The 55219-nt window shown below is 60.6% G+C and carries 56 protein-coding genes and 4 tRNA genes; 36 read left to right on the top strand and 24 right to left on the bottom strand.

All coding sequences use genetic code 11. From position 1 onward, the window contains the following. Positions 1 to 177 precede the first annotated feature (177 nt). Entirely contained in the window at positions 178 to 1515 is a 1338-nt protein-coding gene (gdhA, locus tag C1X29_RS00305; protein WP_085747705.1) for an NADP-specific glutamate dehydrogenase, read from the top strand. Positions 1516 to 1525: 10 nt separating this feature from the next. Here the strand turns inward: gdhA and C1X29_RS00300 are convergent, their stop codons facing one another. The 4 genes from C1X29_RS00300 to C1X29_RS00285 form a co-directional block, all read right to left on the bottom strand. Further along, positions 1526 to 2020, bottom strand: coding sequence for a GreA/GreB family elongation factor (locus tag C1X29_RS00300; protein WP_102716620.1), 495 nt, complete (start codon positions 2018 to 2020; stop codon positions 1526 to 1528). Positions 2021 to 2090: 70 nt separating this feature from the next. After that, positions 2091 to 2447 carry a hypothetical protein gene (locus C1X29_RS00295; RefSeq protein WP_007950973.1) on the bottom strand — a complete coding sequence of 119 codons (357 nt, stop codon included), beginning with the start codon at positions 2445 to 2447 and terminating at the stop codon, positions 2091 to 2093. 84 nt (positions 2448 to 2531) lie between these two features. Then, positions 2532 to 4385: a DUF4105 domain-containing protein gene (locus C1X29_RS00290; RefSeq protein ID WP_102716619.1), complete on the bottom strand. Its 1854-nt coding sequence runs from the start codon at positions 4383 to 4385 to the stop codon at positions 2532 to 2534. A 92-nt stretch (positions 4386 to 4477) separates the two neighbouring features. After that, the gene (locus C1X29_RS00285; RefSeq protein ID WP_007950971.1) at positions 4478 to 4966 is read right to left on the bottom strand and encodes a DUF3015 domain-containing protein; all 489 of its coding nucleotides are present in this window, start codon (positions 4964 to 4966) and stop codon (positions 4478 to 4480) included. Between the two features lie 301 nt (positions 4967 to 5267). Between C1X29_RS00285 and C1X29_RS00280 the strand changes: the two genes are divergently transcribed. Together C1X29_RS00280 and C1X29_RS00275 are read left to right on the top strand one after the other, a co-directional pair. Next, positions 5268 to 7706 carry a Lon protease family protein gene (locus tag C1X29_RS00280; protein ID WP_102716618.1) on the top strand — a complete coding sequence of 813 codons (2439 nt, stop codon included), beginning with the start codon at positions 5268 to 5270 and terminating at the stop codon, positions 7704 to 7706. Positions 7707 to 7949: 243 nt separating this feature from the next. Next, positions 7950 to 8279: a hypothetical protein gene (locus C1X29_RS00275; protein WP_007950969.1), complete on the top strand. Its 330-nt coding sequence runs from the start codon at positions 7950 to 7952 to the stop codon at positions 8277 to 8279. 21 nt (positions 8280 to 8300) lie between these two features. Here the strand turns inward: C1X29_RS00275 and C1X29_RS00270 are convergent, their stop codons facing one another. Continuing rightward, positions 8301 to 10130, bottom strand: a complete 1830-nt coding sequence (locus tag C1X29_RS00270; protein WP_102716617.1) for a hypothetical protein — start codon at positions 10128 to 10130, stop codon at positions 8301 to 8303. A gap of 162 nt (positions 10131 to 10292) precedes the next feature. On the opposite strand from C1X29_RS00270, the gene C1X29_RS00265 reads away from it, so the two are divergent. The 3 genes from C1X29_RS00265 (at position 10293) to C1X29_RS00255 (ending at position 11968) form a co-directional block, all read left to right on the top strand. Next, the gene (locus C1X29_RS00265) at positions 10293 to 10781 is read left to right on the top strand and encodes a TIGR00645 family protein (RefSeq protein WP_007950967.1); all 489 of its coding nucleotides are present in this window, start codon (positions 10293 to 10295) and stop codon (positions 10779 to 10781) included. A 135-nt stretch (positions 10782 to 10916) separates the two neighbouring features. After that, positions 10917 to 11222, top strand: a complete 306-nt coding sequence (locus tag C1X29_RS00260; RefSeq protein WP_074691490.1) for a DUF6482 family protein — start codon at positions 10917 to 10919, stop codon at positions 11220 to 11222. Positions 11223 to 11350: 128 nt separating this feature from the next. Then, positions 11351 to 11968, top strand: coding sequence for an FKBP-type peptidyl-prolyl cis-trans isomerase (locus C1X29_RS00255; RefSeq protein ID WP_007950965.1), 618 nt, complete (start codon positions 11351 to 11353; stop codon positions 11966 to 11968). A gap of 49 nt (positions 11969 to 12017) precedes the next feature. Here C1X29_RS00255 and C1X29_RS00250 read toward each other — a convergent pair whose 3' ends face one another. The 3 genes from C1X29_RS00250 to C1X29_RS00240 all read right to left on the bottom strand — a co-directional run bounded on the left by C1X29_RS00250 (position 12018) and on the right by C1X29_RS00240 (position 13917). Continuing rightward, positions 12018 to 12275, bottom strand: a complete 258-nt coding sequence (locus C1X29_RS00250) for a hypothetical protein (RefSeq protein ID WP_007950964.1) — start codon at positions 12273 to 12275, stop codon at positions 12018 to 12020. A gap of 207 nt (positions 12276 to 12482) precedes the next feature. Then, positions 12483 to 12824, bottom strand: coding sequence for a zinc ribbon domain-containing protein YjdM (locus tag C1X29_RS00245; protein ID WP_007950963.1), 342 nt, complete (start codon positions 12822 to 12824; stop codon positions 12483 to 12485). Between the two features lie 124 nt (positions 12825 to 12948). After that, the gene (locus C1X29_RS00240; protein ID WP_007950962.1) at positions 12949 to 13917 is read right to left on the bottom strand and encodes a polyprenyl synthetase family protein; all 969 of its coding nucleotides are present in this window, start codon (positions 13915 to 13917) and stop codon (positions 12949 to 12951) included. A 241-nt stretch (positions 13918 to 14158) separates the two neighbouring features. On the opposite strand from C1X29_RS00240, the gene rplU reads away from it, so the two are divergent. The 5 genes from rplU to C1X29_RS00215 all read left to right on the top strand — a co-directional run bounded on the left by rplU (position 14159) and on the right by C1X29_RS00215 (position 17908). Next, entirely contained in the window at positions 14159 to 14470 is a 312-nt protein-coding gene (rplU, locus tag C1X29_RS00235; protein ID WP_003228361.1) for a 50S ribosomal protein L21, read from the top strand. Between the two features lie 35 nt (positions 14471 to 14505). Then, entirely contained in the window at positions 14506 to 14763 is a 258-nt protein-coding gene (gene rpmA, locus C1X29_RS00230) for a 50S ribosomal protein L27 (RefSeq protein WP_003228360.1), read from the top strand. A 193-nt stretch (positions 14764 to 14956) separates the two neighbouring features. Continuing rightward, complete coding sequence (gene cgtA / locus C1X29_RS00225) at positions 14957 to 16180, top strand: Obg family GTPase CgtA (RefSeq protein WP_102686320.1); 1224 nt, start codon at positions 14957 to 14959, stop codon at positions 16178 to 16180. 134 nt (positions 16181 to 16314) lie between these two features. Continuing rightward, positions 16315 to 17433, top strand: coding sequence for a glutamate 5-kinase (gene proB / locus C1X29_RS00220; RefSeq protein WP_045121906.1), 1119 nt, complete (start codon positions 16315 to 16317; stop codon positions 17431 to 17433). A 10-nt stretch (positions 17434 to 17443) separates the two neighbouring features. Beyond that, positions 17444 to 17908: a CreA family protein gene (locus C1X29_RS00215; protein WP_085747711.1), complete on the top strand. Its 465-nt coding sequence runs from the start codon at positions 17444 to 17446 to the stop codon at positions 17906 to 17908. Positions 17909 to 18033: 125 nt separating this feature from the next. Here the strand turns inward: C1X29_RS00215 and rpsT are convergent, their stop codons facing one another. Next, positions 18034 to 18306: a 30S ribosomal protein S20 gene (gene rpsT / locus C1X29_RS00210; protein ID WP_003228351.1), complete on the bottom strand. Its 273-nt coding sequence runs from the start codon at positions 18304 to 18306 to the stop codon at positions 18034 to 18036. 252 nt (positions 18307 to 18558) lie between these two features. Between rpsT and murJ the strand changes: the two genes are divergently transcribed. From murJ to ispH, 6 genes are all read left to right on the top strand, one after another. After that, positions 18559 to 20097 carry a murein biosynthesis integral membrane protein MurJ gene (murJ, locus tag C1X29_RS00200; protein WP_102716616.1) on the top strand — a complete coding sequence of 513 codons (1539 nt, stop codon included), beginning with the start codon at positions 18559 to 18561 and terminating at the stop codon, positions 20095 to 20097. Between the two features lie 129 nt (positions 20098 to 20226). Continuing rightward, positions 20227 to 21165 (top strand): bifunctional riboflavin kinase/FAD synthetase, encoded by a 939-nt coding sequence (gene ribF / locus C1X29_RS00195; protein ID WP_173896973.1) that lies wholly within the window; start codon positions 20227 to 20229, stop codon positions 21163 to 21165. A gap of 13 nt (positions 21166 to 21178) precedes the next feature. Then, on the top strand, positions 21179 to 24010 hold the full coding sequence (gene ileS, locus C1X29_RS00190; RefSeq protein ID WP_102686317.1) for an isoleucine--tRNA ligase: 2832 nt from the start codon (positions 21179 to 21181) through the stop codon (positions 24008 to 24010). After that, positions 24003 to 24515 (top strand): signal peptidase II, encoded by a 513-nt coding sequence (lspA, locus tag C1X29_RS00185; RefSeq protein WP_074691487.1) that lies wholly within the window; start codon positions 24003 to 24005, stop codon positions 24513 to 24515. Before ileS ends, lspA begins: the two co-directional genes overlap by 8 nt. Before the next feature lie 7 nt (positions 24516 to 24522). Continuing rightward, positions 24523 to 24960, top strand: coding sequence for an FKBP-type peptidyl-prolyl cis-trans isomerase (fkpB, locus tag C1X29_RS00180; protein ID WP_173892710.1), 438 nt, complete (start codon positions 24523 to 24525; stop codon positions 24958 to 24960). 75 nt (positions 24961 to 25035) lie between these two features. After that, complete coding sequence (gene ispH, locus C1X29_RS00175) at positions 25036 to 25980, top strand: 4-hydroxy-3-methylbut-2-enyl diphosphate reductase (protein WP_038361699.1); 945 nt, start codon at positions 25036 to 25038, stop codon at positions 25978 to 25980. Here ispH and C1X29_RS00170 read toward each other — a convergent pair. Beyond that, on the bottom strand, positions 25952 to 26506 hold the full coding sequence (locus C1X29_RS00170; protein ID WP_102686316.1) for a GspH/FimT family protein: 555 nt from the start codon (positions 26504 to 26506) through the stop codon (positions 25952 to 25954). The two genes, ispH and C1X29_RS00170, sit on opposite strands and share 29 nt — an antisense overlap. Positions 26507 to 26633: 127 nt before the next feature. Here C1X29_RS00170 and C1X29_RS00165 point away from each other — a divergent pair, with 127 nt between their 5' ends. Genes C1X29_RS00165 through thiO form a run of 7 tightly spaced genes read left to right on the top strand, consistent with a single transcriptional unit; the run spans position 26634 to position 33407 of the window. After that, positions 26634 to 27107, top strand: coding sequence for a GspH/FimT family pseudopilin (locus tag C1X29_RS00165; RefSeq protein ID WP_102686315.1), 474 nt, complete (start codon positions 26634 to 26636; stop codon positions 27105 to 27107). After that, positions 27104 to 27553, top strand: coding sequence for a type IV pilus modification protein PilV (gene pilV / locus C1X29_RS00160; protein ID WP_007959555.1), 450 nt, complete (start codon positions 27104 to 27106; stop codon positions 27551 to 27553). Before C1X29_RS00165 ends, pilV begins: the two co-directional genes overlap by 4 nt. Further along, positions 27550 to 28263 (top strand): PilW family protein, encoded by a 714-nt coding sequence (locus C1X29_RS00155; protein WP_102686314.1) that lies wholly within the window; start codon positions 27550 to 27552, stop codon positions 28261 to 28263. Before pilV ends, C1X29_RS00155 begins: the two co-directional genes overlap by 4 nt. Positions 28264 to 28273: 10 nt before the next feature. Beyond that, positions 28274 to 28753, top strand: a complete 480-nt coding sequence (locus C1X29_RS00150; RefSeq protein ID WP_085747720.1) for a PilX N-terminal domain-containing pilus assembly protein — start codon at positions 28274 to 28276, stop codon at positions 28751 to 28753. After that, a complete protein-coding gene (locus C1X29_RS00145) occupies positions 28740 to 31832 on the top strand; it encodes a pilus assembly protein (protein WP_085747721.1) in 3093 nt (1030 codons plus the stop codon). The genes C1X29_RS00150 and C1X29_RS00145 overlap by 14 nt, the downstream gene beginning before the upstream one ends. Positions 31833 to 31847: 15 nt before the next feature. Further along, entirely contained in the window at positions 31848 to 32249 is a 402-nt protein-coding gene (locus C1X29_RS00140; RefSeq protein ID WP_085747722.1) for a type IV pilin protein, read from the top strand. Positions 32250 to 32306: 57 nt separating this feature from the next. Continuing rightward, positions 32307 to 33407: a glycine oxidase ThiO gene (thiO, locus tag C1X29_RS00135; protein ID WP_085747723.1), complete on the top strand. Its 1101-nt coding sequence runs from the start codon at positions 32307 to 32309 to the stop codon at positions 33405 to 33407. 59 nt (positions 33408 to 33466) lie between these two features. Here the strand turns inward: thiO and C1X29_RS00130 are convergent, their stop codons facing one another. The 4 genes from C1X29_RS00130 to C1X29_RS00115 form a co-directional block, all read right to left on the bottom strand. Then, complete coding sequence (locus C1X29_RS00130) at positions 33467 to 34813, bottom strand: sigma-54 dependent transcriptional regulator (protein ID WP_102716615.1); 1347 nt, start codon at positions 34811 to 34813, stop codon at positions 33467 to 33469. Beyond that, a complete protein-coding gene (locus tag C1X29_RS00125) occupies positions 34810 to 36399 on the bottom strand; it encodes a PAS domain-containing sensor histidine kinase (RefSeq protein ID WP_085747725.1) in 1590 nt (529 codons plus the stop codon). Before C1X29_RS00125 ends, C1X29_RS00130 begins: the two co-directional genes overlap by 4 nt. Beyond that, positions 36389 to 36622, bottom strand: coding sequence for a PP0621 family protein (locus C1X29_RS00120; RefSeq protein WP_085747726.1), 234 nt, complete (start codon positions 36620 to 36622; stop codon positions 36389 to 36391). The genes C1X29_RS00125 and C1X29_RS00120 overlap by 11 nt, the downstream gene beginning before the upstream one ends. Positions 36623 to 36747: 125 nt before the next feature. Beyond that, the gene (locus C1X29_RS00115; RefSeq protein WP_085747727.1) at positions 36748 to 37764 is read right to left on the bottom strand and encodes an outer membrane protein assembly factor BamD; all 1017 of its coding nucleotides are present in this window, start codon (positions 37762 to 37764) and stop codon (positions 36748 to 36750) included. A 152-nt stretch (positions 37765 to 37916) separates the two neighbouring features. Between C1X29_RS00115 and rluD the strand changes: the two genes are divergently transcribed. The 8 genes from rluD to C1X29_RS00075 all read left to right on the top strand — a co-directional run bounded on the left by rluD (position 37917) and on the right by C1X29_RS00075 (position 44794). After that, entirely contained in the window at positions 37917 to 38879 is a 963-nt protein-coding gene (rluD, locus tag C1X29_RS00110; RefSeq protein WP_085747728.1) for a 23S rRNA pseudouridine(1911/1915/1917) synthase RluD, read from the top strand. Next, complete coding sequence (gene pgeF, locus C1X29_RS00105) at positions 38876 to 39598, top strand: peptidoglycan editing factor PgeF (RefSeq protein ID WP_085747729.1); 723 nt, start codon at positions 38876 to 38878, stop codon at positions 39596 to 39598. The genes rluD and pgeF overlap by 4 nt, the downstream gene beginning before the upstream one ends. 130 nt (positions 39599 to 39728) lie before the next feature. Next, complete coding sequence (clpB, locus tag C1X29_RS00100) at positions 39729 to 42293, top strand: ATP-dependent chaperone ClpB (protein ID WP_102716614.1); 2565 nt, start codon at positions 39729 to 39731, stop codon at positions 42291 to 42293. A 298-nt stretch (positions 42294 to 42591) separates the two neighbouring features. Next, positions 42592 to 42667: transfer RNA gene (locus C1X29_RS00095), tRNA-Asn, on the top strand. A gap of 9 nt (positions 42668 to 42676) precedes the next feature. Continuing rightward, positions 42677 to 42753, top strand: a tRNA-Pro gene (locus tag C1X29_RS00090). Positions 42754 to 42758: 5 nt separating this feature from the next. Continuing rightward, a tRNA-Lys gene (locus C1X29_RS00085) sits at positions 42759 to 42834 on the top strand. 97 nt (positions 42835 to 42931) lie between these two features. Beyond that, positions 42932 to 43008 (top strand) — tRNA-Pro (locus tag C1X29_RS00080). A 160-nt stretch (positions 43009 to 43168) separates the two neighbouring features. Continuing rightward, complete coding sequence (locus tag C1X29_RS00075) at positions 43169 to 44794, top strand: methyl-accepting chemotaxis protein (protein ID WP_102716613.1); 1626 nt, start codon at positions 43169 to 43171, stop codon at positions 44792 to 44794. 71 nt (positions 44795 to 44865) lie between these two features. On the opposite strand, the gene C1X29_RS00070 is transcribed toward C1X29_RS00075, so the two are convergent. The 5 genes from C1X29_RS00070 to C1X29_RS00050 form a co-directional block, all read right to left on the bottom strand. Further along, the gene (locus C1X29_RS00070) at positions 44866 to 45273 is read right to left on the bottom strand and encodes a hypothetical protein (RefSeq protein ID WP_007959573.1); all 408 of its coding nucleotides are present in this window, start codon (positions 45271 to 45273) and stop codon (positions 44866 to 44868) included. 211 nt (positions 45274 to 45484) lie between these two features. After that, a complete protein-coding gene (locus tag C1X29_RS00065) occupies positions 45485 to 46783 on the bottom strand; it encodes an NAD(P)/FAD-dependent oxidoreductase (protein WP_064599500.1) in 1299 nt (432 codons plus the stop codon). Positions 46784 to 46846: 63 nt separating this feature from the next. After that, a complete protein-coding gene (locus tag C1X29_RS00060; RefSeq protein ID WP_003228304.1) occupies positions 46847 to 47020 on the bottom strand; it encodes a DUF3094 family protein in 174 nt (57 codons plus the stop codon). A 51-nt stretch (positions 47021 to 47071) separates the two neighbouring features. Further along, complete coding sequence (locus tag C1X29_RS00055; protein WP_102686306.1) at positions 47072 to 47599, bottom strand: MOSC domain-containing protein; 528 nt, start codon at positions 47597 to 47599, stop codon at positions 47072 to 47074. Next, complete coding sequence (locus tag C1X29_RS00050) at positions 47596 to 48222, bottom strand: DUF1780 domain-containing protein (protein ID WP_007959580.1); 627 nt, start codon at positions 48220 to 48222, stop codon at positions 47596 to 47598. Before C1X29_RS00050 ends, C1X29_RS00055 begins: the two co-directional genes overlap by 4 nt. Before the next feature lie 130 nt (positions 48223 to 48352). Between C1X29_RS00050 and C1X29_RS00045 the strand changes: the two genes are divergently transcribed. From C1X29_RS00045 to C1X29_RS00035, 3 genes are all read left to right on the top strand, one after another. Continuing rightward, entirely contained in the window at positions 48353 to 48820 is a 468-nt protein-coding gene (locus tag C1X29_RS00045) for an FAD/FMN-containing dehydrogenase (protein ID WP_085689765.1), read from the top strand. After that, positions 48817 to 49506, top strand: coding sequence for an energy-coupling factor ABC transporter permease (locus C1X29_RS00040; RefSeq protein WP_085747732.1), 690 nt, complete (start codon positions 48817 to 48819; stop codon positions 49504 to 49506). Before C1X29_RS00045 ends, C1X29_RS00040 begins: the two co-directional genes overlap by 4 nt. 65 nt (positions 49507 to 49571) lie before the next feature. Then, positions 49572 to 49787 carry a hypothetical protein gene (locus C1X29_RS00035; protein WP_007959584.1) on the top strand — a complete coding sequence of 72 codons (216 nt, stop codon included), beginning with the start codon at positions 49572 to 49574 and terminating at the stop codon, positions 49785 to 49787. A 6-nt stretch (positions 49788 to 49793) separates the two neighbouring features. On the opposite strand, the gene yacG is transcribed toward C1X29_RS00035, so the two are convergent. Genes yacG through pilB form a run of 5 tightly spaced genes read right to left on the bottom strand, consistent with a single transcriptional unit; the run spans position 49794 to position 54405 of the window. Further along, on the bottom strand, positions 49794 to 49994 hold the full coding sequence (yacG, locus tag C1X29_RS00030) for a DNA gyrase inhibitor YacG (protein WP_011335983.1): 201 nt from the start codon (positions 49992 to 49994) through the stop codon (positions 49794 to 49796). Beyond that, positions 49991 to 50614, bottom strand: coding sequence for a dephospho-CoA kinase (gene coaE / locus C1X29_RS00025; RefSeq protein WP_007959586.1), 624 nt, complete (start codon positions 50612 to 50614; stop codon positions 49991 to 49993). The genes yacG and coaE overlap by 4 nt, the downstream gene beginning before the upstream one ends. After that, the gene (locus C1X29_RS00020) at positions 50611 to 51483 is read right to left on the bottom strand and encodes an A24 family peptidase (RefSeq protein ID WP_102686305.1); all 873 of its coding nucleotides are present in this window, start codon (positions 51481 to 51483) and stop codon (positions 50611 to 50613) included. Before C1X29_RS00020 ends, coaE begins: the two co-directional genes overlap by 4 nt. A gap of 1 nt (position 51484) precedes the next feature. Then, complete coding sequence (locus C1X29_RS00015; protein WP_085747735.1) at positions 51485 to 52702, bottom strand: type II secretion system F family protein; 1218 nt, start codon at positions 52700 to 52702, stop codon at positions 51485 to 51487. Between the two features lie 2 nt (positions 52703 to 52704). Beyond that, positions 52705 to 54405 carry a type IV-A pilus assembly ATPase PilB gene (gene pilB / locus C1X29_RS00010; protein WP_085747736.1) on the bottom strand — a complete coding sequence of 567 codons (1701 nt, stop codon included), beginning with the start codon at positions 54403 to 54405 and terminating at the stop codon, positions 52705 to 52707. A 226-nt stretch (positions 54406 to 54631) separates the two neighbouring features. Between pilB and C1X29_RS00005 the strand changes: the two genes are divergently transcribed. Continuing rightward, positions 54632 to 55054 carry a pilin gene (locus C1X29_RS00005; RefSeq protein WP_085747737.1) on the top strand — a complete coding sequence of 141 codons (423 nt, stop codon included), beginning with the start codon at positions 54632 to 54634 and terminating at the stop codon, positions 55052 to 55054. Positions 55055 to 55219: the final 165 nt, after the last annotated feature.

Below are 55219 nucleotides of genomic sequence, written 5' to 3'. Positions count from 1 at the left end.
TGAAAAAGCGGAGCCTTCGGGCTCCGCTTTTTTTTGCCTGCAATGCAGGCTGTTTTATACCTTGTGTACTATTTGTTTTCATAAATGCGACATTTTTGTCTGTTGCTGTGTACATGTCGTTTGTTACAGTCCGGCTCAATCGCTTCCAACGACAACAAATCTGCCGAGACTTTTCCCATGATCGAATCCGTCGAATCCTTCCTCGCCCGTCTGAAAAAACGCGATCCGGATCAACCCGAATTCCACCAGGCCGTCGAAGAAGTCCTGCGCAGCCTGTGGCCGTTTCTCGAAGCCAATCCGCACTATCTGACCTCGGGGATTCTGGAGCGCATCTGCGAGCCGGAGCGGGCGGTGGTGTTCCGCGTGTCGTGGGTCGACGATCAGGGCAAGGTTCAGGTCAATCGCGGTTTCCGCATCCAGATGAACAGCGCCATCGGCCCGTACAAGGGCGGTTTGCGCTTCCACCCTTCGGTGAATATGGGCGTACTGAAATTCCTCGCCTTCGAACAGACCTTCAAGAACTCCCTGACCTCATTGCCCATGGGCGGCGGCAAGGGCGGTTCGGACTTCGATCCGAAGGGCAAGAGCGACGCCGAAGTCATGCGTTTCTGCCAGGCGTTCATGAGCGAACTGTACCGCCACATCGGTGCCGATGTGGACGTGCCGGCCGGTGATATCGGTGTCGGCGCACGGGAGATCGGTTTCCTGTTCGGCCAGTACAAACGCCTGAGCAACCAGTTCACCAGCGTGCTGACCGGAAAAGGCATGACCTATGGCGGCAGTCTGATCCGCCCGGAAGCCACCGGTTTCGGTTGCGTGTACTTCGCCGAGGAAATGCTCAAGCGCCGCGAGCAGACCGTCGAAGGCAAACGCGTGGCGATCTCCGGTTCCGGCAACGTCGCGCAATACGCGGCTCGCAAAGTGATGGACCTGGGCGGCAAGGTGATTTCCCTGTCCGACTCCGAAGGCACGCTCTATTGCGAGGCGGGCCTGAGCGAAGAACAGTGGCTGGCGCTGCTGGAACTGAAGAACGTCAAGCGCGGACGGATCAGCGAATTGGCGGCGGCATTCGGCCTGGAGTTCCGCGCCGGTCAATTGCCATGGTCGTTGCCGTGCGACATCGCGCTGCCATGCGCGACCCAGAACGAACTCGACGCGGAATCCGCCCGCACCTTGCTGCGCAACGGCTGCATCTGCGTGGCCGAAGGCGCGAACATGCCGACCACCCTCGAGGCTGTGGATCTCTTTATCGAAGCCGGCATTCTGTTCGCGCCGGGCAAGGCATCGAATGCCGGCGGCGTGGCGGTGAGCGGTCTGGAAATGTCGCAGAACGCCATGCGCCTGCTGTGGACCGGCGGCGAGGTGGACAGCAAGCTGCACGGAATCATGCAGTCGATCCACCACGCCTGCGTGCATTACGGTGAGGAAAACGGCCGGATCAACTACGTCAAAGGCGCGAACATCGCGGGCTTCGTCAAAGTCGCCGACGCGATGCTGGCGCAAGGCGTGGTTTAAGCAACGGTGCTCAAGAGCGCTCGATGCGGATCACTTCAATCAGTTGATCACCGGCCGGGCGCTGCCAAAGCACTTCATCGTTGAGCCGCGCGCCAAGCAGCGCACGGCCCAGCGGTGAAGCCCAGTTGATCAGCCCGTTGGCGGCATCGGCCTGATCTTCGCCGACCAGTTGCACCCGACGCTCGGTGTCGTGTTCGTCGGCGTAGGTCACCCAACTGCCGATCTGCACCTTGTCGTTCGACGTCGGGGCCGGCGCGACCTGAGCGCTGGCGACCCGTTGATTGAAATAACGCAAATCCCGTTCGAGATCGGCCAGCCGCTGCTTGTCGGCCTGTTCGCCCTTGGCGGACTGTTCGGCGTGCAGGGTTTGCAGTTCGGCGAGTTTCGCCTGCAACTGGGCAAGTCCTTGCGGCGTGACGTAATTGGGCTGCGTGCTGACCTGCCGTTCGACCGGCTGATCGGCTTGCGCAGCGGCATTGTCTTCGTTGACGAAGGCGCGACTCATGATGGGCTCCTGTTATAGCCGTTGGGCCATGGTCGCAGGCAAAAGGTTTCGCTGGATGTCTGGAAGCGACCTACTGTGAACGATAGGCCCGCGCTGCGCCCTGATCCTTTTCCTGCTGCCAGGCGCGCTCGCGTTCGTCCCAGTGTTCGTTGCGATACTGTTCGCGATCCTTGTTTTCCAGCATCGCCTGACATTGGCGGAAGCCGTCGCTCCAGCCCTCGGCGTATTGCTTGTCCTTGAGATAACGCGGCACGTTCTTGCGAAACTCGCCGCTGATCGAGCCGGCCGCCTGACGACCGCTGATGCAACCGTCATCGAAACCGTCGGCGAACGCCGGTGGATAACCCTTGGCAATCAGATCTTCGTGGGTGCTCTGACAGCCGCCCAGCAACAGCAACACGCCCGCAAAAACCGCACACCGCCACATCACACTCTCCCCGGCCGTCAAACGGCTGATAGGGAAAGTCTAGAAGCGGATTCGTCGATGGGGCGTGAAAGAAAGATCAAAACCTCAGTAGTGATACCACTTCACTTCCAGCATCACCTCGGTTTCCGGCGTGGCCAGATGGCTGAACTCGCGCTGGGCGCTCAGGCGCAGGCCGAGGTTGCGCGACAGTTCCCACTGTTGGTTCAGACTCAGGCTACGGCGCACTTCACCATTGAAGAAGTAATCGCCTTTGGCCTCCAGGCTGAGATTGCCCAACGGGTTTTTCCACAGTACGCCGGTATTGAAACCGCCGGCGGGGGAAACGAACTCGGCGAAATCATTGTTGTGTTCAACGCGCACCGTACCGAGGGCGAACCCCAGCACATCGTCACCCAGCGCCCAGGTGCCGCCGCCGCCACCGTTGACGTGGCTGACCAACGTCTCGTCATCGTGCTTGCCCGGAACCCGTTCAAGACCACCGGTGACTTGCCATGACAACGGCTGCAACAGCGCGTTGCGCGGCGTCAGCGAGCGGATGGTCGCCAGATCCAGTTGCTGGAATTGCCAGTGATTACCTTCGTACTGGCGCAGCTTCATCTGCAGGATTTCGATCTGCGCACCGAGGGGGAAACTCTCGGCGTTGTCGTTGAGGTCGTGATAGGCCATGCGCAAGCCGTACTCGCCGAATGCGCGGTCACCCCGAGTGCCGAGACCGGCCTGCCAGGTGCGCGATTCATGGCCGTCCTCGGGCAGACCCGGTTGTGGAATTTGCAGCTCCGGCGCCGGGTTCTTGTTGATCGCCCGCAGCAGTTCGAAACTGCGCTGCGCCCGCTGTGGATCACGCTCCTGGCCATTGGCGCGGTAGCGCTCCAGCCGATACGCCGCGTCAACAATCAGCGCCTGGCGATCCCGAGGCAGGGCCTTGAAGGCCGGGTCCTGAAGTTGCTGTTGATCGGCGCTGACCTTCAGCACCCAGTCCTGTTCTTCGCCGCTCAGGGGCTCGGCGCGGCTGAGCAGTTCGCGCTCGCGGGACGGGCGGTATTCGATGTGCTCGACCAGCCCGGCTTCCTTCACCGCTTTGACGGTGTCGGTGGGGATCGCCGTCAGCGGGAATTGCTCGGTCAGGCGCAGGCTCGGGCGCGCCACCTGCAACAGTTCCAGCAGGCGATAGGAGCAGTTTTCATCGAAGAAGAAGTAGTCGAACTGGATCTGCTTCAACTCCCACACATGCTCGACCATTCGCGCGGTTTCGGCTTGCGTCAGATTGAGCCGGTATTCCCACAGATCGCGGTTTTCCAGGCTGCGGTATTCCGAGAGTTTTTCCTGATAGGGCACCAGCGCGAACAGCCCCGGATACCCGCCCATCAGGCCTTTCCACGCGTACAGGATGCTGTTGTCCGAACCTTCGATGTAGGCGCCGAAGTTGATCGCGTAGCTGAGCAGAGAAGTCTTGTCGCTTTGCACGTCAGCCTGGTCGATGCGCAGCAGGGTGTGGCCGAACATCGACGACGGGCTGTTGAGGTAGGCCGCCGGGAAAATCATCACCGCGCTGTGGGGCGAGACGTCCTTGAACCACTTCTTGAATTCGGCGCAGTCCGGCGTCGGCAAGCCGGTCAGGTTGAGTTGATCTTTCAACCAGCGGGTGCGTGCCGGGTAAACGCACTGGGCGTGTTGCTCACCGAGACTGGCCGGGGCGTACAGCGCTTGCACGGTGGCGGCCAGTTCGTGGTCGGGGTGTTCGTTGCCATCGGGGGCAAGAAAGAATTTTTTGTCGCTGACGTAGCTGCGCCAGCCACCGAGCTTGGCGGTTTCGTAATGACCGAGGGAAATCCAGAAGCGGTCGTTGGCCAGTTGCTGCAAACGTTGAGGGTCGATGTGAGGCGCGGCGGACAGCGGGGCGCAGACACACAGCGCCAACCAGGCAAGGCGTTTGAGCATAAATGGCAACTTAAGTCGAAAGAAACAAAGACCCAAGGAGGGCGGGCCGAAAAAATAAAACCCGCTTCCCGAAAGAAGCGGGTGGGTCGAGCTTAAGCCTGAGTCGCGTACTTGGCCAGACGTGGGTCTGCCTTCAGAACGGCCAGGGTGTTGGTATGCACGTCTTCGGCGGTCACGTCAGCCTTGCTGAAGATCTGCTGGAAGTGCTCGTGAGTGACGGCGGCGAAGTGCGCACGGTCTTCCGGCGCCACGCCCAGTACCACGGCATAGGTCGTCAGCGCTTCGCCGTTGCCTTTTGCCATGTCTTCGGACAGCTCGTTCATCATGCCATTCATGGCAAACCAGGATTTGCCGCCATAGGTCAGCGAAGCGTTGGTGGAGCAACCGTTGGTGCCGGACGTCATGCCGAACGTGGCGTTGCCGGAGGTGCCGTTGGTGGTGGATGCCAGGAAGTGAGCCGGAGTGCCACGCTGACCTTCGAACAGCATGTTGCCCCAACCGCAATCCGGGCCGCCTGGAGCTTGCGCCATTGCGTTGATGGATACAGCGGTGAAGAGAGTACCGAGAAGAATCCGTTTCATAGCTTTGTTCTCTTTATGTGCATACCAATGGACAGGGTTCTGGCCCCCCAAGCTCTGTACGAAACAGATCAAAACGAAGCCAGTGGGCCGGTATTAGTTCCAGCCGCGCAGTTTGGAGTTTAGGCACGTTCCCGGGGTTCCGTGATTTTTTACAAAAGATTTGGTGATAACCCCGGTTTCACTGGGGCTGGGTCATGGTTGGCCGGTTGTCTATGCTTTGTGGTGTGGCGCGCCTTGCCAGTGGGGCTCGGGCAGCGCCAGAATGCCGCTATCTGCCCCGCCTGATTGTTAAGGAAGCCCGATGCCTGATCCTGTTGCTGCCAGCTTGCGTCTAGCGCCCGAAGCGCTGACCCGTCCGTTTTCCGCTGAACAGTTCAGCTTCACTACCACCAATGATCTGGAGCCCTTTCGCGGTGTGCTCGGCCAGGAACGTGCGGTCGAAGCCTTGCAGTTCGGTGTGGCCATGCCACGCCCCGGTTACAACGTGTTCGTCATGGGCGAGCCCGGCACCGGCCGGTTCTCGTTCGTCAAACGCTACTTGAAGGCCGAAGGCAAACGCCTGCAGACCCCGGCGGACTGGGTCTACGTCAACAATTTCGATGAGCCGCGCGAGCCCCGCGCCCTGGAATTGCCGTCGGGCAGCGCGGGTGCCTTCATCGGCGATATCAACGGCCTGATCGATAACCTGCTGGCGACCTTTCCTGCGGTGTTCGAACACCCGTCCTACCAGCAGAAGAAGAGCGCCATCGACCGCGCCTTCAACCAGCGCTACGACAAGGCGCTGGACGTCATCGAACGTCTGGCCCTGGAAAAAGACGTCGCCCTGTACCGCGACAGCAGCAACATCGCCTTCACCCCGATGCTTGAAGGCAAGGCGCTGGACGAAGCCGAATTCGCCCAGTTGCCGGAAACCGAGCGCGAACGCTTTCACGACGATATTTCCGGTCTCGAAGAACGCCTGAACGAAGAATTGGCGAGCCTGCCGCAGTGGAAGCGCGAGTCGAGCAACCAACTGCGTCAGCTCAACGAAGAAACCATCACCCTGGCCTTGCAGCCCTTGCTCGCACCGCTGTCGGAGAAGTACGCGGAAAACGCTGCCGTCTGCGGTTACCTGCAAGCGATGCAGGTCTATCTGCTGAAAACCGTGGTCGAGCAACTGGTCGATGACAGCAAGACCGACGCCGTCGCCCGCAAGCTGCTGGAAGAGCAATACGCGCCGAGCCTGGTGGTCGGTCATCCGGCCAGCGGCGGCGCGCCGGTGGTGTTCGAGCCGCATCCGACCTACGAAAACCTGTTCGGCCGTATCGAGTACACCACCGATCAGGGCGCGCTCTACACCACCTATCGCCAGTTGCGCCCGGGTGCACTGCACCGCGCTAATGGTGGTTTCCTGATCCTTGAAGCGGAAAAAATGCTCGGCGAGCCGTTCGTGTGGGATGCGCTCAAGCGCGCCCTGCAATCGCGCAAGCTGAAGATGGAATCGCCGCTGGGCGAGATGGGCCGTTTCGCCACCGTGACGCTCAACCCGCAGCACATTCCGTTGCAGGTCAAAGTGATCATCATCGGCGCCCGTCAGCTGTATTACACGCTGCAGGACCTAGATCCGGACTTCCAGGAGATGTTCCGCGTTCTGGTGGACTTCGACGAAGACATCCCGATGGTCGACGAAAGCCTGGAGCAATTCGCCCAGTTGCTGAAAACCCGTACTTCGGAAGAAGGCATGGCGCCGCTGACCGCCGACGCGGTGGCGCGTCTGGCGACTTACAGCGCGCGTCTGGCCGAGCACCAGGGGCGTTTGTCGGCGCGGATCGGCGATCTGTTCCAGCTGGTCAGCGAGGCGGATTTCATCCGGCATCTGGCCAACGATGAAATGACCGATGCCGGCCACATCGAGCGTGCGCTCAAGGCCAAGGCCACCCGCACGGGGCGGGTGTCGGCGCGGATTCTCGACGACATGCTGGCGGGGATCATTCTGATCGACACCGACGGCGCGGCGGTCGGCAAATGCAACGGTTTGACCGTGCTCGAAGTCGGCGACTCGGCGTTCGGTGTGCCGGCGCGGATTTCCGCCACGGTGTACCCGGGCGGCAGCGGCATCGTCGACATCGAGCGCGAGGTCAACCTCGGTCAGCCGATCCACTCCAAGGGCGTGATGATCCTCACCGGGTATCTGGGCAGCCGTTACGCCCAGGAGTTCCCGCTGGCGATTTCCGCGAGCATTGCGCTGGAGCAATCCTACGGCTACGTCGATGGCGACAGTGCGTCGCTGGGCGAGGCGTGCACGCTGATTTCGGCGTTGTCGAAAACCCCGCTCAAGCAATGCTTCGCGATTACCGGCTCGATCAACCAGTTCGGTGAAGTGCAGGCAGTGGGCGGGGTCAACGAGAAGATCGAAGGCTTCTTCCGTCTCTGCGAAGCACGCGGGCTGACGGGCGAGCAGGGCGCGATCATTCCGCAGGCCAACGTCGCCACCTTGATGCTCGATGAGAAGGTGCTGGCGGCGGTGCGTGCCGGGCAGTTCCACGTCTATGCGGTGCGTCAGGCCGACGAAGCGTTGAGCCTGCTGGTGGGCGAGCCGGCCGGTGAGCCGAACGAAGAGGGTGAATTCCCGGAAGGCAGCGTCAACGCGCGGGTGGTGGAGCGTCTGCGGGTGATTGCCGAGATGATCAGCGAAGAGGATCTGAAAGAAGCCGAGAAGGAACTGGCGCAGGAGGCGCTGGCGGAGGCCAAGCCGGCGTAAGCCAGGCAGCCTTCAAAAAACGGGAGCCTAGTGCTCCCGTTTTTGTTTTGTCGCGAACGTCGGCAAAAGTGCCATCACTCTGGCGTCAATATTCACACAATGACCATTCGGCGCCTTCTGGTTCTGTGCGGCTTGCGCGGCGGACTTTTCTTCTATTCTCTGCTCAAGGACATCGACAGTATCACTGGATCGAAACAGCTCTTCAGCAAGGGCTGAACACCGGCTTTACCGAGGGTCGCCGCCATGTCGCGCAACCTCTGCCTTACCCGTCAATGCCTGGGTCTCGTGACCCGTATCGAATGCGCCATCAAGCCGTTGGCCGGCGATAACGGCATGTGGACGTTGCTCTTCGCCGCCGGCATGGCCGGTGAACAACCTTCCGCCATCAAGGCCCAGGGCCCGTTTCACGGGCCGATCGCCGCCGAGTCGATTCTCGACACCATCGTTGAAAGCCTGACGATGCATGGCTATGAGCTGGCCAATGATCCACAGATCTGGTCGTTGCATCTGCAGGCGCAGTTGCGGCAGATCAACGGTGGGCGCGGACGCAGTATCGGCACTTTCGATCACTAGAGTACCGATCATCAGCGCCGATCAGGGCGCAGCGCCCTGGGTCTGCGCCTTGTCGAGTTTGACCTCAAAGCCGTATTGCACGGTGGCGAGGTCGGTTCGCTGGTAGGTTTCCACGCGCGTCGGACGGCCGTAGAAATAATGCACGCCGAATAACGCCGGCCCTTCGGCGCTCGCGTCGTGGCTGACCGACAGAATCTGTTTCAGATAATGACCGCTGTCGTCCTTGACGAAGAATCGCCATTCGTTGGCCGGGTATCGCTTCAAATCCACCACCAACGCGTTGTTCCTGATTTCCAGACCCTTGGGCAGGGCCTTGGCTTCATAAGCCTGTTTGTCCACCGTGGCCAGGAACAAGGGCATCGAGCCGACGGCAATCGCCGGGGTTTCCGGGAACAGGTTCAGGTCGTAGGTGATGGTCGCCTGTAGTGGATCGACCTGATACGCCTCGGGCGGCAGTTCGATCGGCTCGTCGAGTTTGCCGTTGTGCTTTTTCGTGAAGAACGTCACCGGGCTTTCGCCGGGGCTGAAGTCGTCGCCGAGCATTTCATCGTTGAAGGTTTTGCGGTGGTCGAATTCGATGCGCGCGGCGCTCGGCTCTTCAACCGACTGGCGGATATGAACGCCGCTTTTCAGCTGTTCTTCAGTCAGGGACGCGCCTTTGAGCCATTCGGGCGCCTGATCGTCGTAGACAGTGATCGGCAGGTCGAGCGGCTGAACGGTTTTTTCCGTGGTGTGCGGATCGAATTCGCGCACGGGCAGATCCAGAGCTTTGCGGGTGACGGTCGCTTCGGAAAAATCCAGCAGGCTGACTTCGAGGCTGTCGATCGGGCCGTTGAAGTACACCTTGTTGTAGTGGCGCGGATGCTGCTGTTCAAAGGCCTGTTGTTCATCGTCCAGCTTCTTTTCGAGCGTCTCGCTCCAGGCTTTTTGCTGTTGCAGGTACGCCAGCTGTTTTTGATAGAACGCCACCTGCTCGGGATTTTCGTTGATGGCGCCGGCACGCACCAGATACTGGCCCGTCGAGTCGCGGGCCTGGACGATCAACGGATTGAGTCGGATGTTGGCGACTTCCGGGGCGAGCGCCAGCTGGTTGCTGAACTCGAGTTCGGCGTAGTGCGTGTCCAGTTTCAGCAGGGTTACGCTGAGATTGCCGTCGGAGCGGGTCTGGCCGACGTCCTTTTTATCCAGATTGAAACTGTGCAGGCGTTTCGGGGCGATGACTTCCACCTGGCCTTGCAGGCTGACCGGACGCGGCAGGTTCTTCTTGTCGACATTCAGCCCTTCGATGAACGGGTAGGTGACGGTCAGGTCATCGGGGTTGGTGACGTTGGAGCTGGACGGACTCAACTGAATGCCCGGATCGGTTTCCGACCATTCCGGCTGATAGGCGATCACCCGTTTGTTGCTCAGGGTGACCGAGTGCCACTCCACGCCATGGGGGAACAGAAAGCCGCCGGGGATGTTGAGCACGAAGGGGAACACCGGTTGCAGATCGGTGAGGTAATCGGAGCTGGAATCCTTGTGCAGCACGAACAGGCCATTGATGAACGTGTCGACCAGCGCCTGGGGTGTCGGGTAATGCCGGAGTACGCCGAGGGCGTCTTCGCCGTATTCGGTCCGGGTCGGTTTGTTGTCGAGCTTCTGTTGGGCGCGTTCGAGCAACAGCAGCGAGCCGCCGAGTTCGGTTACGGCGTCCTTGAGTTTGGGGTCGGTGATGGCGTCCAGCGACTGCTCGAACTGCGCAGTCTTTTCTTCGAGACTGACGGCGGGTTTTTCATCGCCGGGCGAACACCCGCCAAGCAACAGGGCGAAACAAATTCCGGCAGTCGATATCGGCAATCGCACATCCATTTCCAGTCTTCCTGTGCACTGTCGCTGGGCTGTCAATGGTTTGGACACTAGCAGAAAAACTTTGACACACACACGCAGGTGGCGGATTTCCGGGCGGTTTCTGGCTGTCATGGGCGGCTGGTATACTCGCCGCCGATTTCAACCCTTCTTGTGTGAGAGTCAATGGAACGCTTTATCGAAAATGCAATGTACGCCACGCGCTGGCTGCTGGCGCCGATCTACATCGGGCTGTCCCTCGGGCTGCTGGCGCTGGCATTGAAATTCTTCCAGGAAGTGTTTCATGTCATTCCCAACGTCTTCTCCATGGCCGAGTCCGAGCTGATTCTGGTGTTGCTGTCGCTGATCGACATGGCGCTGGTTGGCGGCTTGCTGGTGATGGTGATGATTTCCGGCTACGAAAACTTCGTGTCCGAGCTGAACATCGATGAAGGCAAAGAGAAGCTCAGCTGGCTGGGCACTATGGACTCCTCGTCGCTGAAGATGAAAGTGGCGGCGTCGATCGTGGCGATCTCCTCGATCCACCTGCTGCGGATCTTCATGGATGCCAAGAACGTCGATCCCGAGCACCTGATGTGGTACGTGATCATCCACATGACCTTCGTGATCTCGGCGTTTGCCATGGGTTATCTGGACAAGCTCACCAAGCACTGATGAGCTGACGATTGCTGTAACAAAACCGCCCGTCTGTTGCGAAACAGACGGGCGGTGTCGTTTGTGGCTTGTGCTTTGATCGGCCAAGGCCTATCCCTGTAGGTCTCAAGGCTCGCCACCGCGTGAGGTGCGTTTATGAACCTGCAAGAGTTGAATGCGTTTGCCGTCGCCAGAAAGGTCGACGAACTGAACCTGATCTCCATGGAAGGCGGGATCTATCTGCTGGAGGCCCGGATGCATGGTGCGGCGTATCCGCTGAGCGATCCGCAGGGGAAAATGCTGACGCTGCGCTCGGTCGAGCATGCCCGGGATGTGCTGCATAACTTGCCGGTACTGCCGTTCAACCTGGTGCACACCTCGGTGCACGATGAAATGTGCGGTCTTGGTGCCAGTGGCGAAGAAAGCCTGAAGGTGCCGCTGGCCTGGCGATCCGCGCTGTAGGCCCCCCGGGGCCTGATCAATGCCGGAACATCTGTGCTAGTCTGCTCGCCCTTTTGGTTCCGGGCGCGCCGGGACGCGCTGTGTACGCACGGCATGTCCTGAGGCCGTCCGCACAGCGGAGCAGTGTCATGTCCGAAGTAAATCTGTCCACCGACGAAACCCGCGTCAGCTACGGCATCGGCCGTCAGCTGGGTGACCAGCTGCGCGACAACCCGCCACCGGGTGTCAGCCTGGACGCCATCCTGGCCGGCCTGACCGACGCCTTCGCCGGTAAGGAAAGCCGTGTAAGCCAGGAAGCCATGTCCGCCAGCTTCAAGGTGATCCGCGAGATCATGCAAGCCGAAGCCGCTGCCAAGGCTGAAGCCGCCGCTGGCGAAGGCCTGGCATTTTTGGCTGAAAACGCCAAGAAAGAAGGCATCACCACCCTGGCTTCCGGCCTGCAGTTCGAAGTGCTGACTCAAGGTGAAGGCGCCAAGCCATCCCGTGAAGACACCGTGCGTACTCACTACCACGGCACGCTGATCGACGGCACTGTGTTCGACAGCTCCTACGAGCGTGGCCAGCCGGCTGAATTCCCGGTGGGCGGCGTTATCGCTGGCTGGACCGAAGCCCTGCAACTGATGAATGCCGGCAGCAAATGGCGTCTGTACGTGCCGAGCGAACTGGCTTACGGCGCTCAAGGCGTTGGCAGCATCCCGCCGCACAGCGTTCTGGTGTTCGACGTCGAGCTGCTCGACGTTCTGTAATCCCGTTACCCTGCACAAGCGTGGCTTGTGCAGGGTTTCTCCGCCGATCTCATACTTCGATCTTGTTGTGCAGTTCACTGGTCGGGCGCAAGGCCCGGGCATAGCAGAACAGGAACAGATTGCGCACCAGCTCCTTGAGCACCAAGGGCTCGCTGGAACTCAGGCCGCTGACGTCCAGATCCCCTTGATCCTGCAACTCGTGCAGGGCTTCTTCTTCCAGTACGGCGCAGACTTCACCGGTTTCCCGATGCAGGATCCTGAGGTACGGGTGCGGGCGATCCAGCCAGGCGTCGATCAAATAAGTCATGGGTCTCATCTCCATTGAAAGGGTTTCAATGAGAATAATTCTTATTCGTCAAATAGCAAGCGCCTATTGGCGGTTTGTGATTTTTTGCGGGTAAAGAATGCGTAAGGTCAAAACGGCTGGCGTTTGGCTATCGCGAGGATTTGATGGGGATTGCGGGGGAGGGCGAAGCTCCATCCCACGGCGGGCGCGGGATGGAAGACAGCAGAATCAGACTTTTCTGACGAATTCGGATTTGAGTTTCATCGGGCCGATGCCGTCGATCTTGCAGTCGATGTCGTGGTCGCCATCGCACAGGCGGATGTTCTTGACCTTGGTGCCGACCTTGACCACCAGCGAGGTGCCCTTGACCTTCAGGTCCTTGATCACGGTGATGGTGTCGCCGTCCTGCAGGACGTTACCGACCGAATCTTTTTTCACGGCATCGTCGGATGCCACTTCGGCTTCACCGCCGGCAGACCACTCGTGGGCGCACTCCGGGCACACCAGTTGGGTGCCGTCTTCATAGGTGTATTCGGAATTGCATTTCGGGCAGGGTGGCAACGTGCTCACTAAGGCTCCTTGGAGAGGGGATCGCTAAAAGTCGCACATTGTATAGGGTTTTAGCCGCTGATGGCAGGCAACAAAAAACCGCAGGCTCCAACGGAGGCTGCGGTTTTTTATGATGCGGCGTTGATCAGTGCGTGCGGGCGACCGCGAACTCGCTCAGCTCAACCAGTGCATCGCGGTATTCGCTGGCTGGCAGTGCGTCGAGGCATTTGATCGCACGGGCCACGTAGTCACGGGCCAGTTGCGCGGTGTATTCCAGCGAACCGGACGCTTCCACGGCAATGCGGATGCTTTCCAGGTCTTCGATCCCGCCTTTCTGGATCGCCTGGCGTACCAGTGCGGCTTGTTCTGGCGTGCCTTCGCGCATGGTATAGATCAGCGGCAGGGTCGGCTTGCCTTCGGCCAGATCGTCACCGACGTTCTTGCCCAGGGTTTCGGCGTCGCCTTTGTAGTCGAGCAGGTCGTCGACCAGTTGGAACGCCACGCCCAGGTGGTCACCGAAGGTGCGCAGGGCCTCGCTCTGCTCGGCGGTGGCACCGGCCAGCGCAGCGGCGCTGTGGGTCGAAGCCTCGAACAGCATCGCGGTCTTGCCGCGGATCACTTCCATGTAGGTTTCTTCGGTGGTGCTGGCGTCGCGAACCTTGGACAGCTGCAGCACTTCGCCTTCGGCGATGATGCGCGTGGCCTGGGACAGGATCTTCATTACCGGCATCGAGCCCAGTTCGACCATCATCTCGAACGAGCGCGAGTACAGGAAGTCGCCGACCAGTACGCTCGGGGCGTTGCCCCACATGGCGTTGGCGGTCGAACGGCCACGGCGCATGCCGGACATGTCGACCACGTCGTCATGCAGCAGGGTGGCGGTGTGCAGGAATTCGATGGTGGCGGCCAGCAGGCGCATGTCGTCGCCTTCGCGACCCAGGGCCTTGCCACACAGCAGCACCAGTAAAGGACGCAGGCGTTTGCCGCCGGCCGACGTGATGTAATCGCCGATTTTCGATACCAGCGGCACTCGGGAAGTCAGCTGCTTCTTGATGATGCCGTCGACGGCGCTAAAATCGTCCGCCACCGCGCGGTAGAAAGCTTGGGGTTGCATCAGCGACAGGTGCTCCAGAAGGGTTGCGCGGCATGCTAGGACCCACGTCCGGGCCTGTCAAGGCGCGATGGACGGCCCCTTGCACGACTTCGAAGGCTTGCGTACAATCGCGCACCCTGAACTTCCTGGGCAGCACCTGCCTTACGCAATTGCACTTGGGCCGTTCCAGCCCCATGCAGCCATGCCAGCCAATACCTCTTCTTATAAAGAGCTGGGTGAGCAGGATTATCGGAGAAATACCATGTACGCAGTAATCGTTACCGGCGGTAAGCAATACAAGGTCGCTGAAGGTGAATACCTGAAGATCGAAAAACTGGAAGTCGCTACTGGCGAATCCGTGACTTTTGACCGCGTTCTGTTGGTCGCCAATGGCGACGACGTGAACATCGGCGCACCTGTTGTTGCTGGCGCAACCGTCAAGGCTGAAGTGATCTCCCAAGGTCGTCACGATAAAGTCCGCATCATCAAGTTCCGTCGCCGTAAGCACCACATGAAGCGTATGGGCCACCGCCAGTGGTTCACCGAGATCAAAATCACCGGTATTCAGGCTTAATTACAGCCTAATTCCTCACTAGGAGAATTGAACTCATGGCACACAAAAAAGCTGGTGGTAGTACCCGTAACGGTCGCGACTCAGAAGCCAAACGCCTTGGCGTGAAGATGTATGGCGGCCAGGTCATCAAGGCCGGCAACATCATCGTGCGTCAGCGCGGCACCCAATTCCACGCTGGCTACGGCGTTGGCATGGGTAAGGATCACACCCTCTTCGCGAAAATCGAAGGCGTGATCAAGTTTGAAGTAAAAGGCGCCTTCGGTCGTCGTTACGTGAGCGTTGTCGCAGCCTAACTGCGAGAGTGCTGGAGAAGCCCTGTCTTGCGACGGGGCTTTTTCGTTTGTGGGGTGAGTCTCTTGCAAAGCTGTTTGTATGGGCTGCCGGCGTGCGATGCAGGTCGTGGATTGGGGTCGCTGCGCTCATTTTTGCAAGAGTCTTATGTCTTGATTGTTTTTCGGCTCGTCCGTACGGCGAGAGGCGTTGGTTATGAAGTTTGTTGATGAAGTATCGATCCGCGTAAAGGCTGGCGACGGCGGCAATGGCTGCATGAGTTTCCGTCGGGAAAAATTCATTGAAAACGGCGGTCCGAACGGTGGTGATGGCGGTGACGGCGGTTCCATCTACATGATGGCCGACGAAAACCTGAACACCTTGGTGGACTACCGGTACACCCGGCACTTCGATGCCGAGCGTGGCTCCAACGGCGGCAGCACCGACTGCACCGGCAAGAAGGGTGAAGACCTGATCCTGCGCGTGCCGGTCGGCACCACCGTGATCGACTCTGCTACCCAGGAAGTCATTGGCGACCTGACCAAGGCTGGTCAGAAGCTGATGGTGGTTCAGGGTGGCTGGCACGGTCTGGGTAATACCCGTTTCAAATCCAGTACCAACCGTGCGCCGCGCCAGACCACCCCGGGTAAGCCGGGTGAGCAGCGCGACCTGAAACTGGAAATGAAGGTTCTGGCCGACGTTGGCCTGCTGGGCCTGCCGAACGCCGGTAAAAGTACCTTTATCCGCTCGGTATCGGCTGCCAAGCCGAAAGTCGCCGATTACCCGTTCACCACACTGGTGCCGAACCTGGGTGTGGTCAGCGTCGACCGCTGGAAAAGTTTCGTCATTGCTGACATTCCGGGTCTGATCGAAGGCGCTTCCGACGGTGCCGGTCTGGGCATTCGTTTCCTCAAGCACCTGGCGCGTACCCGTCTGTTGCTGCACCTCGTGGATATGGCGCCGCTGGACGACAGCAGTGCGCCGGACGCCGCTGAAGTGATCGTCAACGAGTTGATCAAGTTCAGCCCGTCGCTGGCCGAGCGTGATCGCTGGCTGGTGCTGAACAAGTGCGACCAGATCCTCGAAGAAGAGCACGAGGAGCGGGTCAAGGAAGTGGTCGAGCGTCTGCAGTGGGAAGGTCCGGTCTATGTGATCTCGGCCATCGCCAAAGAAGGTACCGAGCGCCTGACGCGCGACATCATGCGCTACCTGGAGGATCGTGCCGATCGCCTGGCCAATGACCCGGCCTACAAGGAAGAACTGGCCGATCTCGATCAGCGCATCGAAGACGAAGCCCGTGCTCAGTTGCAGGCGCTGGACGACAAGCGTGCCCTGCGTCGCAGCGGCGTGAAGTCGGTCCACGACATCGGCGACGATGACTGGGACGAAGAAGATGTGGATGACGAAGACGGTCCGGAAATCATTTACGTGCGTGACTGATTCGTTGCAGTAAACTTAAGCGCCGCTCAATCGAGCGGCGTTTTAGTATCTGGAAATCGGTTGGTCACGAATAACCACGAATAACGTCACGGGCAGCGCTGGGTCGCGTTGCCCTCAAGCTAAGGTTGAAGATGATGCGGAGCAAGGTGACAGGTGCGCAGCGTTGGGTCGTGAAGATCGGCAGCGCTTTGCTGACGGCGGATGGCAAAGGGCTGGATCGCGCGGCAATGGGTGTCTGGGTCGAGCAGATGGTGGCTTTGCACGAGGCCGGCGTCGAGCTGGTGCTGGTGTCCTCCGGGGCAGTGGCGGCGGGCATGAGTCGCTTGGGCTGGACCGCTCGACCCAGCGCGATGCACGAGCTCCAGGCCGCTGCCGCAATCGGCCAGATGGGCTTGGTGCAGGCCTGGGAATCGAGCTTTGCCGAGCACGGTCGGCACACTGCGCAGATTCTGCTGACCCATGACGACCTGTCCGACCGCAAGCGCTACCTGAATGCCCGCAGCACCTTGCGCGCGCTGGTCGAGCTGAAAGTCATCCCGGTGATCAATGAAAATGACACCGTGGTCACCGACGAAATCCGTTTCGGCGACAACGATACGCTCGCGGCGCTGGTGGCCAACCTGGTCGAGGCCGATCTGCTGGTGATCCTGACGGATCGCGACGGCATGTTCGACGCCGATCCGCGCAATAACCCTGACGCCCAACTGATTTACGAAGCGCGCGCCGATGATCCGACGCTGGATGCGGTGGCGGGCGGTACTGGTGGTGCATTGGGTCGTGGCGGCATGCAGACCAAGCTGCGCGCGGCGCGGCTGGCGGCACGTTCCGGCGCGCATACCATCATTGTTGGTGGGCGTCTGGAGCGCGTGCTTGATCGTCTGAAGGCGGGTGAGCGCATTGGTACGTTGCTGTCGCCTGAGCGCGGTATGCTCGCGGCGCGCAAGCAGTGGCTGGCCGGACATCTGCAAACCCGTGGCACGCTGGTGTTGGATGATGGTGCGGTTTCCGCGTTGTCCCAGGGTAACAAAAGCTTGCTGCCGGTTGGTGTCAAACTGGTTCAGGGCAGTTTTCGTCGCGGCGAAATGGTGGTTTGCGTGGCACCGGACGGTCGTGAGATCGCCCGTGGCCTGGCCAACTACAGCGCGCTGGAAGCGCAAAAAATCATCGGTCAGTCGTCTGATGCGATTGTCGGTTTACTGGGTTACATGGCTGAGCCGGAACTGGTTCACCGTGACAACCTGATTCTGGTGTAAGGAAAACGCGATGCGCATGGCAAAAGGATTGTTGGGCTTGTTGATGGCGCTGCCATTGCTGGCCTCGGCCGAGGAAATCGGTCAGGTGTCGACGGTGTTCAAATTTGTCGGGCCCAACGACCGGATCGTGGTCGAGGCATTCGATGATCCGAAGGTTGAAGGTGTGACTTGCTACCTGTCGCGCGCCAAGACGGGTGGTGTGAAGGGTGGGTTGGGTCTGGCAGAGGATCGTGCCGAGGCGTCCATTGCTTGTCGTCAGGTCGGGCCGATCAACTTCAAGGGTGAGTTGAAGGATGGCGAAGAGGTGTTCAAGGAGCGCACTTCGCTGGTGTTCAAGACCATGCAAGTGGTGCGATTCCTCGACAAGAAGCGCAATACGCTGGTGTATCTGGTCTACAGCGATCGTCTGATCGAGGGTAGCCCGCAGAATGCGGTGACGGCGATCCCGATTTTGCCGTGGGCGTCGGCTCGTTAATCGCGCGTAAAAAAAAGAGGAGTCGGTTGGCTCCTCTTTTTTTTGCCTGTGATTTGCTGAGGTCAGAGCAAATCGCAGGCAATAAAAAACCGACCCTGAGGTCGGTTTTTTAATGACTACGTCGCTTAGGCAGCTTCTTTCAGTGCCTTGACGTGGCCATTCAGGCGGCTCTTATGACGAGCAGCCTTGTTCTTGTGGATGATGCCTTTATCGGCCATACGGTCGATAACTGGCACAGCCAGAACGTATGCAGCTTGAGCTTTTTCAGCGTCTTTTGCGTCGATGGCTTTAACTACATTCTTGATGTAGGTACGAACCATGGAACGCAGGCTGGCGTTGTGGCTGCGACGCTTCTCAGCCTGTTTTGCACGTTTTTTGGCGGAAGGTGAGTTGGCCACCGTCGAGCTCCTCGAAAGACTTTTTAGGAAATAGCAAACAAAATAGGCCGCGAATCATGCCGATGAAGAGATGTCTTGTCAAGGGCGCTTGAGACGTTCCGCTAAGTGGTAGGTATAAAGAGGCGGGATATTTATTTCCGGCGCTTGACCTGTAAACTCGCGAGCTTTGGCTCTGTGCTGTTGCGGCGCGGAGTATCGCACAAGTGGGCGCGTTATTCGCCTGCTGTTTATCGACAGGCACACATTCCTTCAATGAATCTGCTCAAATCGTTGGCCGCCGTCAGCTCTATCACGATGCTTTCCCGGATTCTCGGGTTTGTTCGCGACACGCTCATCGCCCGTACCTTCGGCGCCGGAATGGCGACCGACGCCTTCTTCATCGCCTTCAAACTGCCCAATCTGCTGCGCAGGATTTTTGCCGAGGGGGCGTTTTCCCAGGCTTTTGTGCCGATCCTGGCCGAATATAAAAACCAGAAGGGCGAAGAGGCAACTCGCACCTTTATTGCATACGTTTCCGGCCTGCTGACGCTAGTGCTGGCGCTGGTCACCGCGCTCGGCATGATCGCCGCGCCCTGGGTGATCTGGGCCACGGCGCCGGGTTTCACCGATACGCCGGAAAAATTCCAGCTGACCTCCGACCTGCTGCGAGTGACCTTCCCCTATATATTGCTGATCTCCCTGTCTTCACTGGCGGGTGCGATCCTCAATACCTGGAACCGTTTCTCGGTGCCGGCATTCGTGCCGACCCTGCTCAACGTCAGCATGATCGTGTTTTCGCTGTTCCTGACGCCGTACTTCGATCCACCGGTCATGGCCCTCGGCTGGGCAGTGCTGGTTGGTGGTCTGGCGCAGTTGCTCTATCAACTGCCGCACCTGAAAAAGATCGGCATGCTGGTGCTGCCGCGCCTGAATCTGCGTGATACCGGCGTCTGGCGGGTGATGAAACAGATGCTGCCGGCGATCATCGGCGTCTCGGTCAGCCAGATTTCCCTGATCATCAACACCATTTTCGCCTCGTTCCTGGTGGCGGGTTCGGTGTCGTGGATGTATTACGCCGACCGTTTGATGGAACTGCCGTCCGGTGTGCTGGGTGTGGCGTTGGGCACGATTCTGCTGCCGACCTTGGCCAAGACCTACGCCAGCAAGGATCGCCACGAATATTCGCGGATTCTCGACTGGGGCCTGCGCCTGTGCTTCGTGCTGGTGCTGCCGTGTGCGCTGGCGCTGGGGATTCTGGCCGAGCCGTTGACGGTTTCGCTGTTCCAGTACGGCCAGTTCAGCGGTTTTGACGCGGAAATGACGCAGCGGGCGCTGATTGCCTATTCTGTCGGTCTGCTCGGGATTATCGTGATCAAAGTGCTGGCGCCGGGCTTTTATGCGCAACAAAACATCCGTACGCCGGTAAAAATCGCAATCTTCACCCTGGTGGTTACTCAACTGTTCAACCTGGTGCTGATCGGTCCGCTGGCCCATGCCGGTCTGGCGTTGGCGATCAGCGCCGGTGCCTGCCTGAATGCCGGGCTGCTGTTCTATCAATTGCGCAAACAGCAGATGTATCAACCGCAGCGGGGCTGGTTGAAGTTCGGTTTCAAGCTTGTGGTTGCGGTGGCGGTGATGTCGGCGGTGCTGTTGATCGGCATGCATTTCATGCCCGCTTGGGATCAGGGCCACATGTTGGAGCGCTTCCTGCGCCTGGGCGCGTTGGTGGTTGCCGGCGTGGTCGCTTATTTCGGTATGTTGCTGCTGCTTGGTTTCCGCCTGCGCGACTTCAATCGCAAGGCGTTGAACTGAGGTTTCACCCTTGAAAGACGGGCGCGAGCCGGCAGTTTTGTCGGCTCGATCACTTTGGGTTACGGTGTTGCCTGTCGTCGGCCGTCGGGTGTGGTTATAATCGGCCACTTTATGAGCAAGAAGCGCGTTATGCAGCTGGTTCGAGGCCTCCACAATCTGCGCCCCCAGCATCGGGGCTGCGTCGCCACTATTGGCAACTTTGACGGTGTTCACCGTGGTCACCAGGCTATTCTGGCCCGACTGCGTGAGCGTGCGCTCGAGTTGGGCGTACCCAGCTGCGTGGTGATTTTCGAGCCGCAGCCACGGGAATTCTTTGCCCCGGAGACCGCGCCGGCGCGTCTGGCCCGGTTGCGCGACAAGCTGCAACTGCTGGCCGCCGAAGGCCTCGACCGGGTCTTGTGCCTGGCCTTCAACCAGCGCCTGAGCAAACTCAGCGCCAGCGAGTTCGTCGATACCATCCTGGTCGATGGCCTCGGCGTGCAGCATCTGGAGGTCGGTGACGATTTCCGCTTCGGTTGCGACCGTCTCGGTGATTTTGATTTCCTGTTGCAGGCCGGGCAGGTTCACGGTTTTACCGTGGAAGCCGCGCAAACCGTCGAGCTGGACGGCATTCGTGTCAGCAGCACCCAGGTGCGCAACGCGTTGGCCGCCGCCGATTTCGCGCTCGCCGAACGTTTGCTCGGTCGCCGATACCGGATTGCCGGTCGCGTGCTGCATGGCCAGAAACTGGCCCGTCAACTGGGTACGCCCACGGCGAATATTCAACTGAAACGCCGTCGCGTGCCGTTCACCGGGGTTTACCTGGTCGACGTCGACATCGACGGCAAGACCTGGCCCGGCGTCGCCAATATCGGCGTTCGGCCCACGGTCCAAGGTGATGGCAAGGCCCACCTTGAAGTCCATCTTTTAGATTTTGCCGGCGATCTGTATGACCGGCGTTTGACGGTGGTTTTCCACCAGAAGCTGCGTGAAGAGCAGCGTTTCGCCTCCCTGGAGGCATTGAAAACGGCGATCAGCGCGGATGTCGCCGCCGCCCGTGCACTAGCCGCACCTAGCGCCCATCGCTAATGAAGAGCCTTAAATGACCGACTATAAAGCCACGCTAAACCTTCCGGACACCGCCTTCCCAATGAAGGCCGGCCTGCCACAGCGCGAACCGCAGATCCTGCAGCGCTGGGACAGTATTGGCCTGTACGGAAAGTTGCGCGAGATTGGCAAGGATCGTCCAAAGTTCGTCCTGCACGACGGCCCTCCGTACGCCAACGGTACGATCCACATCGGTCACGCACTGAACAAGATTCTCAAGGACATGATCATCCGCTCGAAGACCCTGTCGGGCTTCGACGCGCCGTATGTCCCGGGCTGGGATTGCCACGGCCTGCCGATCGAGCACAAGGTTGAAGTGACCCACGGCAAGAACCTGGGCGCGGACAAGACCCGCGAACTGTGCCGTGCCTACGCCACCGAGCAGATCGAAGGGCAGAAGTCCGAATTCATCCGCCTCGGCGTGCTGGGCGACTTCGCCAATCCGTACAAGACCATGAACTTCAAGAACGAGGCCGGTGAAATCCGCGCCCTCGCCGAAATCGTCAAGGGCGGTTTCGTGTTCAAGGGCTTGAAACCTGTGAACTGGTGCTTCGATTGCGGTTCGGCCCTGGCCGAAGCGGAAGTCGAGTACGAGAACAAGAAGTCCTCGACCATCGACGTAGCGTTCCCGATCGCTGACGAGGCCAAACTGGCCGCCGCATTCGGTCTGCCGTCCCTGGGCAAACCGGCCTCGATCGTGATCTGGACCACCACCCCGTGGACCATCCCGGCGAACCAGGCGCTCAACGTTCACCCGGAATTCACCTACGCCCTGGTCGACATCGGCGACAAGCTGCTGGTGCTGGCTGAAGAGCTGGTCGAATCCTGCCTGACCCGTTACGGCGTCGAAGGCACCGTATTGGCCACCGCACCGGGTTCGGCGCTGGAACTGATCAATTTCCGTCACCCGTTCTATGACCGTCTGTCGCCGGTGTACCTGGCCGACTACGTGGAACTGGGCGCCGGCACCGGCGTGGTTCACTCCGCACCGGCCTACGGCGTTGACGACTTCGTGACCTGCAAGAAATACGGCATGGTCAACGACGACATCCTCAACCCGGTACAGAGCAATGGCGTTTACGTGCCGTCGCTGGAGTTCTTCGGCGGCCAGTTCATCTGGAAGGCCAACCCGGCCATCGTTGAAAAACTCACCGAAGTTGGTGCGCTGCTGCACACCACCGTCATCGAACACAGCTACATGCACTGCTGGCGCCACAAGACCCCGCTGATCTACCGCGCCACCGCGCAGTGGTTCATCGGCATGGACAAGGAGCCGGTATCCGGCGACACCCTGCGCGTGCGCTCGCTCAAAGCCATCGAAGACACCAAGTTCGTCCCGGCCTGGGGCCAGGCGCGCCTGCACTCGATGATCGCCAACCGTCCGGACTGGTGCATCTCCCGTCAGCGCAACTGGGGCGTGCCGATCCCGTTCTTCCTGAACAAGGAAAGCGGTGAACTGCACCCACGCACCGTCGAGCTGATGGAAGAAGTCGCCAAGCGCGTTGAAGTCGAAGGCATCGAAGCCTGGTTCAAACTCGACGCTGCCGAACTGCTGGGCGATGAAGCGCCGCAGTACGACAAGATCAGCGACACCCTCGACGTCTGGTTCGACTCGGGCACCACGCACTGGCACGTCCTGCGCGGTTCGCACCCGATGGGGCACGAGACCGGTCCGCGTGCCGACCTGTACCTGGAAGGTTCGGACCAGCACCGTGGCTGGTTCCATTCGTCCTTGCTGACCGGTTGCGCCATCGACAACCACGCGCCGTACCGCGAGCTGCTGACCCACGGCTTCACCGTGGACGAGTCCGGCCGCAAGATGTCCAAGTCCCTGGGCAACGTGATCGCGCCGCAGAAAGTCAACGACACCCTGGGCGCCGACATCATGCGTCTGTGGGTCGCGTCGACCGACTACTCCGGCGAAATGGCCGTGTCCGAGCAGATCCTGCAGCGCAGCGCGGACGCCTACCGTCGTATCCGTAACACCGCGCGCTTCCTGCTTTCCAACCTGACCGGTTTCAACCCGGCCACCGACCTGCTGCCGGCCGAAGACATGCTGGCGCTGGATCGCTGGGCGGTGGATCGTACCCTGCTGCTGCAACGCGAGTTGCAAGAGCACTACGGCGAATACCGTTTCTGGAACGTCTACTCGAAGATCCACAACTTCTGCGTGCAGGAGCTGGGTGGTTTCTATCTGGACATCATCAAGGACCGCCAGTACACCACCGGCGCCAACAGCAAGGCCCGTCGTTCGTGCCAGACCGCGCTGTTCCACATCTCCGAAGCGCTGGTGCGCTGGATCGCGCCGATCCTGGCGTTCACCGCCGACGAGCTGTGGCAATACCTGCCGGGCGAGCGCAACGAATCGGTGATGCTCAACACCTGGTACGAAGGCCTGACCGAGTTGCCGGAAGGCTTCGAGCTGGGTCGCGAGTACTGGGATCGCATCATGGAAGTGAAGGTGGCGGTCAACAAGGAAATGGAAATCCAGCGCGCAGCCAAGGCCGTCGGTGGCAACCTGCAAGCCGAAGTGACGCTGTTCGCCGAAGACGCGCTGACCGCCGACCTGGCCAAGCTGAGCAACGAGCTGCGCTTTGTCCTGATCACTTCGACTGCCACTGTTGCGCCGTTCGTGCAGGCTCCGGCCGACGCTGTGGCCACCGAAGTCAGCGGCCTGAAGCTGAAGATCGTCAAGTCCGCCTTCCCGAAATGTGCCCGTTGCTGGCACTGCCGCGAAGACGTTGGCGTGAACCCGGAGCATCCGGAAATCTGCGGCCGTTGCGTGGACAACATCGATGGCGCCGGCGAGGTTCGTCACTATGCCTAATGCCGTTGGCCGTTTCGGACGGCTGAGCTGGCTCTGGTTGAGCTTGCTGGTTCTGGTCATTGACCAGGCCAGCAAGTTCTACTTCGAAGGCAAGCTCGAGATGTTTCAGCAGATTGTGATCATCCCTGATTACTTCAGCTGGACACTGGCCTACAACACCGGCGCTGCCTTCAGCTTCCTCGCGGACAGCTCTGGCTGGCAGCGCTGGCTGTTCGCCCTGATCGCGATTGCGGTCAGTGCGGTGCTGGTGGTCTGGCTCAAGCGCCTGGGCCGCAACGAAACCTGGCTGGCCATTGCGCTGGCGCTGGTTCTGGGCGGCGCACTGGGCAACCTTTATGACCGCATTGCCCTGGGCCATGTGATCGACTTCATTCTGGTGCACTGGCAGAACCGCTGGTACTTCCCGGCGTTCAACTTCGCCGACAGCGCCATCACCGTTGGCGCGGTGATGCTGGCACTGGACATGTTCAAAACCAAGAAATCCGGAGAAACCGTTCATGACTGAACAGGTATTGGCTGAGCAACGCATCGGCCAGAACACGGAAGTCACCTTGCACTTTGCATTGCGCCTGGAGAACGGCGACACAGTCGACAGCACCTTCGACAAAGCCCCGGCGACCTTCAAGGTCGGCGACGGCAACCTGCTGCCGGGCTTCGAGGCGGCGTTGTTCGGCTTCAAGGCCGGCGACAAGCGTACCCTGACCATTGAACCGGAAAACGCATTCGGCCAGCCAAACCCGCAAAACGTACAGATCATTCCGCGTTCGCAGTTCGCGGACATGGAACTGTCGCCGGGTCTGCTGGTGATCTTCAACGATGCGGCCAATACTGAGCTGCCGGGTGTGGTGAAAGAGTTCGACGACGCGCAAGTGACCGTCGACTTCAACCATCCGCTGGCCGGCAAGACGCTGACCTTTGACGTGGAAATCTTCTCCGTCAAAGCGCTGTAATTGCTGTTCTGCAGGAGCCGGCTGACCGGCTCCTGTAATGATCCAATCTTTCGCGCGCAAGACACGAGGCACCGCATGCAAATCAAACTCGCCAACCCCCGTGGTTTCTGCGCCGGCGTGGACCGGGCGATCGAAATCGTCAACCGCGCCCTGGAGGTCTTCGGGCCGCCGATCTATGTGCGTCACGAAGTGGTGCACAACAAGTTCGTGGTCGAAGACCTGCGCAGTCGTGGCGCGATCTTCGTCGAAGAGCTCGATCAGGTACCGGACGACGTGATCGTGATCTTCAGTGCCCACGGCGTCTCACAGGCTGTGCGTACCGAAGCCGCCGGCCGTGGCCTGAAAGTGTTCGACGCCACCTGCCCGCTGGTGACCAAGGTGCACATCGAAGTCGCCAAATACAGCCGCGACGGTCGCGAGTGCATCCTGATCGGCCACGCCGGTCACCCGGAAGTCGAAGGCACCATGGGCCAGTACGACGCCAGCAATGGCGGCGCGATCTACCTCGTCGAAGACGAGAAGGATGTCGCCGAGTTGCAGGTGCACAACCCTGAAAAACTCGCCTTCGTCACCCAGACCACGTTGTCCATGGATGACACCAGCCGTGTCATCGATGCGCTGCGTACGCGTTTCCCGGCCATTGGCGGGCCGCGCAAGGACGATATCTGCTACGCCACACAAAACCGTCAGGACGCGGTCAAGCAATTGGCGGACGAATGCGACGTGGTGTTGGTGGTCGGCAGCCCGAACAGCTCCAACTCCAACCGCCTGCGTGAACTGGCCGAGCGCATGGCCACGCCGGCCTACCTGATCGATGGCGCCGAAGACCTGCAAAAAAGCTGGTTCGACGGTGTCGAGCGTATCGGCATCACCGCCGGCGCCTCCGCTCCGGAAGTACTGGTGCGTGGCGTGATTCAGCAGTTGCAGGCCTGGGGCGCCACCGGCGCCGACGAACTGGCCGGGCGTGAGGAGAACATCACGTTCTCGATGCCTAAAGAGCTGCGCGTTCGCTCGATCTGATCGCTTTATCCTTTCGGCATAACGCCTGTTCAGTCTTTTGGCTGGTCAGGCGTACGCGACCGGTCGCCGCCAGCACCACCTGGAGCTGGCTGACCGGCTCGCGAGCCGAGCATAGATGTAACGTCCCCGCCTGAAACTTCCGGTCCGGCACCAGCGGCTGGCCCAGGCTGCTGAAGCGTATGTAGCGGCTCACCAGCCAGTTGCCGACAATCGGTATCCGTCCGTCACTCGCCTGCTCGATCAGCAATGGATTACCGGCATCTACCGGACCCTTTCCGCTGATATCCAGAATGATCCGCCAGCCCTGACCCCAATCACCGTTGATGCCATGAATCACCACGCTCTGATTGCGCGTGATGGCCATGGTCCGGGCATTGCGAATCCCGTCGAGCAAAGACTGCGCGGCCTGCTGCCGCCGGTTTGATTCGGTGAAGTCCGCCAGCGCCGGACTGACCAGCGACAGAACAATTGCGCCGATCGCCAGTCCCATAAGCAGTTCGACCAGACTGAAACCCTGTTGCGGCATGTGCGCCTCCTCCCTGGATTGTGCACGGCGGCGCAATCCGTGCGCCGCACGCGGTAAATCAACCGGCGCATGCCGGTCGAATGTTCTAGGTTTGTACAGGTATAGCCGACGGCAACGGAGGGCATCGATGGATCATCGTACAAAAGGTTTCACGCTGATCGAGCTGTTGGTGGCGCTCGCGGTGTTTGTGATCCTGATCACGATGGCGGTGCCGGCATTCACCCGTTCGGTGCAGGGTAGCAAGGCCGACACCGAAGTCGGCGACCTGCAACGGGCCCTCAATTACGCAAGGCTCGAGGCGATCAACCGGGGCGTCACCACCCGCTTGCGGCCGAGCGCCGGCGGCAGTGTCTGGACCGGCGAGTTGTCGGTCTACGACAGTACTGGCACTCCGGCCAATGTATTGCGGGTTGTTCCAGCGATGAGCAGCGGCGCGACTCTGACGCTACCCTCTGGAGTGACCGCGCTGGATTTCAACAACCTGGGCGGGCTGGCGGCACCGTCCACGGCGGTGGCCATCAGTTATGTGCTGGGAACGCAAAGCAGGACGCTGAACGTGTGTCTGAACGGACGAATTCAATTGGGTGGAAATTGCGGATGAGGGCAGGGAGCAAGCACGCACAGGAGGGCATGACGCTGATTGAAGTGCTGGTCGCGTTGTTGATTCTGACGGTCGGGTTGTTGGGCGCGGCGGCAGTTCAGCTCAATGCACTGAAGTACACCGACAGCTCGCGGATGACCAGCCAGGCGAGTTTCATCGCCTACGACATGATGGATCGGATCCGTGCCAATTCGGGCGCCGACTACACCGTCACGCCGCCGACCACGGGCAACTTGAGTGTCGCCCGGGATCAGGATCTCTACGACTTCACCACCAATATCGTCAATTTTGGTGGACCGACCGCCACCGGCAGCATCACCCTCAATCAGCGCGTGTACACCATCACCATCACCTGGAGTGACGCGCGCGCCGCCAATACGAGCAGTGCGCCCCGCAGTTTTGTCCTGACCAGCCGCGCCGCAGTCGATCCGGTGGCCACGCCATGAAGCGCCAAAACCTGGGCTTCGGCCTGATCGAAATGCTGGTCGCCCTGGCGCTGGGGCTGATCGTGGTGCTCGGCGTGGTGCAGATTTTCCTGGCGGCGAAGAACACCTACGTCAGCCAGAACAGTGCCGCCGCCATGCAGGAAGACGCGCGGTTCGTGTTGAGCAAGATGATTCAGGAACTGCGCATGGTGGGTATGTTCGGCTGCCTGGGCACGATTACCGATTCCAGCTCGGCGGGGGATTTCAATACGGCGCAGATCACGCCGATCAGCTGGGACAACGCCAACCTCAAGCTGACCCTGGTTACCGCCGATGTCGGCAGTGCGGGCGGGACACCGACCTGGACCGTGGTCTCCGATTGCCGCAACAGCGCCACCGCTTATACCGGCGCGCGGGCGGCGGCGACGGGCCAGATCGCATTTCCGATCCGTCGGCTGGTCTACAGCTTCAGCAACAACCAGATTCTGATGGGCACCGGCAGCGGTAACCCGGCCCAGCAGGTGCTGGTGAACAACGTCAGCGCGTTCACGGTGATGTTTGGTCTTGCGAGTTCCGCGACCGACGTGGCGGCGTCCACCTACAGCGCCAACCCGGGTGATCCGGCGCGGATCCGCAGCGTGCGCCTGAGCCTGACCCTCACTGACCCGAATAACCGGGTCCGCAATCAAACCTTCAACGTGGTTGCCGCCTTGCGCAACCGCTTGCAGTGAGGGGCGAGCGATGAACGTTTCTCTCCATCGGCGACGGTCCCAGGGCGGCATGGTGTTGCTGGTCAGTCTGGTGTTTCTGCTGCTCCTGACGGTGATCGGCCTGTCATCGATGCAGAGCGCCAACCTGCAGGAAAAAATGGCTGGCAGCGTGAGCCTGCGCAATCAATCGTTCCAGACTGCCGAGGCGGCACTGCGTATCGGTGAAAGTGCGGTGCAACTGGACGGCTACGCGCTGGCGGTGTGCGCCAGCACCACTCAATGTGCGCCGCCGGCGGAATCCTCGGTGGTCAGCGCAGCGGGGCTCAACTCCACGTCGGGCGTGACCTGGATCGCCGCTGGCAGCGGGTTTTACGGAGTGCAGAACATCGGCACGACCCTGACGGCGGTGAATGTGCCGAGCAACACCTCGGCGACTTTGTACAGGGTCACGGCCGTCGGCATCGCCGGTACTTCGCGCAGTGTGGTGGAGAGTGTTTATGCGAAGTACTGAGCGACGCTTCAAGTGGCTGTCGCTGCTGCTCGGCATGCTGACCGGGCTTTATCTGGCTGCACCGGCGTTTGCTTTCACGCCGTCCGATTCGCCGCTGTTGAGCGCGGCGGCCGTGCCACCGAACGTGATGTTGATGATCGACGACTCGGGCAGCATGAACAGCATCATTTATGCGACGGGTTTTGATCCGACCGTGGATCGCACGGCGGCCCGCCAGTGCAACGCGGTCATCGGCCTGTGCCTGAGCTCAACTGCCATTACCGGCGATACGATCTTTCTGTCGAGCCTGCCAACCTCCGGCTGCTCCGGCGGTGCCTATGCGTTCTACAACAACAGCCTGACGCCGCTCTGCCTGAAGCTGCCGGATCCGGTGGGCAGCGGCAACACTCGCTATTCGGCGGATTACATTTCCTATGTGGTCGGGCTGGCGATCAACAACGGCACGCGCGACTTCACCACCGGCGCGATTCCCAACGACTACCGGATCAACGTGGCGCGCAACGTTTCCACCGCACTGGTCACCAGCAACCGCAACCTGCGCATGGGTCTGGCCACCTTCAACCCGGCCACCAGCAATAACCCTGGCAACGGTGGTTTCATTGCCCGCTCCATCAGCGACCTGTCACCGGTCAGCGGCAGCGTGACCCAGGCCCAGGCCGACACCAACTACAACGCACTGATTTCGTCGATCAACGGCCTGAGCGCGGTGGCCAACACGCCGCTGGCCGAGACCTACTACGAAATCACCCGCTACATGCGCGGGATGGCGCCGTACTACAACAGCACGCCGAGCACTTACACCAGCCCGATCCAGTACCGCTGCCAGAAAAACTACGGGGTGGTCATTACCGACGGTTTGCCGACCTACGACCGCACCTTTCCGAGCAATGATCCACTGGGTGGCAGCCGCTTGCCGAACTGGGACGGCATCAACAATGACGGGAACAACCTGAACGGGGACGGGGAGGGCGATACGCTGTATCTGGACGATATCGCCAAGTTCGCCTTCGATATCGACATGCGTTCTACCGGTACCGACGCGGCAGGCAAGAGCTGGAATGCGGTGGATTTTCCCAGGCAGAACATGAACACCTACACCGTGGGTTTTACCGCTTCCAACGACATGCTCTCGGACGCCGCCGATTACGGACAGGGCCGCTACTACCAGGCGACCGACAGCGCCGGCCTGAATGCCGCGCTGTCTTCGGCGTTGAGCGACATCACCTCCAAGGCCGGCTCTGGCGGCAGCGGTGTCGCCAGTGGCACCACGCTGGCGAGCGGCACCAGTTATTTCCAGACCAGTTATGACCCCAAGGACTGGCGCGGCACGATCAAGTCCTTTGGCTTCAACTCGGCCGGGGCGGTCAATACGTCGGCGGTGCTGTGGACCACCGACACCGCCATCGTGCCCGGCGCTACCGCGCCGACCTACCAGTCGTGGAACACCCTGAACAACGCGGCGGTGACGCTGGCCTACGGCAACTTCTCCCCGGCCCAGCAGACCGTTCTCAGCCAGGGTTTACCGGTCGGCATCAGCGGCATCGACCTGGTCGAATGGAGCAAGGGCACCAACAAGGCCGGGCTCAAAGTGCGCAGCGTATTGCTCGGGGACATCATCAACTCGCCGCTCGTATTGGCTTCGCCCACGGAAAAAACCGCTTCCGATCTGGCCGGTGACACCACCTACAGCACCTACCTGACCACCAAGGCTTCGAACATGAATGCCAGCCTGGTGGTGAACGCCAACGACGGTTTTGTCAGCGTCATCAACTCGGCCAACGGTACCCGGCGCTATGCCTACATGCCGTCCAGCGTATTGCCCTCGCTGCGCCTTATTGCCGATCCGAACTACGTCAACGGCGTCAGCCACAAGTTTCTGGTGGATGGTCAGATCGGTGTGTTCGACGCGCAATTCGGCACAGCCTGGAAAACCCTGGCCATCGGCGGGACGGGGGCCGGTGGCAAGAGTTTCTACGGGCTTCAGCTGTTCGACGCCTCGGCGGGCAACGTTATCCGCGCCTTGTGGGAAGTCAGCGCGCCCGCCACCGCCAGTACTTCCAACGCTTTCAATGATCTGGGTTACGCCTATGCCCGTCCGGAGGTGGCACGCTTGGCCGATGGTCGCTGGGCGGCGTTCATTGCCAACGGTTACGGCAGCAACTCCGGGGTGGCGGCGCTGTATGTGCTGGATGTGCGTGACGGCTCGCTGATCAGGAAAATCGTCATCGACAGTACGGAAACCACCAACGGTTTGTCCTCGGTGAAGCTGCGGGTCAATTCGCAGAACGTGGTACAGGCCGCATATGGCGGTGACTTGAAGGGGCGGTTGTGGAAATTCGACCTGAGCGCCACGTCGTCCGACAGCTGGGGCGTAGCGTTTTCCGGCAGGCCGTTGTTCACCACGGCTGGTGGGGCGACTCAGCCGATCACCGCGCAACCGTTGCTGGCGGACAATGCTCTGGGCGGCAAACAGATTTTCGTCGGCACCGGCAAATTCAACGAAACTGCCGACAAGACCAACAAGGATTTGCAGGCGTTCTATTCGGTGTGGGACGCCGATGGCGGGTCGGGCCAGATCACAGTCAGCAGTTTGCAGGCGCAGGCGATTACCGGGGTGTTCTCCGGCAGTACCGGGCAGTTCGTCACCACCAGCCAGAACGACACGACCTATCCAGCGGAGAAGGGCTGGTACCTGCCGCTGGTGTACAACAACGCGTTGACCGGCGAACGGGTGATCAACCAGGCCAGTCTGGTGCTGGGACGCATCGTGTTCACCACGGCCAGTGTCGATACCACCGACCCGTGTTCCAGTTTCGGTACCGGCAAACTGATCGAACTCGATGCGTTCAGCGGTAAGATGCTCAACTACGCGGTGCTCGACACCAACGCTGATGGCGTGGTCGACAGCAACGATACGATTTCCAGCGGCGTGGTGTTCACCGGCGGTATCCCGACCCTGAACGCCATCGTCAACGGTGCATCACGCAAGGTCGTGAACGATTCCAGTGGCGGTATCACCACCCTGGTGGAAAAATCCGGCGGCGGCAGCCGTCGTATCATGTGGCGCCAAATTCAGTAAGCGAGAGTTCGAGGCATGCGCAGATCCAACCGAGGTTTCACCCTGATCGAAATCATGATCGTGATTGCGATCATAGGTATCGTCATCACCATCGGCTATCCGAGCCTCACCGAATACGTGAAGAAGGGCCGCCGTGCCGACGTGGTCAGCAATTTGTCGGAACAGGCACAGATCCTCGAACGCTTCTATTCGAAGAACAACGTCTACACCGGTGTCACCGGGTTGAGCACTGGCAACGATTTCTACACCATCACGCCGACGATCACCGATCAGGCCTTCCTGCTGACTGCGACCCGCAAGACCGGCACGGCCATGGCCACTGACAAGTGCGGGGATTTCACCCTCACCAACACCGGTGTCAGAAGCATGAACAACGCGACCACCGGGCTGACCACCAAGGATTGCTGGGGCCGCTGAGCCGCTTTATTTCGGGCGCCATTTGCGCCCACTGTCTTTTTTACGGTTGGATCAAACATGACCAGGCAACAGCAAGTGGTGATTGTCGGTGGCGGAGTGATTGGCCTGCTCACCGCGTACAACCTCGCCTCCGAGGTCGGCAGCGTGGTGCTGCTGGATCGTTCGAACGTCGGCCAGGAATCGTCCTGGGCCGGCGGCGGTATCGTCTCTCCGCTGTACCCGTGGCGCTACAGCCCGGCCGTCACCGCGCTGGCGCACTGGTCGCAGGATTTTTATCCACAACTGGGCGAACGCCTTTTTGCCGATACCGGGGTCGATCCCGAAGTGCACACCACCGGCCTGTACTGGCTGGACTTGGATGACGAATCTGAAGCGCTGGCGTGGGCCAAAAGGGAAAACCGCCCACTGCGGGCTGTGGATATCTCGGCGGCGCATGATGCGGTGCCGGTGCTCGGTGGCGGTTTTTCCCGGGCGATCTACATGGCCGACGTAGCCAACGTGCGCAATCCGCGGCTGGTGAAGTCTTTGAAAGCGGCGTTGCAGGCGCTGCCGAACGTGACGATTCACGAGCAGTGTGAAGTCAGCGGGTTTGTCCGTGATGGCGAGCGGGTGGTAGGCGTGCAGACTTCCACGGGTGTGATCGCTGGCGATCAGGTCGTTTTGACCGCAGGCGCGTGGAGCGGCGAATTACTCAAGACTCTGAATCTTTCCCTACCGGTGGAGCCGGTGAAGGGCCAGATGATTCTCTACAAGTGCGCGGCGGATTTCCTGCCGAGCATGGTGCTGGCCAAGGGGCGCTACGCGATTCCGCGCCGCGACGGGCATATTCTCATCGGCAGTACGCTGGAGCACGAAGGCTTCGACAAAACCCCGACGGACAATGCGCTGGAAAGCCTCAAGGCATCGGCGGTCGAACTGTTGCCGGCGCTGGCCGATGCCGAAGTGGTGGGGCACTGGGCCGGGCTGCGGCCGGGCTCGCCCGAAGGCATTCCTTACATTGGCCGGGTTCCGGGTTTTGACGGTCTGTGGCTGAACTGCGGGCATTACCGCAACGGGCTGGTGCTGGCGCCTGCATCCTGTCAGTTGTTTGCCGATGTGATGCTGGGGCGTGCGCCGATCATTGATCCGGCGCCGTATGCACCGGCCGGACGGATCTAGTCAGTTTTTCTTTCGGCGACTGACAAATCGCTTTCGCGGGCAAGCCCGCGAAAGAGGCGTTAATCCAGACCCAGCTTCTTCAGCCTGTAGCGCATCGACCGAAACGAAAGACTCAACCGCTGCGCTGCCGCCGTGCGATTCCAGCGAGTCTCCTCCAGCGCCTGCAGAATCAGTTTGCGTTCGACGCTCTCCAGATAGTCTTCCAGGTTGTCGATTTGCGTGAGATCGGCAATACCACCTTCAGCGGCGGCGTTTCCTTCACTCAGGCGTAAATCCTCGGCCTCGATCGTGCGGTTTTCACACAGGGTGTGCGCCCGCTCAAGCACGTTCTCCAGCTCCCGCACGTTGCCCGGAAAACGGTAGTTTTTCAGCGCCTCTAGGGCATGAGGATGAAGACGTGCAGCCGGTTGCCCGGTGCCATTGGCCAGGCGCTTGAGCATATGGACGGCCAGTGCTTCGATGTCCTCGCGACGTTCGCGCAGGGACGGCACACGCAGTTCGATCACGTTGAGCCGGTAATACAGATCCTGACGAAAACGCTCGGCAGACACTTCCGCGTCGAGGTCCTTGTGCGTTGCGCAGAGGATGCGCACATCGACCACGGTTTCCTGTTGGCCGCCGACGCTGCGCACGGCTTTTTCCTGGATCGCCCGCAGCAGCTTGACCTGCATCGGCAGCGGCAGGTCCGCCACTTCATCGAGAAACAGCGTGCCGCCATGGGCCGCCTGAAACAGCCCCGGTTTATCCTCCACCGCGCCGCTGAAACTGCCTTTGCGGTGGCCGAAGAACTCGCTTTCCATCAACTCAGACGGAATCGCCCCGCAGTTCACCGGCACAAATGGCTGGCTGGCGCGCGGGCCCTGCTCATGAATCAATCGGGCCACCAGCTCCTTGCCACTGCCGGACTCGCCGCTGATGTAGACCGGCGCCTGACTGCGGGCCAGTTTGTCGATCTGTTTGCGCAGATTGCGCATCGGTGGTGAGTCGCCGAGCAACCGCCGGTCGATCGAAGTGCAGACATTGCCCGGCGCCGGCATGCGCAATGCCGAGCCGACCAGCTCGCGCAGGCGTGTCAGGTCCACCGGTTTGGTCAGGAAGTCGAAAGCCCCGGCTTTCAGGGCGTTGATCGCCGTTTCCAGGCTGCCGTAGGCGGTGATCATTGCCACCGGCAGTTGTGGATAACGTTGCTGAATGTGCTGCACCAGTTCCAGGCCGGTGCCGTCGGGCAGGCGCATGTCGGTCAGGCACAGATCGAAGGTTTCGCGGTGCAGCAGCGCCTGGGCTTCTGCGAGATTGCGTGCGCTGAAGGTGTCGAGTTTCATCCGTCCCAGGGTGATTTCCAGGAGTTCGCGGATATCCGGTTCGTCGTCGACGATGAGGATTTTTTGCCGTGGGCTCGTGTTCAACTTTGTTTCCGTCCGTGAGCAAAGGTGATGCGAAAGCAGCCGCCGCCTTGGCGTGATTTGAAGTCTAGGCGCGCTTGATTGCTTTCGCACAGCTCACGGGACAGATAAAGCCCAAGGCCGGTGCCCTGGCTGCTGGTGGTAAAGAACGGTTCGAACAGGTGAGCCTGCTGATCCAGCGGCACGCCGGGGCCGTTGTCCTGCACTTCGAGCACGGCCAGCGTGCTCTCGGGGTCGATGGACAGCGTCAGCCAGACCTCGGCCGGATCGTGCAAAAGGGCGCTGTGGCGCCAGCCGTTGCGTAACAGATTGTCGAGAATCTGCGTGAGCTGGCCGGGATCCATCAACGTGCGGAAATCCCCCGGGCCGATGTGCAGATGAATGTGCTGGCGCTCGCCGGCCTGTTCGCGGCTCTCGCTGACGAACTGCTCCAGCCACGGTTTGAGATCCAGCCGTTGCGGCGCGCTCTGCTGGCGGCGGGACAGTTGCAGGACGTTTTCGATGACTCGGTTCATGCGCAGGGAGTGGTCTTGAATGATCTGCGTCAGACGCCGATCCGCGCCGTCGAGTTCCTCGGATTCCTGCAACAGCTGCGCGGCATGACTGATGGCCCCCAGCGGATTGCGGATTTCATGGGCGATACCGGCGGTCAGCCGGCCCAGCGCGGCCAGTTTCAATTGCTGGGCCTGCTGGGCGATCTGGGCGAGGTCTTCGAGAAACACCAGGGTCTGGCGATTCGGGCTCTGTTCCAGGGCGATGAAGCTCGGCTGCAGCTCCAGGCCGTTGCCGGCGATTTTCAGGCTTTGCGGGCGCAGGGTCGGGTTGTTCAGCCACAGTTGCAGGCGTTCGACCAATGCGCTCGAGTGGTCGTCGATCAAGTCGCCTTCAAGGTGCGTTTGTCCCAGCAGGGCCTTGGCGCTGTGGTTGGCCAGTTGCACCCGGCGCTGTTCGTCGAGCACCAGAATGCCGGTGCGCATGCGTTGCAGGATCAGCGCGTTGAGGGCTTCGAGCCCCACGACCTCGCTGGCGCGCAACTCGGCCAGGTTCTCACTGACTTCGAGACGACGGATCAACCCTTGCACCAGCAGCGAGGCGGCAAAGCACAAGGCGCCGAGGGTGCCGGCCTGCAGATAGTCGTTGGCGCTCAGGGGATGGCTGAAACTCAGCAGAAAGCTGAGCCCGACGATGCCGAGGGTGGCGACGGCGGCGATCAGCAGGCCGATGCGTCGTCGCAGCAAGGTGTTGCTGATGGCCACCGAAACGATCAGCAAGTTGCCGATCGCACTGGCCACACCGCCCGCTGCGTAGAACACGCCGCACAGCAGCAGAATGTCGACCAGTGCCAGAGCGAACAACTGGGCTGGGCGGCGGATGTTCTCGAGAAACACCACCAGCAGGATGTTCAGCACCAGGTACAACCAGCTGCCATTGCGCAGCAACTCGTCGTTGGCCGAGGTCAGCAGGCGGTTGTCCATGTTGCTGGAGATCAGCAACACCAAGGTGATGCCGACACTCAAACGGTACAGATGATAGAGGCGCAGCAGTCGCTGGGCCTGTTTGCTGTCGGCGTTTTCGGCCTCAGCGATCACTGGAACCGGGGCCTTGCTCAAGGTGAGCCTGGCTGCAATACCACTGTTGTTGAAGGTTCAGCGCGCGGTCGCGGGGCAGGTGCACGCCGCAGTGGGCGCAGCGCACCATCGGTGCGGCATCCTGTTCGCGAGGCGGTCGGGCGGACGAGGCGGGGGCCTTGAATTTGCGCCACAACCAGACAGCAGCGGCGATCAAGGCAATCCAGAACAGTAAACGAAGCATGATGGGCGGCTTTTCGGCTAATGATTCGGCAGTTTAGCCAAGGACCCGACAAGCGCACAGCCCAATCACACGCCGCAATAAAAAGGGAGATCCGAAGATCTCCCTTTTTGGCATCACCGAAGTGATCAGTCGAACAGACCGAAGGTCATGTAGCTGAAGATGGAACGGTCGCTGTCGCTCGACTCCGGTTCCGGCTCTTCGATCACGTCGCCGTTTTCGTCTTTTGGCTTGAGCTCGTTCGGGATCGCGTCTTTCGCGTCCTGGAACTGCTTCTGCACGTCCTGGTTGGCGCGGGTCTCTCCCGGCGGCAGCGGCGGACGGGATTCGATCAGGCCCAGAGTGGCCTTGCTCAGGAACGAACGGTTGTCGGCTTCGGCAACGCGAGGCACGAACTGACCGTCCTGCAGGCTCGGGTGGTTCGGGTAGTTGAGCTTCAGGGTTTCCAGGCTGGTGGCCGCCAGTTCGTCCAGATGCAGACGCTGGTAGGCTTCGGTCATTACCGCCAGGCCGTCGCCGACCGATGGGGTCTCCTGGAAGTTTTCCACTACGTAACGGCCACGGTTGGCAGCGGCGACATAGGCCTGACGGGTCAGGTAGTAGTCGGCCACGTGGATTTCGTAGGAAGCCAGCAGGTTGCGCAGGTAGATCATGCGCTGCTTGGCGTCCGGCGAGTAGCGGCTGTTCGGGTAGCGGCTGGTCAGCTGGGCGAACTCGTTGTAGGAGTCGCGGGCGGCGCCCGGGTCACGCTTGGTCATGTCCAGCGGCAGGAAGCGCGCCAGCAGGCCGACGTCCTGGTCGAACGAGGTCAGGCCCTTCAAGTAGTAGGCGTAGTCCACGTTCGGGTGCTGCGGATGCAGACGAATGAAGCGCTCGGCGGCGGACTTTGCAGCTTCCGGCTCCGAGTTCTTGTAGTTGGCGTAGATCAGTTCCAGCTGTGCCTGATCGGCGTAGCGACCGAACGGATAACGCGACTCCAGAGCCTTCAGCTTGGCTGTGGCGCTGGTGTAGCTGTTGTTGTCCAGGTCCTGTTGAGCCTGCTGGTACAGCTCGGCTTCACTCAGGTTTTCGTCTACGACTTCCTTCGATGAGCAAGCAGCGGTCAATGCGAGGATGGCGATCAGCAGCAGGTGTTTCACTTGCATGGCGGCTTGCGTCCCTATGACGGCCGCTGTCTTGGGCGGGGCCGTCCTGTTATGATGAGCGCCCCGTTGAAAAGCCCCGGGGCAAAAGACGCCGTATTTAACCACAAGCGCGCAGCCGAAACCAAAGGCTGTAGCCGACGCCCAGTCCGAGCATGTCCGATAAAATTGAACTTCGCGCAGAGGTGCCGTCCGAATTGGGCGGCCAACGCCTCGATCAAGTCGCCGCCCAACTCTTCGCCGAGCACTCGCGCTCGCGCCTTTCCGCCTGGATCAAAGAAGGTCGCCTGACTGTGGACGGGGCGGTCATCCGCCCGCGCGACATCGTTCATGGCGGTGCCATCCTTGAGCTGACTGCCGAGCAGGAGGCCCAGGGTGAATGGGTCGCTCAGGACATCGAACTCGACATCGTCTATGAAGACGACGACATTCTGGTGATCAACAAGCCTGCGGGCCTGGTGGTGCACCCGGCTGCCGGTCACGCTGATGGCACCTTGCTCAACGCCTTGCTGCACCACGTTCCGGACATCATCAATGTCCCGCGCGCCGGTATCGTGCATCGTCTGGACAAGGACACCACCGGTCTGATGGTGGTGGCCAAGACCATTCAGGCGCAGACCAAACTGGTCGCGCAGCTGCAAAGCCGCAGCGTCAGCCGGATCTACGAGTGCATCGTGATCGGCGTGGTGACCGCCGGCGGCAAGATCAACGCCCCGATCGGTCGTCACGGCCAGCAGCGCCAGCGCATGGCGGTGATGGAAGGCGGCAAGCCGGCCGTCAGCCACTACCGCGTGCTGGAGCGCTTCCGTTCCCACACCCACGTACGGGTGAAGCTGGAAACCGGTCGTACTCACCAGATTCGCGTGCACATGGCGCACATCAACTTCCCGTTGGTCGGCGACCCGGCGTACGGCGGTCGTTTCCGCATTCCGCCGGCCGCGAGCCAGACCATGGTCGAATCCCTCAAGCACTTCCCGCGTCAGGCCCTGCACGCGCGGTTCCTTGAGCTGGATCACCCGACCACCGGTGAGCGCATGAGCTGGGAATCGCCGCTGCCGGAAGATCTGGTGTGGCTGCTGACCCTGCTCAAGCAGGACCGCGAGGCATTCATCGGATGAACTGGCTGACGCCGGACTGGCCCGCGCCGGCCAGCGTCAAGGCCTGTGTCACCACTCGCGAGGGCGGCGTCAGCGAGGCGCCGTTCGACAGCCTCAACCTGGGCGATCATGTCGATGACCGTCCCGAGGCCGTCGTCGAAAACCGTCGGCGCCTGACCGAACACTTCTCTATAAAGCCTGCCTGGTTGCAGCAAGTGCACGGGATTGCCGTGGCGCATGCTGATCCGTCCGTGGTGGCCACGGCGGATGCCAGCTGGACGGCAACACCCGGTATCGCCTGTGCGGCGATGACCGCCGACTGCCTGCCGGCGCTGTTCTGCGACCGTGCCGGTACTCGCGTCGCGGCGGCTCATGCCGGTTGGCGTGGATTGGCGGCCGGCGTGCTGGAGGCCACCCTCGACAGTCTGGACGTGCCCGCCGAAGACGTTCTGGTCTGGCTCGGCCCGGCCATCGGCCCGCAAGCCTTTGAAGTCGGCCCGGAAGTCCGGGAAGTCTTCATCAATCAATTGCCCGAAGCCGAGACAGCCTTTGTCCCGAGCCACAACGCCGGCAAGTTCATGGCTGACATCTATAAGCTGGCGCGGCTGCGTCTGGCGGTCCGCGGTGTCACCGCTGTTTATGGTGGCGGTTTCTGTACAGTGACCGATCCGCGCTTCTTTTCCTATCGCCGTGCGCCTCGCACTGGTCGCTTCGCCTCTTTAGTCTGGCTTACCCGCTAAACTCTCTGATCTGCATCAACTCCCTGACGCTTGAATCTTCCAGAATCGACCGCATCTATAGCGGTATCTGGCAGGTTTCTTTATTCAGGATGGTTTTTTAGGTCCGGCCTGCTCAAAAGGAAGGTGACCCATGCGTATAGACCGTTTAACCAGCAAATTGCAGTTGGCGTTGTCCGATGCCCAATCCCTGGCTGTCGGCCACGATCATCCTGCCATCGAGCCGGCGCATTTGATGCAAGCCATGCTTGAACAACAGGGTGGTTCGATCAAACCCCTGTTGATGCAGGTGGGCTTCGACGTCAACAGCTTGCGTAAAGAGCTGACCAAAGAGCTCGATCAATTACCGAAAATCCAGAACCCGACCGGCGACGTGAACATGTCGCAGGATCTGGCGCGTCTGCTCAATCAGGCCGACCGTCTGGCCCAGCAGAAGGGCGACCAGTTCATTTCCAGCGAGCTGGTGCTGCTCGCCGCGATGGACGAGAACAGCAAGCTCGGCAAGTTGCTGCTCGGCCAGGGCGTGAGCAAAAAGGCGCTGGAGAATGCGATCAACAACCTGCGCGGTGGCGAGGCGGTGAATGATGCCAACCACGAAGAGTCGCGTCAGGCGCTGGATAAATACACCGTCGACCTGACCAAGCGCGCCGAAGAAGGCAAGCTTGACCCGGTGATCGGCCGTGACGACGAGATCCGTCGCACCATTCAGGTTCTGCAACGCCGCACCAAGAACAACCCGGTGCTGATCGGCGAGCCTGGCGTGGGTAAAACCGCGATTGCCGAAGGGCTGGCCCAGCGCATCATCAACGGCGAAGTGCCGGACGGCCTGCGTGGCAAACGCCTGCTGTCTCTCGATATGGGTGCGCTGATTGCCGGCGCCAAGTATCGCGGCGAGTTCGAAGAGCGCCTGAAAGCGCTGCTCAACGAGCTGTCGAAGCAGGAAGGGCAGATCATTCTGTTCATCGACGAACTGCACACCATGGTCGGCGCCGGCAAGGGCGAAGGCTCGATGGACGCCGGCAACATGCTTAAACCGGCCCTGGCCCGTGGTGAGCTGCACTGCGTCGGCGCGACCACGCTCAACGAGTACCGCCAATATATAGAGAAGGATGCGGCCCTCGAGCGGCGCTTCCAGAAAGTGTTGGTGGACGAGCCGAGCGAAGAAGACACCATCGCGATCCTGCGTGGCCTCAAGGAGCGTTACGAGGTTCACCACAAGGTGGCGATCACCGACGGCGCGATCATCGCGGCAGCCAAGCTCAGCCATCGCTACATCACTGACCGGCAACTGCCGGACAAGGCGATCGACCTGATCGACGAGGCGGCCAGCCGCATCCGCATGGAGATCGACTCCAAGCCGGAAGTGCTGGATCGTCTGGAGCGGCGCCTGATTCAACTGAAAGTCGAATCCCAGGCACTGAAGAAAGAAAGCGACGAAGCGGCGATCAAGCGCCTGGAAAAACTCCAGGAAGAAATCGTCCGCCACGAGCGTGAGTATTCGGATCTGGAAGAAATCTGGAACTCGGAAAAAGCCGAGGTGCAGGGTTCTGCACAGATTCAGCAGAAGATCGAACAGTCCCGTCAGGAACTGGAAGCCGCGCGCCGTAAAGGCGACCTGAACCGCATGGCCGAGTTGCAGTACGGGGTGATCCCGGATCTGGAACGCAGCCTGCAAATGGTCGACCAGCACGGCAAGAGCGAAAACCAGTTGCTGCGCAGCAAGGTGACCGAAGAGGAAATCGCCGAAGTCGTTTCGAAGTGGACCGGTATTCCGGTGTCGAAAATGCTCGAAGGCGAGCGCGACAAGCTGATGAAGATGGAAAGCCTGTTGCATCAACGCGTGATCGGTCAGGACGAAGCAGTGGTTGCCGTGGCCAACGCGGTGCGGCGTTCCCGTGCCGGGTTGTCCGATCCGAATCGCCCGAGCGGCTCGTTCATGTTCCTCGGCCCGACCGGTGTCGGTAAAACCGAGCTGTGCAAGGCGCTGGCCGAATTCCTCTTTGATACGGAAGAGGCGATGGTGCGGATCGACATGTCCGAGTTCATGGAGAAACATTCCGTGGCACGGCTGATCGGTGCACCACCGGGCTATGTGGGCTACGAAGAGGGCGGTTACCTGACCGAAGCGGTACGGCGCAAGCCTTACTCGGTGATCCTGCTGGACGAAGTCGAGAAGGCGCACCCGGACGTGTTCAACATCCTGCTGCAAGTGTTGGAGGATGGCCGTCTGACCGACAGTCATGGCCGCACGGTGGACTTCCGCAATACCGTGATCGTCATGACCTCCAACCTCGGTTCGATGCAGATCCAGGAACTGGTCGGTGATCGTGAAGCGCAACGGGCAGCGGTGATGGATGCGATTTCCACCCACTTCCGTCCGGAGTTCATCAACCGGGTCGACGAAGTGGTGATCTTCGAGCCATTGGCGCGGGATCAGATCGCGGGCATTACCGAGATCCAGCTGGGCCGTCTGCGCAGCCGTCTGGCCGAGCGCGAGCTGAAGCTGGAACTGAGCCCGGAAGCGATGGACAAGCTGATTGCCGTCGGTTACGACCCGGTCTACGGCGCACGGCCGCTGAAGCGGGCGATCCAGCGCTGGATCGAGAACCCGTTGGCGCAGTTGATCCTGTCGGGACGCTTCATGCCGGGCGAGACTGCGACCGGTGTGGTGGAGAACGACGAGATCACGTTCAACTGACGCTCGACGGTGGTGAAGTAATCAAGGCCTCGCAATGCGAGGCCTTTTTTTTCGCCAGGCTGTTGAACTCAAAGGAAAAGGCTTGTAAAGTGCGCCCCGCAGTCAGTCACCAACACGGTTTCAGCTCACTGGGCAGAAATCTGAAATAAGTTGCAAATCATTAACTTGAAAGCAATTTAGGGGGTTGACAGAGGTGTTCTAGGTTGTAGAATAGCGCGCCTCAGACACACGAACGCAGCGATGCGAAAACGATGTCGAGAAGCTGCAAGTTTCACCGTTGTAAATTGAAATATGTAGTTCCGTGATAGCTCAGTCGGTAGAGCAAATGACTGTTAATCATTGGGTCCCAGGTTCGAGTCCTGGTCACGGAGCCAATTTCAAACCGGGGTATAGCGCAGTCCGGTAGCGCGCCTGCTTTGGGAGCAGGATGTCAGGAGTTCGAATCCCCTTACCCCGACCATTTTTGGGTCGTTAGCTCAGTTGGTAGAGCAGTTGGCTTTTAACCAATTGGTCGTAGGTTCGAATCCCACACGACCCACCATTTTTGAAACCAGGTAACACTGGGATCGAATCTTAAGATCAGAGGCCAAAAGCGCTGATCGAAGAAGGCGATCTTTGAAAGGTCGCCTTTTTTTTACCGGGGTATAGCGCAGTCCGGTAGCGCGCCTGCTTTGGGAGCAGGATGTCGGGAGTTCGAATCCCCCTACCCCGACCATATTAAAAATCCTCGTATCGAAAGATACGGGGATTTTTTTTGCCCTGCGGAAATGTTTCATTCAAGTCGTCATACAACTTGCCGATAGCCCGCTAACGAAAGGGGCCTGCCGCATCAAACGCCCCTGAATTCTGCCAATACAAGAAAAAGGGCGTTCGTCATGTTGCTTCGTCAGTTGAATATTGCTCCCCGTGCCGCCCTGGGCTTTGCCCTGATTGCGGTACTCGTGGCGTTGCTCGGGGTGTTTGCGCTGGGGCAGATGTCGAGCATCCGCGACAGCGAAGTGGCAGTGGAGACGCAGTGGCTGCCGAGCATTCGTGGTGGCGACGAGATTCGCGAGATCATGCTGCGCATTCGCACCATTTCCCTGCGCATGGCGCTGGATCAGGATCCGGCCAACATCGCCACCTACCGCGGTCAGATGGACACCCGCGACAGGGAACTGAGCGAGAAAATCGCCGCCTACGACCGGCTGGTGACCACCCCGGAAGGGCAGCAGTTGTACGATCAGTTCAAGAAAACCTTCGCTGCCTACCGCACCGGCATCGCCCAGTCGTTCACCCTCGCCGAGCAAGGCAAGCGCGATGAGCTGACCAAGCTGCTGCTGGTCGACATGAAAACCGTGGTCGACGGCTCCGGTAAGCAACTCAACGATCTGGCCGATCTGTTCGCCCGCCAGGTCGCCGCCGAAAGCCAGAACTCTGCCGCCCACTACGAAACCTCGCGCACCATCGTGACCTTGTTCATCGCTCTGGCGGCGTTGGCAACCGTGGCCCTGGCCATGTTGCTGACCCGTAGCATCGTTCGCCCCTTGAGCGTCGCCGTCGACGCTGCCGAGCACGTTGCCAGAGGCGATCTGACCCGTCCGATCGAAACCCACGGCAATGATGAAGTCAGCCGCTTGCTCAAGGCGTTGGCGACCATGCAGCAGAACCTGCGCGAAACCCTGCAGGGCATCAGTGGCTCGGCCACGCAACTGGCGACCGCTTCCGACGAACTGAGCGCAGTCACCCACGACAGCACGCAAGGGCTGCAACAGCAGAACAACGAGATCGAACAGGCCGCCACCGCCGTCAACGAGATGACCACGGCGGTCGAGGAAGTTGCCCGCAATGCGGTGTCGACGTCCGACGCTACCCGCCAGTCCAGCGAGTCGGCACAGTTGGGCCAGGAACGGGTCAGCGAAACCGCCGGCGCTATCAACGCCCTGGCCAGCGAAGTCGAGCACACCGGCGAGCTGGTGCAATCACTGGCCAATCAGTCGCAAAACATCGGCAAAGTGCTGGACGTGATCCGAGCGATCGCCGAACAGACCAACCTGCTGGCGCTCAACGCAGCCATCGAAGCGGCGAGGGCCGGGGAGAGCGGGCGCGGATTTGCGGTAGTTGCCGATGAAGTCCGGGCGCTGGCTTATCGCACGCAGCAATCGACCCAGGAAATCGAGCAGATGGTGCAGGGCATGCGCAACGGTTCGAGCCTGGCGCTGGAGTCGATGCAGGCCAGCGCCTCGCGGGCGGCCACCACCCTGGTGCTGGCCGAGCGGGCCGGTGAAGCGTTGCAGACGATCACAGCCTCGGTCCACGAAATCCACGAACGCAATCTGGTAATCGCCAGCGCCGCCGAAGAGCAGGCGCAGGTGGCGCGGGAAGTGGATCGCAATCTGGTGAACATTCGCGATCTGTCGGTGCGCTCGGCGGCGGGTGCCGATCAAACCAACGCATCCAGCCATGAACTATCGCGACTGGCCAACGCCTTGCAGGGCATGGTGCGACGCTTCCAGCTGTAATCGTGCAGGCGTGAAAAAGCCGCGCTTCTCGTCAGAGATCGCGCGGCTTGTTTTGTCGGGCAGGCTGAAAATCAGGCACCATCCTGGTCTTTCAGGTGTTCGAACAGGCCTTTCGGCATTTTCTTGCCATTGGCTTCGAAATTGGCCTTGACGTTGTTGTACGCCTCTTGCTCGTCGATGAAGCCGTCGTGGTTGGTGTCGATCTTGTCGAAGTCGGACTTCGGCGCGACCTTCAGGAACTCGGCGCGCGAGACCTTGCCGTCGCCATCGGTGTCGGTCTTGGCCATCGACGCATCGCCGCATTTGCCTTCACCGCATTTGCCTTCCGGGGTTTTCACCGAGGTTTCAGCCGAGGCAACCATGTAGCCCTGGGCCAGCGGTTGCGCGGCGAACACCGAGCCGGACAGCATCAGGCCGCCGGCCAGTACGGCACCGACCAGGCCAAGGGAGTTTTTGCCGATTTTCGAAGTACGGGACATTGCATTCTCCTTCGGTTGCACTGCGCAACCACACGTTAAGGGCGATCAAGCCGGAGCAGTTGTGCTCGGGTGTGGCCATTAAGCGGTGGCGGTGTATCGCGTCTGTGTCGAGGAGCGGGACGTTTGTAAGCGAAGGTGGGGAAAGCAGGGGGCAGATACAGTAGAAGACAAAACACCGTGAGGGCGAGCCCGCCCCCACGGTGTTATTACATCAGTGCAGCTTCAGGCGTGGCTCGGTGCCGCGTCCGATCTTGCTGCCCAGCATCAGCATCGCCGTGCGGAACGGCCCGTACAGCGCCATCTGGTGCATGCGGTACAGCGACACGTAAAACATCCGCGCCAGCCAGCCCTCAAGCATCACGCTGCCGGTCAGGTTGCCCATCAGGTTACCCACCGCCGAAAAACGCGACAGCGAAATCAGCGAGCCGTAGTCGGTGTACTTGTACTCCGGCAGGGTCTTGCCTTCGATGCGCAGTTTCAGCGACTTGGCCAGCAGCGAGGCCTGTTGATGCGCGGCCTGGGCCCGAGGTGGAACGTTGCGATCCGAGCCCGGTTGCGGGCAGGCGGCGCAGTCACCGAAGGCGAAAATGTTTTCGTCGCGGGTGGTCTGCAGCGTCGGCAGCACTTGCAGCTGATTGATGCGGTTGGTTTCCAGACCGTCGATGTCCTTGAGGAAACCCGGTGCGCGGATCCCGGCGGCCCAGACTTTCAGACTGGCCTTGATCTCGTTGCCATCGGCGGTGATCAGGCTGTCGGCGGTGACCTGACTGACCGACGCGTTGGTCATCACGTTGACCCCGAGTTTCTCCAGAGTCTTGTGCACCGGCCCGCTGATGCGCTCAGGCAGGGCTGGCAGCACCCGTGGCCCGGCTTCGATCAGGGTGATGTGCATGTTTTCCGGTTTGATTCGGTCCAGACCGTAAGCCGCCAGTTCATGGGCGGCGTTGTGCAGCTCGGCCGCCAGTTCGACACCCGTGGCGCCGGCGCCAACGATGGCCACGCTGATCTGCTGGACCACATCGGTCTGCCCGGCGTGAGCACGCAGATAGTGATTGAGCAGTTGCTGGTGGAAGCGCTCGGCCTGTTTGCGGGTGTCGAGGAACAGGCAGTGTTGCGCGGCGCCCTGGGTGCCGAAATCGTTGGTGGTGCTGCCGACCGCGATCACCAGCGAGTCATAGGGCACTTCCCGCGCCGGAACCAGCTCAACGCCGTTTTCGTCGTAGGTGGCAGCCAGCTGGATCTTCTTCTGCTCACGATCGAGCCCGCTCATGCGCCCCAGCTGGAACTCGAAGTGGTTCCATTTGGCCTGGGCGACATAGTTGAGTTCGTCTTCGGAAGAGTTCAGCGATCCGGCGGCCACTTCGTGCAACAGCGGTTTCCAGATGTGCGTGAGGTTCGCGTCAACCAGCATGATGCTGGCGGTGCCGCGTTTGCCCAGAGTCTTACCCAGACGGGTAGCCAACTCCAGACCGCCGGCGCCGCCGCCGACAATGACAATACGATGGGACATAGGGATAGCTCGCAAGGTTTTGAAAGGAAATCGGTACGGCTACCCGAGCGAGCGCGATGCAGCTCATAGCGTCAGGTAACTGATAAGTCGGCTCAACAGGCCCAGACCAATAGTCACTGCCAGCACCAGCACCAGGAGCATCCACGGCCGGAATGGCCGGCGCTCGACACGGTGTTGGGACAACTGCAGGTACTCTTCGACATGCTTCTGGTCTTCGGGGTTCAGGCGGCTGGTCATAAAGGCCTCGTCAGGTAGACGTTACTGAATGAGAACACGCTACAGCGGTTTTCAACCGGGATTGAACGCAGCATAGCCACTGTCCGGGACCGGTTCGACAGACACACTGTCCCCGAGGCGAATGATCCCGCTTTGTAACACTCGCGCGGTGATTCCGCCATGCCCGCGCACGGCCTGGAATGTTCCGGGGCCAAGGTTGTTTTGCAGGCGCGCACACGGCTGGCACCAGCCCGTGGTTTCGAAAATCGCCTGACCAATGCGAAAGCGCCGCCCCTTGAGGCTGAACAGGTTGATCCCGCTTATAACGAGATTGCGCCGCAGATCTTCAGGCGTGACCGGTTGTTCGGCCGACCGGCCCATCAGGGCGCTGATCACGGCCAGATGCTCCCACTGAATCAGCGTCACCTGCCGCGCATTGCGCACCCCGGGACGAGCGTGATCGCCAGTGAGCCCGGCTTCAAGCCGCGCCTCCACCGCATCGAGCGCAAGCATCGGCCCCCGTGACTCGGGGCGCACGCCAATCCAGCGCACGCATCCGGTCTGCGGAACATCGGCAATCAATTGTTGAAGTGGCGTCACAGGCTGATCCCGACATCGAACACAATGCTGCGCCCCAGGTTGCCGCGCAGAAAATCCGGGGCATCGGGATGGGCGAACAACACCCGGGCAAAGGTCGGCCCGACCAGCGACAGCGAACGCCAGCCCTGACGCAAATATTCGGTGGGCGGCGGAAAATGGCTGTTGAGGTCGAGCACTTCGCGTTTGAGGCTGGCGAAGGCAATGATGTCCAGCTCGCCGAGATCCATGCCGCGTTCCTTGTAGTTGTGCGCTTTCTTGCGCAAGGTCGGCGCCAGTCTCAGCAGAAATTCATTGGCCGGAATCCGCCGCGGCTTGGCTTCACGCCTCACCAGTTGGCTGAGGGAAAACGCACTGCGCCGACGTTGCAGCTCATCGCGCCATTCGTCGTTCAGCCGACGACCTTCGTCGAGGACGAAAAACACCTCGAAATTGGCGTCGCGAAACAAAACGTCCGGCGGCTCACCGGCCGGGGCGAATTCGTCGGCGCGATAAGGAATGTTCAAGCCTTGCAGCAGGCGCTGGCAGACCCAACGCTCACGCTCCCATTTGCGGGCATTGGACAGGAATGCGTTGGCTTGCTCGGCCGCGATGGTCAGCAGGCGTAAATAATCTGAGTCATCCATAGGCCCTAGCTTAGCGTTCAATTGCGACAAGCAGAAAGCGTTCGCGCGGCAAAGTGCATCAGTGGGCAGTCGGGAGGGGCGGTGTAGACTGAGGGCACCGTGTATTAACGTCGAATGAAAGGGGCTGAATGTGAAATTTCGCTGGCTGTTGTTGTTCGCTGTCGTTCCGCTATGGGCCCATGCGCTGGAAATAGGTGAGCGACTGGCACCCTGGACGCTGCTGGACCAGTACGATCAGCCGTTTACTCTCGATGACCGCACTACGACGCTGTTGGTGGCGCGTGACATGGACGGTGCGAAACTGCTCAAGCAAGCCATGGCCGATCAGCCCAAGGGCTATCTGGAGGCGCGGCACGCGGTGTTTGTCGCCGATATCCAGCGCATGCCGGCGCTGATCGCGAAGATGTTCGCCGTTCCGGCGATGCGTGATTACAGCTATCGAGTGTTGCTTGATCGCGAAAGTCGCGTGGCCTCGCGCTACCCCGGGGCCGAAGGCGCGGTGCTCTGGCTGCAGCTCAAGGACGGGCGTTTGCTGGCCCGGCACGAATACACCCAGGCGGCTGAACTACGTGAGGCGCTGGAGCAGGCTCGCCCATGATCGGCGCCGAGCTGCTGTCGTCTGCGAGCCTGCTGCTGGGATGGTTGATTTACCTGCCGGTGCTGCTCTGGGCGATTGTCCGCGCACCGTGGGTCGAGCTGTTCAGCGATAACCGCCGTCAGCATTTGCTGTTCGGCACGGTATTCGCGTTGTTTCTGCTGTGGCTGGTGCGCAGGGATTTCGACACCGGCGTGTCCTACCACTTCATCGGCATGACGGCTGTGACGCTGCTGCTGGACTGGCCGCTGGCGATCGTCGGCGGACTGGTGGCGCAACTGGGACTGGTGCTGTTGGGGCGTCAGGACCTGGTGGCCGTCGGGGTCAATGGCGCCTTGCTGATCCTGTTGCCGGTGCTGATCACCGAATGCGTGGCAATCCTGGTCGAGCGCGCCCAGCCGCGCAATCCGTTCGTGTACATCTTCTGTTCCGGTTTTTTCGCCGCCGCGCTATCGGCGTTGTTGTGTCTGACGCTGAGTCTGACGTTGCTCTGGTACGACGGCCTCTTTGCCATGCCGGAATGGCTGGAGGATTTCATCGGTTACCTGTGGTTGCTGATTTTTCCCGAAGCCTTCATCAACGGCATGGTGGTCAGCGCGTTGGTGGTGTTCTGCCCGGAATGGCTGGAGACCTTCAACCGCACACGCTACCTTTCGGCGCCGTGGAAGGACGACGATCCCAAGTCTTGATCCACATCAAATCGACTCTGCGCGCGGCATTTCATGCTCGGCCAAATCCCTTCAGGAGCAGCGGCATGAGCGTGTACGAGTGGGCGAGGCAGGAAACCCGGCAGAGTCTGGAGATGGCGCAGGAGGTGGGATTCGATCCGGGCCTGAGCCTGCGCGCCTTGCTCAGTGCGGTGGTGCAGCAGAGCAAGGCGGTGCGCAATGCCGAAGACCTGGCCGACGAGTTGCGTTTTCTGGCGGAAAACCTCGACGACGATCAGGACTACGGCTTCATGCGGCCCTGAGCGGGATCAGTGACGCGGGTCGAAATCGCCGGAAAACAGTTCGTCCTCGGCATCCGGGGCCACCGGAATCTTGTGCTCTTCCGACGCCCAGGCGCCGAGGTCGATCAGTTTGCAGCGGTCCGAGCAGAACGGACGGTATTTGTTTTCCGGGGTGAATTCCACGGGCGCGCCGCAAGTCGGGCAGTTGACGGTTGGGGTCTGGCTCATGATTGGCCTCCGGATAAAGTCAGGTAAAAGTGATGCAGGCGCTCGACCTCGCTGTGCAGCCAGGCGAGGTCGCGATCGTTGACCACCACGTCGTCGGCACGGCTGACGCGGTCTTCGCGGCTGGACTGGGCCTTGAGGATCGCCTGAACCTGCTGTTCGCTGGTCTGGTCACGCTGCAAGGTGCGTTCGATCTGCAGTTGTTGCGGGGCGTCGATCACCAGGATTCGCTGAGTCATCGCGTATTGCCCTGATTCGATGAGCAGCGGCGAGACCAGAATCGCGTAAGGCGATTGTGCCAGCGCCAGATGATGGGCGATTTCCTCGGCGATCAGCGGATGCAGCAGCGCTTCGAGCCAGCGCCGTTGCTCCGGCACCTCAAAGATAAGTTTGCGCAGGGCCGCACGATCCAGCGTGCCGTCGGCCTGCAACACATCGGGGCCGAAGTGTTCGGCGATCTTCGCCAGCGCCGGACGGCCCGGTTCGACCACCCAGCGCGCCGCGTGGTCGGCGTCCACCACGTGGATGCCAAGATCGATGAAGTGCTGGGCGGCAGCGCTTTTGCCGCTGCCGATGCCGCCGGTCAGGCCGAGAATCCAGGGTTTTTCCACAGGGGTATTCATTTCAAACCGACAAACTGCCAATAGAAGCCGGTTATTTGACCACCCCAGAGCAAGGCAATCCAGCCGGCAATTGCCAGATACGGGCCGAAGGGAATCGGCGTCGAGGTTTTCTGGTCCCGCAGCTTGAGCAAAATCACCCCTAGCACGGCACCCACCAGCGAGGACAAGAGGATGGTCAGCGGCAAAATCTGCCAGCCGCCCCAGGCCCCAAGCAGCGCCAGCAGCTTGAAATCGCCGTGACCGATGCCGTCCTTGCCGGTGATCAGCTTGAACAGCCAGAACACCGACCACAGCGCCATATAACCCAGCACCGCGCCCCACAGGGCGTCGTGCAGCGTTACGAACAGCTCGAAGCTGTTGACGATCAGCCCCAGCCACAGCAGCGGCAGCACCAGCACGTCGGGCAGTAACTGATGCTCGGTGTCGATCAGGCTCATGGCCAACAGGCCCCAGGTCAGCACGATCAGCAGGCACGCCGGCCAGCCGAAACCCAGGTGCCAGGCAATGAATGCCGAGAGCAGGCCGCAGACCAGTTCGGTGAGCGGGTAGCGCTTGCTGATCGGGGCGCTGCAACTTGAGCAGCGCCCGCGCAGGAACACGTAACTCAACACCGGAATGTTTTCCCACGCGCGGATCCGGTGGCCACAGTGCGGGCATTGCGAGTGCGGCAGCATCAGGTTGTAAGTGGGCAACGGCGCTTCAACGGGCAGCCCCAAAACATCGTGAGCCTGCTGGCGCCATTCACGCTCGAGCATTTTCGGCAGGCGCCAGATCAACACATTGAGGAAACTGCCGACCACCAGCCCCAGCAGCAGGGCGGTGAAGACAAAGGCCAGTGGATAGAGACTGAAGAGTTCGTCGATAGGCATGTCAGATCGCTGAGCCGAGTTGGAAGATCGGCAGGTACATCGCCACCACCAGACCGCCGACGATCACCCCGAGCACCACCATGATGAACGGCTCCATCAGGCTGGTGAGGTTGTCGACCATGTTGTCCACTTCGTCCTCGTAGAAACCCGCGACCTTGTCGAGCATCTCGTCCAGTGCGCCGGACTCTTCGCCGATGGCGGTCATCTGCACCGCCATGTTCGGGAAGATGCCGGTGGAGCGCATCGAGAAATTCAGCTGCATGCCGGTGGAAACGTCCTGACGGATACGCAGCACGGCGCGCTTGAACACCACGTTGCCGGTGGCCCCGGCCACCGAGTCCAGCGCTTCAACCAACGGCACGCCGGCTGCGAAGGTGGTCGACAGGGTCCGGGCGAACCGCGCCACTGCGGACTTGTACATCAGCGTGCCCACCAGCGGCAGCTTGAGAAACCAGGCGTCACGCCGGTCGCGCATGGCCTGGGATTTTTTCAGGGCATGGCGGGTGCCGAAAAAACCGGCCACCAGCAGACCAAGAATCGCCCACCACCATTGCTGCATGAATTCGGACAGGCTGATCACCATCAACGTAAAGGCTGGCAGTTCGGCACCGAAGCCAGAGAACACCGACTGAAACTGCGGCACCACCTTGACCAGCAGAATCCCGGTAACCACCGCCGCCACCAGCACCACGGCCGACGGGTAGGTCATGGCCTTCTTGATCTTGGCCTTGAGGCTTTCGCTCTTTTCCTTATAGGTCGCGACCCGTTCCAGCAGGGTGTCGAGCGCGCCGGACTGTTCACCGGCATCCACCAGGTTGCAGTACAACTCGTCAAAATACTGAGGCTTCTTGCGCAGCGCGGCGGCGAAGCTGTTGCCGGCGGCGACTTCCTGTTTCACCTCGTCGACCAGTTTGCGCATGGCCGGGTTCTCGAAGCCTTCGCCAATGATGTCGAACGACTGCAACAGCGGTACGCCGGCCTTCATCATGGTCGCCATTTGCCGGGTGAACAGGGCAATGTCCTGGGCCTTGATGCGCTTGCCGAAGCTCAGCAACGAGGCGGATTTCTTGCGCACCTTCCCGGGGTTGATGCCTTGCTTGCGCAACTGGGCCTTGACCAGTGCGGGGTTCTGGCCACTCAACTCGCCGGTCACCTTGCTGCCTTTGCGGTCCGTACCTTCCCAGGCGTAGATGCTGATTTTCGCTGCCTTGACCGCCATGTTCAGTCCTTGGTGACCCGGTTGATTTCTTCAAGGCTGGTGATGCCTTGCATGGCCTTGATCAGGCCCGAGGTGCGCAGGTCGTTGAAGCCGTCCCGGCGCATCTGGGTATCGATTTCCAGTGAGTTGCCCTCGGCCATGATCAGCCGTTGCAGTTCGGGGGTGTTCTTCACCACTTCATAAATCCCCACGCGACCCTTGTACCCGCCGTTGCAGTGATCGCAACCGGCGGGCTCATAGATCGTGAAATGGCCGATGCGTTCCTCGGGGAAACCTTCCTTGATCAGGGTTTCGCGGGGGATCTCGATGGGTTTCTTGCAGTGGCTGCAGAGTTTTCGCGCCAGACGCTGGGCAATGATCAGGCTCACCGAGGTCGCGATGTTGAAGCCGGGGATGCCCATGTTGTGCAGGCGGGTGAGGGTCTCTGCTGCGCTGTTGGTGTGCAGGGTGGACAGCACGAGGTGACCGGTCTGGGCGGCCTTGATCGCGATTTCGGCGGTTTCGAGGTCGCGGATCTCGCCGACCATGATCACGTCCGGGTCCTGACGCAGGAACGAGCGCAGGGCCTGGGCAAAGTCCAACCCTTGGCGTGGATTGACGTTGACCTGGTTGATGCCTTCCATGTTGATCTCCACCGGATCTTCGGCGGTGGAGATGTTGATGTCGACGGTATTGAGGATGTTCAGCCCGGTGTACAGCGACACGGTTTTGCCGGACCCCGTGGGGCCGGTTACCAGAATCATGCCTTGGGGCTGCTTGAGGGCGGCCATGTACAGGTCTTTCTGTTCCGGCTCGTAGCCGAGGGCATCGATGCCGATCTGGGCGCTGGAGGGGTCGAGGATCCGCATCACCACTTTCTCGCCCCAGAGCGTGGGCAGGGTGTTGACCCGAAAATCGATCGACTTGCTCTTCGACAGACGCATCTTGATCCGCCCGTCCTGGGGTTTGCGCCGTTCTGAAATGTCGAGGCTGGCCATGACCTTCAGGCGCGCGGCAATGCGCCCGGCGAGCTGAATCGGCGGCTTGGCCACCTCCCGCAGAATGCCGTCGGTGCGCACCCGCACCCGGTAGTTCTTTTCGTAAGGCTCGAAGTGCAGGTCGGACGAGCCGCTCTTGATCGCGTCCAGCAGCATCTTGTGCACGAAGCGCACCACCGGAGCGTCGTCGGCGTCGATTCCGCCGAGGGTGTCCTGTCTGCTGTCGTCGGCCGACTCGATGTCCAGCCCGTCGAGGTCGACATCGGCCATCTCCTCCAGGCCGGTGGCGTGGGTGTCGAAGAATTTTTCAATGGCGTCGGTGAGTTTGTCGTCTTCGACCAGAATGGCTTCGGTGCTCAGCCCGGTGCTGAACTGAATGTCATTGATCGCCTGGTGATTGCTCGGGTCGGAAATCCCCACGAACAGTTTGTTGCCGCGCCGCCAGAGGGGCAGGGCGTGGTGCTGGCGCACCAGTTTTTCACTGACCAGGCCCTTGGGCTGGGTTTCCTTGTCGAGACAGTTGAGGTCGAGAAATGCCATGCCGAAATGCTCCGAGGCTATTTCGGCGACCTGCCAGCTCTTCACCAGTTTGTTCTGCACCAGGTAACTGACCAGCGACAGGCGATTGCGCTGCGCCTGCTGCCAGGCCTGCTGGGCACTCTTTTCCGTGAGCAATTCGGCCTGGACCAGTTGTTTGGCCAGACCGCTCAGAGCGATGTCATTCATGGGGTTTCCACGTGCTTGCCGTTCATGACTTATAGCCTAGTCAAGTGACAGCGCCAAACACCCGGGGTGCAGGTGACAAAAAGTGTCAGATAGTGCGGTTACGGGCTGTAGGAATCGGCACGATGTCCGGTTCACGCCCAGCAGGCCGGGGCTGCGAGCGCTTGGCACGGGCTGTGCTGATTCCTGTTCAGATCATGAGATTCCGACTCATGCATGGAGCGTGTCTATGAAGAAACAACAAGGTTTCACTCTGATCGAGCTGCTGATCGTTGTGGCGATCATCGGTATTCTCGCGACTGTGGCGCTGCCGCAGTACTCCAAATATCAGGCGCGGTCGAAGGTGACGGCGGGGCTGGCCGAAATCTCGGCGATGAAAGTGCCGTTCGAAGACATCATCAATCAAGGGACGAACCCCACGCTGGCTGCCGTTAAAGGCGATGCGGGCACTACCACCTCCAACTGTGCACTGACCGCCTCGGGGACAGCTGCAGATGGAGCGGGCACCATCGTTTGTACGCTGGCCAATGCGCCGGCACCGGTGGTGGGCAAAACCATCACGCTCACACGAACCGCTGCCAACGGCTGGTCGTGTGCAACGACCGTTGCGCCGGACTACTCCCCTAAAGGCTGTACAGCAAGCGGTACCTGATCCATTTGGAAGTCCGAACGATGCCCCGCTCTGCGGGGCATTTTCGTTATGTCGACTACCTGGCAAAAGGTTCAATAATTTCAGTGCTTTAGGAACTTTTCGAAAAGCCGCAACTTGCATGTAAATATTTCACCGGTCATGCAATTTGCATGATTCCGAAAATAT

The organism is Pseudomonas sp. GW456-12-10-14-LB2, assembly GCF_002884345.1.
GTDB lineage: Bacteria > Pseudomonadota > Gammaproteobacteria > Pseudomonadales > Pseudomonadaceae > Aquipseudomonas > Aquipseudomonas paraglycinae.
Note: the sequence above shows the minus strand (reverse complement) of the source record. Positions and strands in the feature narration are given on the sequence as shown.

Bases quoted from the DNA above. Each gene is read 5' to 3' on its own strand.
- gdhA (WP_085747705.1), top strand. From the start codon at position 178: ATGATCGAATCCGTCGAATCCTTCCTCGCCCGTCTGAAAAAACGCGAT.
- C1X29_RS00300 (WP_102716620.1), bottom strand. From the start codon at position 2,020: ATGAGTCGCGCCTTCGTCAACGAAGACAATGCCGCTGCGCAAGCCGAT.
- C1X29_RS00295 (WP_007950973.1), bottom strand. From the start codon at position 2,447: ATGTGGCGGTGTGCGGTTTTTGCGGGCGTGTTGCTGTTGCTGGGCGGC.
- C1X29_RS00290 (WP_102716619.1), bottom strand. From the start codon at position 4,385: ATGCTCAAACGCCTTGCCTGGTTGGCGCTGTGTGTCTGCGCCCCGCTG.
- C1X29_RS00285 (WP_007950971.1), bottom strand. From the start codon at position 4,966: ATGAAACGGATTCTTCTCGGTACTCTCTTCACCGCTGTATCCATCAAC.
- C1X29_RS00280 (WP_102716618.1), top strand. From the start codon at position 5,268: ATGCCTGATCCTGTTGCTGCCAGCTTGCGTCTAGCGCCCGAAGCGCTG.
- C1X29_RS00275 (WP_007950969.1), top strand. From the start codon at position 7,950: ATGTCGCGCAACCTCTGCCTTACCCGTCAATGCCTGGGTCTCGTGACC.
- C1X29_RS00270 (WP_102716617.1), bottom strand. From the start codon at position 10,130: ATGGATGTGCGATTGCCGATATCGACTGCCGGAATTTGTTTCGCCCTG.
- C1X29_RS00265 (WP_007950967.1), top strand. From the start codon at position 10,293: ATGGAACGCTTTATCGAAAATGCAATGTACGCCACGCGCTGGCTGCTG.
- C1X29_RS00260 (WP_074691490.1), top strand. From the start codon at position 10,917: ATGAACCTGCAAGAGTTGAATGCGTTTGCCGTCGCCAGAAAGGTCGAC.
- C1X29_RS00255 (WP_007950965.1), top strand. From the start codon at position 11,351: ATGTCCGAAGTAAATCTGTCCACCGACGAAACCCGCGTCAGCTACGGC.
- C1X29_RS00250 (WP_007950964.1), bottom strand. From the start codon at position 12,275: ATGACTTATTTGATCGACGCCTGGCTGGATCGCCCGCACCCGTACCTC.
- C1X29_RS00240 (WP_007950962.1), bottom strand. From the start codon at position 13,917: ATGCAACCCCAAGCTTTCTACCGCGCGGTGGCGGACGATTTTAGCGCC.
- rplU (WP_003228361.1), top strand. From the start codon at position 14,159: ATGTACGCAGTAATCGTTACCGGCGGTAAGCAATACAAGGTCGCTGAA.
- rpmA (WP_003228360.1), top strand. From the start codon at position 14,506: ATGGCACACAAAAAAGCTGGTGGTAGTACCCGTAACGGTCGCGACTCA.
- cgtA (WP_102686320.1), top strand. From the start codon at position 14,957: ATGAAGTTTGTTGATGAAGTATCGATCCGCGTAAAGGCTGGCGACGGC.
- proB (WP_045121906.1), top strand. From the start codon at position 16,315: ATGCGGAGCAAGGTGACAGGTGCGCAGCGTTGGGTCGTGAAGATCGGC.
- C1X29_RS00215 (WP_085747711.1), top strand. From the start codon at position 17,444: ATGCGCATGGCAAAAGGATTGTTGGGCTTGTTGATGGCGCTGCCATTG.
- murJ (WP_102716616.1), top strand. From the start codon at position 18,559: ATGAATCTGCTCAAATCGTTGGCCGCCGTCAGCTCTATCACGATGCTT.
- ribF (WP_173896973.1), top strand. From the start codon at position 20,227: ATGCAGCTGGTTCGAGGCCTCCACAATCTGCGCCCCCAGCATCGGGGC.
- ileS (WP_102686317.1), top strand. From the start codon at position 21,179: ATGACCGACTATAAAGCCACGCTAAACCTTCCGGACACCGCCTTCCCA.
- lspA (WP_074691487.1), top strand. From the start codon at position 24,003: ATGCCTAATGCCGTTGGCCGTTTCGGACGGCTGAGCTGGCTCTGGTTG.
- ispH (WP_038361699.1), top strand. From the start codon at position 25,036: ATGCAAATCAAACTCGCCAACCCCCGTGGTTTCTGCGCCGGCGTGGAC.
- C1X29_RS00170 (WP_102686316.1), bottom strand. From the start codon at position 26,506: ATGCCGCAACAGGGTTTCAGTCTGGTCGAACTGCTTATGGGACTGGCG.
- C1X29_RS00165 (WP_102686315.1), top strand. From the start codon at position 26,634: ATGGATCATCGTACAAAAGGTTTCACGCTGATCGAGCTGTTGGTGGCG.
- pilV (WP_007959555.1), top strand. From the start codon at position 27,104: ATGAGGGCAGGGAGCAAGCACGCACAGGAGGGCATGACGCTGATTGAA.
- C1X29_RS00155 (WP_102686314.1), top strand. From the start codon at position 27,550: ATGAAGCGCCAAAACCTGGGCTTCGGCCTGATCGAAATGCTGGTCGCC.
- C1X29_RS00150 (WP_085747720.1), top strand. From the start codon at position 28,274: ATGAACGTTTCTCTCCATCGGCGACGGTCCCAGGGCGGCATGGTGTTG.
- C1X29_RS00145 (WP_085747721.1), top strand. From the start codon at position 28,740: ATGCGAAGTACTGAGCGACGCTTCAAGTGGCTGTCGCTGCTGCTCGGC.
- C1X29_RS00140 (WP_085747722.1), top strand. From the start codon at position 31,848: ATGCGCAGATCCAACCGAGGTTTCACCCTGATCGAAATCATGATCGTG.
- thiO (WP_085747723.1), top strand. From the start codon at position 32,307: ATGACCAGGCAACAGCAAGTGGTGATTGTCGGTGGCGGAGTGATTGGC.
- C1X29_RS00120 (WP_085747726.1), bottom strand. From the start codon at position 36,622: ATGCTTCGTTTACTGTTCTGGATTGCCTTGATCGCCGCTGCTGTCTGG.
- C1X29_RS00115 (WP_085747727.1), bottom strand. From the start codon at position 37,764: ATGCAAGTGAAACACCTGCTGCTGATCGCCATCCTCGCATTGACCGCT.
- rluD (WP_085747728.1), top strand. From the start codon at position 37,917: ATGTCCGATAAAATTGAACTTCGCGCAGAGGTGCCGTCCGAATTGGGC.
- pgeF (WP_085747729.1), top strand. From the start codon at position 38,876: ATGAACTGGCTGACGCCGGACTGGCCCGCGCCGGCCAGCGTCAAGGCC.
- clpB (WP_102716614.1), top strand. From the start codon at position 39,729: ATGCGTATAGACCGTTTAACCAGCAAATTGCAGTTGGCGTTGTCCGAT.
- C1X29_RS00075 (WP_102716613.1), top strand. From the start codon at position 43,169: ATGTTGCTTCGTCAGTTGAATATTGCTCCCCGTGCCGCCCTGGGCTTT.
- C1X29_RS00070 (WP_007959573.1), bottom strand. From the start codon at position 45,273: ATGTCCCGTACTTCGAAAATCGGCAAAAACTCCCTTGGCCTGGTCGGT.
- C1X29_RS00065 (WP_064599500.1), bottom strand. From the start codon at position 46,783: ATGTCCCATCGTATTGTCATTGTCGGCGGCGGCGCCGGCGGTCTGGAG.
- C1X29_RS00060 (WP_003228304.1), bottom strand. From the start codon at position 47,020: ATGACCAGCCGCCTGAACCCCGAAGACCAGAAGCATGTCGAAGAGTAC.
- C1X29_RS00050 (WP_007959580.1), bottom strand. From the start codon at position 48,222: ATGGATGACTCAGATTATTTACGCCTGCTGACCATCGCGGCCGAGCAA.
- C1X29_RS00040 (WP_085747732.1), top strand. From the start codon at position 48,817: ATGATCGGCGCCGAGCTGCTGTCGTCTGCGAGCCTGCTGCTGGGATGG.
- C1X29_RS00035 (WP_007959584.1), top strand. From the start codon at position 49,572: ATGAGCGTGTACGAGTGGGCGAGGCAGGAAACCCGGCAGAGTCTGGAG.
- yacG (WP_011335983.1), bottom strand. From the start codon at position 49,994: ATGAGCCAGACCCCAACCGTCAACTGCCCGACTTGCGGCGCGCCCGTG.
- coaE (WP_007959586.1), bottom strand. From the start codon at position 50,614: ATGAATACCCCTGTGGAAAAACCCTGGATTCTCGGCCTGACCGGCGGC.
- C1X29_RS00020 (WP_102686305.1), bottom strand. From the start codon at position 51,483: ATGCCTATCGACGAACTCTTCAGTCTCTATCCACTGGCCTTTGTCTTC.
- C1X29_RS00015 (WP_085747735.1), bottom strand. From the start codon at position 52,702: ATGGCGGTCAAGGCAGCGAAAATCAGCATCTACGCCTGGGAAGGTACG.
- pilB (WP_085747736.1), bottom strand. From the start codon at position 54,405: ATGAATGACATCGCTCTGAGCGGTCTGGCCAAACAACTGGTCCAGGCC.
- C1X29_RS00005 (WP_085747737.1), top strand. From the start codon at position 54,632: ATGAAGAAACAACAAGGTTTCACTCTGATCGAGCTGCTGATCGTTGTG.